The sequence below is a fragment of the uncultured Campylobacter sp. genome (genome assembly GCF_944323605.1).
Classification (GTDB): Bacteria; Campylobacterota; Campylobacteria; order Campylobacterales; family Campylobacteraceae; genus Campylobacter_D.
This window is the reverse complement of sequence record NZ_CALUTC010000012.1, coordinates 1-48,422: the sequence shown is the minus strand read 5'-3', so window position 1 is coordinate 48,422 and position 48,422 is coordinate 1. Positions and strand designations below refer to the sequence as shown.

Annotated in this window: 61 protein-coding genes and 1 pseudogene; 23 read left to right on the top strand and 39 right to left on the bottom strand. The window is 31.1% G+C overall.

All coding sequences use genetic code 11. The features are described from left to right. Nucleotides 1–195: 195 nt before the first annotated feature. From Q0J35_RS07270 to Q0J35_RS07255, 4 genes are read right to left on the bottom strand one after another with little or no spacing between them, the layout of a single operon-like run. A complete protein-coding gene (locus Q0J35_RS07270; protein ID WP_297194958.1) occupies nucleotides 196–1,152 on the bottom strand; it encodes a GTP-binding protein in 957 nt (318 codons plus the stop codon). Beyond that, complete coding sequence (locus Q0J35_RS07265; RefSeq protein ID WP_297194956.1) at nucleotides 1,145–1,480, bottom strand: hypothetical protein; 336 nt, start codon at nucleotides 1,478–1,480, stop codon at nucleotides 1,145–1,147. Before Q0J35_RS07265 ends, Q0J35_RS07270 begins: the two co-directional genes overlap by 8 nt. Next, the gene (locus Q0J35_RS07260) at nucleotides 1,481–2,362 is read right to left on the bottom strand and encodes a polysaccharide deacetylase (RefSeq protein ID WP_297194952.1); all 882 of its coding nucleotides are present in this window, start codon (nucleotides 2,360–2,362) and stop codon (nucleotides 1,481–1,483) included. A 10-nt stretch (nucleotides 2,363–2,372) separates the two neighbouring features. After that, a complete protein-coding gene (locus Q0J35_RS07255) occupies nucleotides 2,373–3,185 on the bottom strand; it encodes a carbon-nitrogen hydrolase family protein (RefSeq protein ID WP_297194950.1) in 813 nt (270 codons plus the stop codon). Between the two features lie 162 nt (nucleotides 3,186–3,347). Here Q0J35_RS07255 and radA point away from each other — a divergent pair, with 162 nt between their 5' ends. Next, nucleotides 3,348–4,682 (top strand): DNA repair protein RadA, encoded by a 1,335-nt coding sequence (gene radA, locus Q0J35_RS07250; protein ID WP_297194947.1) that lies wholly within the window; start codon nucleotides 3,348–3,350, stop codon nucleotides 4,680–4,682. On the opposite strand, the gene map is transcribed toward radA, so the two are convergent. Both map and Q0J35_RS07240 read right to left on the bottom strand, forming a co-directional pair. Then, nucleotides 4,668–5,435: a type I methionyl aminopeptidase gene (map, locus tag Q0J35_RS07245; protein ID WP_297194944.1), complete on the bottom strand. Its 768-nt coding sequence runs from the start codon at nucleotides 5,433–5,435 to the stop codon at nucleotides 4,668–4,670. The two genes, radA and map, sit on opposite strands and share 15 nt — an antisense overlap. A 20-nt stretch (nucleotides 5,436–5,455) precedes the next feature. Then, the gene (locus Q0J35_RS07240; RefSeq protein WP_297194940.1) at nucleotides 5,456–6,088 is read right to left on the bottom strand and encodes a putative metalloprotease CJM1_0395 family protein; all 633 of its coding nucleotides are present in this window, start codon (nucleotides 6,086–6,088) and stop codon (nucleotides 5,456–5,458) included. An 82-nt stretch (nucleotides 6,089–6,170) separates the two neighbouring features. On the opposite strand from Q0J35_RS07240, the gene Q0J35_RS07235 reads away from it, so the two are divergent. Continuing rightward, a complete protein-coding gene (locus tag Q0J35_RS07235) occupies nucleotides 6,171–6,542 on the top strand; it encodes an HIT family protein (protein ID WP_297194960.1) in 372 nt (123 codons plus the stop codon). Nucleotides 6,543–6,622: 80 nt separating this feature from the next. Beyond that, nucleotides 6,623–7,192 (top strand): YceI family protein, encoded by a 570-nt coding sequence (locus Q0J35_RS07230; protein WP_297194938.1) that lies wholly within the window; start codon nucleotides 6,623–6,625, stop codon nucleotides 7,190–7,192. On the opposite strand, the gene Q0J35_RS07225 is transcribed toward Q0J35_RS07230, so the two are convergent. Continuing rightward, nucleotides 7,185–8,114, bottom strand: a complete 930-nt coding sequence (locus Q0J35_RS07225) for a hypothetical protein (protein WP_297194936.1) — start codon at nucleotides 8,112–8,114, stop codon at nucleotides 7,185–7,187. The two genes, Q0J35_RS07230 and Q0J35_RS07225, sit on opposite strands and share 8 nt — an antisense overlap. A 92-nt stretch (nucleotides 8,115–8,206) precedes the next feature. Here Q0J35_RS07225 and Q0J35_RS07220 point away from each other — a divergent pair, with 92 nt between their 5' ends. The 5 genes from Q0J35_RS07220 (at nucleotide 8,207) to Q0J35_RS07200 (ending at nucleotide 11,723) form a co-directional block, all read left to right on the top strand. Next, nucleotides 8,207–8,848: a hypothetical protein gene (locus Q0J35_RS07220; protein ID WP_297194934.1), complete on the top strand. Its 642-nt coding sequence runs from the start codon at nucleotides 8,207–8,209 to the stop codon at nucleotides 8,846–8,848. A 125-nt stretch (nucleotides 8,849–8,973) separates the two neighbouring features. Continuing rightward, a complete protein-coding gene (locus Q0J35_RS07215; protein ID WP_297194932.1) occupies nucleotides 8,974–9,126 on the top strand; it encodes a hypothetical protein in 153 nt (50 codons plus the stop codon). A 155-nt stretch (nucleotides 9,127–9,281) separates the two neighbouring features. Then, nucleotides 9,282–10,865, top strand: coding sequence for an ABC-F family ATP-binding cassette domain-containing protein (locus Q0J35_RS07210; protein ID WP_297194930.1), 1,584 nt, complete (start codon nucleotides 9,282–9,284; stop codon nucleotides 10,863–10,865). Continuing rightward, on the top strand, nucleotides 10,852–11,199 hold the full coding sequence (locus Q0J35_RS07205) for a hypothetical protein (RefSeq protein ID WP_297194928.1): 348 nt from the start codon (nucleotides 10,852–10,854) through the stop codon (nucleotides 11,197–11,199). Before Q0J35_RS07210 ends, Q0J35_RS07205 begins: the two co-directional genes overlap by 14 nt. 29 nt (nucleotides 11,200–11,228) lie before the next feature. Then, the gene (locus tag Q0J35_RS07200) at nucleotides 11,229–11,723 is read left to right on the top strand and encodes an NAD(P)H-dependent oxidoreductase (protein WP_297194926.1); all 495 of its coding nucleotides are present in this window, start codon (nucleotides 11,229–11,231) and stop codon (nucleotides 11,721–11,723) included. A 31-nt stretch (nucleotides 11,724–11,754) separates the two neighbouring features. On the opposite strand, the gene Q0J35_RS07195 is transcribed toward Q0J35_RS07200, so the two are convergent. The 8 genes from Q0J35_RS07195 to Q0J35_RS07160 form a co-directional block, all read right to left on the bottom strand. Further along, nucleotides 11,755–12,735: an argininosuccinate synthase domain-containing protein gene (locus Q0J35_RS07195; protein ID WP_297194924.1), complete on the bottom strand. Its 981-nt coding sequence runs from the start codon at nucleotides 12,733–12,735 to the stop codon at nucleotides 11,755–11,757. A gap of 27 nt (nucleotides 12,736–12,762) precedes the next feature. Beyond that, entirely contained in the window at nucleotides 12,763–12,963 is a 201-nt protein-coding gene (gene rpmE / locus Q0J35_RS07190) for a 50S ribosomal protein L31 (RefSeq protein WP_297194305.1), read from the bottom strand. Nucleotides 12,964–13,033: 70 nt separating this feature from the next. Beyond that, nucleotides 13,034–13,327: a hypothetical protein gene (locus Q0J35_RS07185; protein ID WP_297194922.1), complete on the bottom strand. Its 294-nt coding sequence runs from the start codon at nucleotides 13,325–13,327 to the stop codon at nucleotides 13,034–13,036. Between the two features lie 29 nt (nucleotides 13,328–13,356). Beyond that, nucleotides 13,357–14,019, bottom strand: coding sequence for a 16S rRNA (uracil(1498)-N(3))-methyltransferase (locus tag Q0J35_RS07180; RefSeq protein ID WP_297194920.1), 663 nt, complete (start codon nucleotides 14,017–14,019; stop codon nucleotides 13,357–13,359). Then, nucleotides 14,003–14,422 (bottom strand): hypothetical protein, encoded by a 420-nt coding sequence (locus Q0J35_RS07175; protein ID WP_297194917.1) that lies wholly within the window; start codon nucleotides 14,420–14,422, stop codon nucleotides 14,003–14,005. Before Q0J35_RS07175 ends, Q0J35_RS07180 begins: the two co-directional genes overlap by 17 nt. Then, nucleotides 14,419–14,589 carry a cytochrome C gene (locus Q0J35_RS07170; protein WP_297194915.1) on the bottom strand — a complete coding sequence of 57 codons (171 nt, stop codon included), beginning with the start codon at nucleotides 14,587–14,589 and terminating at the stop codon, nucleotides 14,419–14,421. The genes Q0J35_RS07175 and Q0J35_RS07170 overlap by 4 nt, the downstream gene beginning before the upstream one ends. After that, the gene (locus tag Q0J35_RS07165) at nucleotides 14,589–15,170 is read right to left on the bottom strand and encodes a 6-carboxytetrahydropterin synthase (protein ID WP_297194913.1); all 582 of its coding nucleotides are present in this window, start codon (nucleotides 15,168–15,170) and stop codon (nucleotides 14,589–14,591) included. The genes Q0J35_RS07170 and Q0J35_RS07165 overlap by 1 nt, the downstream gene beginning before the upstream one ends. Further along, the gene (locus Q0J35_RS07160; RefSeq protein WP_297194911.1) at nucleotides 15,167–15,916 is read right to left on the bottom strand and encodes a 7-carboxy-7-deazaguanine synthase QueE; all 750 of its coding nucleotides are present in this window, start codon (nucleotides 15,914–15,916) and stop codon (nucleotides 15,167–15,169) included. The genes Q0J35_RS07165 and Q0J35_RS07160 overlap by 4 nt, the downstream gene beginning before the upstream one ends. 138 nt (nucleotides 15,917–16,054) lie before the next feature. On the opposite strand from Q0J35_RS07160, the gene exbB reads away from it, so the two are divergent. The 3 genes from exbB to Q0J35_RS07145 are packed head-to-tail and all read left to right on the top strand — an operon-like array spanning nucleotide 16,055 to nucleotide 17,498. Next, nucleotides 16,055–16,471, top strand: coding sequence for a TonB-system energizer ExbB (gene exbB, locus Q0J35_RS07155; RefSeq protein WP_297194908.1), 417 nt, complete (start codon nucleotides 16,055–16,057; stop codon nucleotides 16,469–16,471). Next, nucleotides 16,468–16,860, top strand: a complete 393-nt coding sequence (gene exbD, locus Q0J35_RS07150; protein WP_297194906.1) for a TonB system transport protein ExbD — start codon at nucleotides 16,468–16,470, stop codon at nucleotides 16,858–16,860. The genes exbB and exbD overlap by 4 nt, the downstream gene beginning before the upstream one ends. Beyond that, nucleotides 16,857–17,498 carry an energy transducer TonB gene (locus Q0J35_RS07145; RefSeq protein WP_297194904.1) on the top strand — a complete coding sequence of 214 codons (642 nt, stop codon included), beginning with the start codon at nucleotides 16,857–16,859 and terminating at the stop codon, nucleotides 17,496–17,498. The genes exbD and Q0J35_RS07145 overlap by 4 nt, the downstream gene beginning before the upstream one ends. A gap of 55 nt (nucleotides 17,499–17,553) precedes the next feature. Here the strand turns inward: Q0J35_RS07145 and rplQ are convergent, their stop codons facing one another. The 15 genes from rplQ to Q0J35_RS07070 all read right to left on the bottom strand — a co-directional run bounded on the left by rplQ (nucleotide 17,554) and on the right by Q0J35_RS07070 (nucleotide 28,119). Further along, nucleotides 17,554–17,907: a 50S ribosomal protein L17 gene (gene rplQ / locus Q0J35_RS07140; protein WP_297194902.1), complete on the bottom strand. Its 354-nt coding sequence runs from the start codon at nucleotides 17,905–17,907 to the stop codon at nucleotides 17,554–17,556. Between the two features lie 5 nt (nucleotides 17,908–17,912). Further along, a complete protein-coding gene (locus Q0J35_RS07135) occupies nucleotides 17,913–18,926 on the bottom strand; it encodes a DNA-directed RNA polymerase subunit alpha (RefSeq protein ID WP_297194898.1) in 1,014 nt (337 codons plus the stop codon). Nucleotides 18,927–18,939: 13 nt separating this feature from the next. Further along, complete coding sequence (gene rpsD / locus Q0J35_RS07130; RefSeq protein WP_297194895.1) at nucleotides 18,940–19,566, bottom strand: 30S ribosomal protein S4; 627 nt, start codon at nucleotides 19,564–19,566, stop codon at nucleotides 18,940–18,942. An 11-nt stretch (nucleotides 19,567–19,577) separates the two neighbouring features. After that, nucleotides 19,578–19,970: a 30S ribosomal protein S11 gene (gene rpsK, locus Q0J35_RS07125; RefSeq protein WP_297194893.1), complete on the bottom strand. Its 393-nt coding sequence runs from the start codon at nucleotides 19,968–19,970 to the stop codon at nucleotides 19,578–19,580. A gap of 9 nt (nucleotides 19,971–19,979) precedes the next feature. After that, the gene (gene rpsM / locus Q0J35_RS07120; RefSeq protein WP_297194890.1) at nucleotides 19,980–20,345 is read right to left on the bottom strand and encodes a 30S ribosomal protein S13; all 366 of its coding nucleotides are present in this window, start codon (nucleotides 20,343–20,345) and stop codon (nucleotides 19,980–19,982) included. A gap of 3 nt (nucleotides 20,346–20,348) precedes the next feature. Next, nucleotides 20,349–20,462 (bottom strand): 50S ribosomal protein L36, encoded by a 114-nt coding sequence (gene rpmJ / locus Q0J35_RS07115; RefSeq protein WP_002781429.1) that lies wholly within the window; start codon nucleotides 20,460–20,462, stop codon nucleotides 20,349–20,351. A gap of 146 nt (nucleotides 20,463–20,608) precedes the next feature. Beyond that, nucleotides 20,609–20,827, bottom strand: a complete 219-nt coding sequence (gene infA / locus Q0J35_RS07110; RefSeq protein WP_134237774.1) for a translation initiation factor IF-1 — start codon at nucleotides 20,825–20,827, stop codon at nucleotides 20,609–20,611. Nucleotides 20,828–20,956: 129 nt separating this feature from the next. Then, nucleotides 20,957–21,583, bottom strand: coding sequence for an outer membrane beta-barrel protein (locus Q0J35_RS07105; protein ID WP_297194564.1), 627 nt, complete (start codon nucleotides 21,581–21,583; stop codon nucleotides 20,957–20,959). 81 nt (nucleotides 21,584–21,664) lie between these two features. After that, nucleotides 21,665–22,234: a type II secretion system protein gene (locus tag Q0J35_RS07100; protein WP_297194562.1), complete on the bottom strand. Its 570-nt coding sequence runs from the start codon at nucleotides 22,232–22,234 to the stop codon at nucleotides 21,665–21,667. 9 nt (nucleotides 22,235–22,243) lie between these two features. Beyond that, complete coding sequence (gene tsaD, locus Q0J35_RS07095; RefSeq protein WP_297194560.1) at nucleotides 22,244–23,251, bottom strand: tRNA (adenosine(37)-N6)-threonylcarbamoyltransferase complex transferase subunit TsaD; 1,008 nt, start codon at nucleotides 23,249–23,251, stop codon at nucleotides 22,244–22,246. Beyond that, on the bottom strand, nucleotides 23,248–24,642 hold the full coding sequence (locus Q0J35_RS07090; RefSeq protein WP_297194558.1) for a M99 family carboxypeptidase catalytic domain-containing protein: 1,395 nt from the start codon (nucleotides 24,640–24,642) through the stop codon (nucleotides 23,248–23,250). The genes tsaD and Q0J35_RS07090 overlap by 4 nt, the downstream gene beginning before the upstream one ends. After that, the gene (gene dxr / locus Q0J35_RS07085) at nucleotides 24,632–25,708 is read right to left on the bottom strand and encodes a 1-deoxy-D-xylulose-5-phosphate reductoisomerase (RefSeq protein ID WP_297194556.1); all 1,077 of its coding nucleotides are present in this window, start codon (nucleotides 25,706–25,708) and stop codon (nucleotides 24,632–24,634) included. The genes Q0J35_RS07090 and dxr overlap by 11 nt, the downstream gene beginning before the upstream one ends. Beyond that, nucleotides 25,705–26,433, bottom strand: a complete 729-nt coding sequence (locus tag Q0J35_RS07080; RefSeq protein WP_297194554.1) for a phosphatidate cytidylyltransferase — start codon at nucleotides 26,431–26,433, stop codon at nucleotides 25,705–25,707. The genes dxr and Q0J35_RS07080 overlap by 4 nt, the downstream gene beginning before the upstream one ends. A 10-nt stretch (nucleotides 26,434–26,443) precedes the next feature. Beyond that, nucleotides 26,444–26,812, bottom strand: a complete 369-nt coding sequence (locus tag Q0J35_RS07075) for a hypothetical protein (protein WP_297194552.1) — start codon at nucleotides 26,810–26,812, stop codon at nucleotides 26,444–26,446. A gap of 2 nt (nucleotides 26,813–26,814) precedes the next feature. Next, nucleotides 26,815–28,119, bottom strand: a complete 1,305-nt coding sequence (locus tag Q0J35_RS07070; protein ID WP_297194550.1) for an NFACT RNA binding domain-containing protein — start codon at nucleotides 28,117–28,119, stop codon at nucleotides 26,815–26,817. A 68-nt stretch (nucleotides 28,120–28,187) separates the two neighbouring features. Here Q0J35_RS07070 and Q0J35_RS07065 point away from each other — a divergent pair, with 68 nt between their 5' ends. Further along, nucleotides 28,188–28,745 (top strand): molybdenum cofactor guanylyltransferase, encoded by a 558-nt coding sequence (locus Q0J35_RS07065; RefSeq protein WP_297194548.1) that lies wholly within the window; start codon nucleotides 28,188–28,190, stop codon nucleotides 28,743–28,745. Then, nucleotides 28,738–29,538 (top strand): phospholipase A, encoded by an 801-nt coding sequence (locus Q0J35_RS07060; protein ID WP_297194546.1) that lies wholly within the window; start codon nucleotides 28,738–28,740, stop codon nucleotides 29,536–29,538. Before Q0J35_RS07065 ends, Q0J35_RS07060 begins: the two co-directional genes overlap by 8 nt. Nucleotides 29,539–29,542: 4 nt before the next feature. Here Q0J35_RS07060 and Q0J35_RS07055 read toward each other — a convergent pair whose 3' ends face one another. The 5 genes from Q0J35_RS07055 to argC all read right to left on the bottom strand — a co-directional run bounded on the left by Q0J35_RS07055 (nucleotide 29,543) and on the right by argC (nucleotide 35,205). Beyond that, nucleotides 29,543–31,390, bottom strand: a complete 1,848-nt coding sequence (locus tag Q0J35_RS07055; protein WP_297194545.1) for a flagellin — start codon at nucleotides 31,388–31,390, stop codon at nucleotides 29,543–29,545. Between the two features lie 87 nt (nucleotides 31,391–31,477). After that, on the bottom strand, nucleotides 31,478–32,638 hold the full coding sequence (locus Q0J35_RS07050; RefSeq protein WP_297194542.1) for a restriction endonuclease: 1,161 nt from the start codon (nucleotides 32,636–32,638) through the stop codon (nucleotides 31,478–31,480). Continuing rightward, the gene (locus tag Q0J35_RS07045; RefSeq protein WP_297194541.1) at nucleotides 32,635–33,633 is read right to left on the bottom strand and encodes a DNA cytosine methyltransferase; all 999 of its coding nucleotides are present in this window, start codon (nucleotides 33,631–33,633) and stop codon (nucleotides 32,635–32,637) included. Before Q0J35_RS07045 ends, Q0J35_RS07050 begins: the two co-directional genes overlap by 4 nt. A 75-nt stretch (nucleotides 33,634–33,708) precedes the next feature. After that, nucleotides 33,709–34,155 carry an N-acetyltransferase gene (locus Q0J35_RS07040; protein ID WP_297194539.1) on the bottom strand — a complete coding sequence of 149 codons (447 nt, stop codon included), beginning with the start codon at nucleotides 34,153–34,155 and terminating at the stop codon, nucleotides 33,709–33,711. A gap of 9 nt (nucleotides 34,156–34,164) precedes the next feature. Next, on the bottom strand, nucleotides 34,165–35,205 hold the full coding sequence (argC, locus tag Q0J35_RS07035) for an N-acetyl-gamma-glutamyl-phosphate reductase (protein ID WP_297194535.1): 1,041 nt from the start codon (nucleotides 35,203–35,205) through the stop codon (nucleotides 34,165–34,167). Between the two features lie 125 nt (nucleotides 35,206–35,330). Here argC and obgE point away from each other — a divergent pair, with 125 nt between their 5' ends. After that, nucleotides 35,331–36,341, top strand: a complete 1,011-nt coding sequence (gene obgE / locus Q0J35_RS07030; protein ID WP_297194533.1) for a GTPase ObgE — start codon at nucleotides 35,331–35,333, stop codon at nucleotides 36,339–36,341. Continuing rightward, on the top strand, nucleotides 36,341–36,958 hold the full coding sequence (recO, locus tag Q0J35_RS07025; protein WP_297194531.1) for a recombination protein RecO: 618 nt from the start codon (nucleotides 36,341–36,343) through the stop codon (nucleotides 36,956–36,958). Before obgE ends, recO begins: the two co-directional genes overlap by 1 nt. Before the next feature lie 68 nt (nucleotides 36,959–37,026). On the opposite strand, the gene Q0J35_RS07020 is transcribed toward recO, so the two are convergent. Beyond that, a complete protein-coding gene (locus Q0J35_RS07020; protein WP_297194529.1) occupies nucleotides 37,027–38,307 on the bottom strand; it encodes an adenosylmethionine--8-amino-7-oxononanoate transaminase in 1,281 nt (426 codons plus the stop codon). A gap of 68 nt (nucleotides 38,308–38,375) precedes the next feature. Here Q0J35_RS07020 and Q0J35_RS07015 point away from each other — a divergent pair, with 68 nt between their 5' ends. From Q0J35_RS07015 to Q0J35_RS07005, 3 genes are read left to right on the top strand one after another with little or no spacing between them, the layout of a single operon-like run. After that, complete coding sequence (locus Q0J35_RS07015) at nucleotides 38,376–39,500, top strand: pyridoxal phosphate-dependent aminotransferase family protein (RefSeq protein WP_297194527.1); 1,125 nt, start codon at nucleotides 38,376–38,378, stop codon at nucleotides 39,498–39,500. After that, a complete protein-coding gene (locus tag Q0J35_RS07010) occupies nucleotides 39,497–40,126 on the top strand; it encodes a pimeloyl-ACP methyl esterase BioG family protein (protein ID WP_297194525.1) in 630 nt (209 codons plus the stop codon). Before Q0J35_RS07015 ends, Q0J35_RS07010 begins: the two co-directional genes overlap by 4 nt. Then, complete coding sequence (locus Q0J35_RS07005) at nucleotides 40,114–40,827, top strand: methyltransferase domain-containing protein (RefSeq protein ID WP_297194523.1); 714 nt, start codon at nucleotides 40,114–40,116, stop codon at nucleotides 40,825–40,827. The genes Q0J35_RS07010 and Q0J35_RS07005 overlap by 13 nt, the downstream gene beginning before the upstream one ends. 14 nt (nucleotides 40,828–40,841) lie before the next feature. Here Q0J35_RS07005 and Q0J35_RS07000 read toward each other — a convergent pair whose 3' ends face one another. From Q0J35_RS07000 to Q0J35_RS06990, 3 genes are read right to left on the bottom strand one after another with little or no spacing between them, the layout of a single operon-like run. After that, nucleotides 40,842–41,399, bottom strand: a complete 558-nt coding sequence (locus Q0J35_RS07000) for a DJ-1 family glyoxalase III (protein ID WP_297194520.1) — start codon at nucleotides 41,397–41,399, stop codon at nucleotides 40,842–40,844. A gap of 1 nt (nucleotide 41,400) precedes the next feature. Next, on the bottom strand, nucleotides 41,401–41,538 hold the full coding sequence (locus Q0J35_RS06995) for a hypothetical protein (protein ID WP_297194518.1): 138 nt from the start codon (nucleotides 41,536–41,538) through the stop codon (nucleotides 41,401–41,403). Nucleotides 41,539–41,583: 45 nt separating this feature from the next. Beyond that, entirely contained in the window at nucleotides 41,584–42,054 is a 471-nt protein-coding gene (locus Q0J35_RS06990) for a tRNA (cytidine(34)-2'-O)-methyltransferase (RefSeq protein ID WP_297194516.1), read from the bottom strand. Between the two features lie 234 nt (nucleotides 42,055–42,288). Between Q0J35_RS06990 and Q0J35_RS06985 the strand changes: the two genes are divergently transcribed. The 5 genes and pseudogenes from Q0J35_RS06985 to Q0J35_RS06965 all read left to right on the top strand — a co-directional run bounded on the left by Q0J35_RS06985 (nucleotide 42,289) and on the right by Q0J35_RS06965 (nucleotide 48,305). Then, the gene (locus Q0J35_RS06985; protein WP_297194514.1) at nucleotides 42,289–42,846 is read left to right on the top strand and encodes a cytochrome C; all 558 of its coding nucleotides are present in this window, start codon (nucleotides 42,289–42,291) and stop codon (nucleotides 42,844–42,846) included. A gap of 14 nt (nucleotides 42,847–42,860) precedes the next feature. After that, a pseudogene (locus Q0J35_RS06980) lies at nucleotides 42,861–45,382 on the top strand (molybdopterin guanine dinucleotide-containing S/N-oxide reductase). Between the two features lie 99 nt (nucleotides 45,383–45,481). Next, the gene (locus Q0J35_RS06975; RefSeq protein ID WP_297194512.1) at nucleotides 45,482–46,831 is read left to right on the top strand and encodes a hypothetical protein; all 1,350 of its coding nucleotides are present in this window, start codon (nucleotides 45,482–45,484) and stop codon (nucleotides 46,829–46,831) included. Between the two features lie 4 nt (nucleotides 46,832–46,835). Beyond that, nucleotides 46,836–48,026: a replication-associated recombination protein A gene (locus Q0J35_RS06970; RefSeq protein WP_297194510.1), complete on the top strand. Its 1,191-nt coding sequence runs from the start codon at nucleotides 46,836–46,838 to the stop codon at nucleotides 48,024–48,026. 57 nt (nucleotides 48,027–48,083) lie between these two features. Continuing rightward, on the top strand, nucleotides 48,084–48,305 hold the full coding sequence (locus Q0J35_RS06965) for a hypothetical protein (protein ID WP_297194508.1): 222 nt from the start codon (nucleotides 48,084–48,086) through the stop codon (nucleotides 48,303–48,305). Nucleotides 48,306–48,422 lie beyond the last annotated feature (117 nt).

Genomic DNA, 48,422 nt, shown 5'->3' with positions numbered 1-48,422 from the left:
AAGCTTTGATAGAAAATATGAAACGGGGGGGGGGCATTGAAATATATAAGATTTATGAAAGATGTGCGTAGGATAAAAAAAGTTTTTAAAAAAGTTTAAAGTATAAATTAGGGTAGAGAGGGAAGTTGGGAAGGGTTAATCTTTGATGAAGTTATAAATGACTTAATGATAAAAATATCGCACGTTTTGAATAAACTAAGGCTTTATTTTTATTTTTAAAAGATGAGAAAAAGCTTGTAAGGACAAAATCACCTTATTTAAATCAAAAGACTTGCTTATAAAAACTAGAGTTGAAGCAGAACTGTTTTTTGTCTTTTTTATATGCACCGGCGGATAAACTATGTGTCTAACTCCATTGACGCTGATAAAATAATCTTTGTGAGCATTTAAAAGCCCTTTTACTCTTAAAATTTTATCTCCATATTTATACAAAAGCATTGAAAGCCAGATACCAAACGCACTCCATTCAAGCTCACCTTCAAAGCTTATAGACAAACTTTGTATATTTTCATTATGTTTATAAGATTTAAGATTAGTTTCATAAAATTTTATCTCCTGTCTATGTTTAAAAAACTCATCTAAGCAAAATTCTGATTTTAGATAAATTTTTGCAGATTTATTTAAGGAAAATAATTTTTCTTTGAGCTCTGAAGTATTGCTATTTAAATCATCTTTTGTTATTATCAAAACATCACTGCTAATAATCTGATTAACACTCTCCTCGTTTTCATTAATCTGTGCCATAGCATTTATAGAATCAACGCAAGTAAAAACAGAATTTACAAAAAAATGGTTTTGCAAAAAAGTATCGCTTAAGATAGTAAAAAGTATGGGTTCTATAGTAGCAAGACCTGTAGTTTCTATAACGACTCTATCTAATTTTTTTGAATTTTTGTGATAAATATTTAAAATTTCTTTCAGTTTGTCTATTAAATCTTGCCTTTTGTTGCAACAAATGCAGCCGTGATTAAGCAAAATCGTTTCTTCCTCTATAAAAAACGAGGATAAAATGCTATTATCAAGCCCACTTTCTCCAAATTCATTTACCAAAAGGGCTGTATTTTCTTTGTTGTTTTGTAAAATTTCGCTTAAAAAGGTTGTTTTTCCACTGCCTAAAAAACCAGTTATTATATTTATGGCTATCTTAGCCATTTTTATCCTGCATAAATTTTATAAAATTCTTATCTAATATATCTACTTCTTTTTTACTTAACTCTTGCACTTTTTGCCACAAATCGCCTAAATCATTCACTATTAAACTTTTGCCAAGCATATTACTAAGAATAAATTTAGAACCCTGCCATTCTTTGATATTAAGCCTATAAAAGGATAAAATTTCATTTAAAATTTTTACTCTTTTTAGTCTGGCTCTCATTCTTTCTCTTTGTTCTTGCAAGGCACTTAAATTAGCACCTTGCTCATCAAAAGAAAGATCGCTCCAGTGAAAAGAGCTTATCATCTCTCCACACAATACACACATTTATTTTTTCCTAGGACATCTTTTTAGAAAATCATCAGCCATTTCATTTAAGGTTACCCAACGCACACCTTCGTGCTTGTTGATATGCTCTATTATCCTTTGATGCATAAGCAAAACTTGAGGACGACCACTTACATCAGGGTGTATAGTCATAGCAAAGATAGCATAGTCCATATTTTCATAAACCCAATCAAACTGATCTATCCACATTTGCCCTATATCTCTAGGAGAGACAAAGCCGAAACTATTTGGAGATTTTTTGATAAACATCATAGGTGGCAAATCATCTAAATACCAATTAGCCGGTATCTCTACCAAATCTGTTTCTTGCCCTCTTATCAAAGGCTTCATCCAATCCTTAGCCTCTAAACTATAATCAATCTTTGTCCATTTGTCCCCTACTCTCACATAATACGGAGTGAAATCGTTATGCATTAAAGAGTGGTCGTATTTTATGCCGTGCTTTAGCAAAAGCTCATTTGTTATATTTGAAAATTCCCACCAAGGTGCTACATAACCGCTTGGTTTTTTGCCCGTTAAATCCTTTATAAGCTCGATATTTTTAAGCAAAACATCTTCTTCTTGTTTAGCTGTCATAGCTATAGGATTTTCGTGTGAATATCCGTGTGCTCCTATCTCGCAACCTGCATCTACTATCATTTTCATTTGTTCAGGAAAGGTCTCTATAGAATGTCCGGGTGCAAACCAAGTAGAAGGTAGTTTATACTTTTTAAACAAATTTAAAAGTCTAGGAATTCCAACCTCTCCAGCAAAAAGCCCTCTTGAAATATCATCAGGGGAATCCTCGCCACCATAAGAACCAAGCCAACCAGCAACCGCATCTATATCTACGCCATAAGCAACTAAAATTTCTTTTGCCATAAAATCTCCTTTAATTAAATAAGCTCAAATTTAAATCTTTTAAATAAGGTATAGTCTCTCTTTGCAAATCAACTTCGTTTAAATCGATATTTGCAACACAAATTCCGTTTTTAGTTTTTATCTCTTTGAGAATTTTTCCTTTAGGATTTATGATTCTAGAATGCCCAGCAAAGCTTAAAACTTCGCCGTTTAATTTGCTAAGCTCTTTGCCACTTCTATTACAAGCCAAAACAAAAGCTCCATTTTCAAGTGCTCTGGCTTTGCTTGCTAAATCCCAAGCATAAAGTCGTTTTTTGCCAAAAGCAGAAGGGTAGATAAGAATTTTAGCACCCTTTAAAGCAAATTCTCTAGCTATCTCACCAAAGCCTATTTCATAGCAAATTCCAATGCCTAACTTTACAGAAAAATCTTTAAAATGAAGCTCAAAAACATTAAAACTATCCCCATTTTTAAATCTCTTCTTTTCGTTTCCCCAAAGATGTGTTTTTTTATAAATATATAAAATTCCATCTTTTGAAACAATATAAGCACTGTCATAAAGCTTTGCTTTTTCTTTTTGTATAGATGAGGCTACTATATAAACATTATTTTCTTTGCAAAATTCTTTTAATTTATCAACTGTGTAGCTAGTTTCATCAAAATTTATAGCAAAATCTTTATCCTTATCCTCAACGCAGTAACCGCTATCAAAAAGTTCAGGCAAAACTATAAGCTCCGCACCTTTTTTCACAGCCTTTTTAGCTAAAGAAATGGCTTTTTTTACATTATGCTTTATGTCGTAAGACTTGGGAGAAAACTGGATTAAGGCAAGACTAAGATGCATAAAATCACCTTTTTATTTTCATTATAATAAAAATATAATTCTCTATGCACTGTTTTTAAAAAAAATTAATATATTTTAAACAAAATGAGTATTTTTGAAACTAAAATTTAGTTCATAAACTTTAAAATTATATACTTAATATAATTCATAAGAAAGGAAAAAATGGCAAAAAATAAAAATATCTTTGAATGTCAAACCTGTGGAAAAACTAGCAATAAATGGCTAGGAAAATGCCCTGAATGTAATGCGTGGGATAGTTTTTTAGAAATAAAAGAACAAGATTATAAACTAGCAAATCACATAAATATAAATTCCAAATCAAATGCTGTATGTATAGAAGATGTAGAAATTGAAAGCTATCAAAGACTTGATACTTTAGACGATGAGTTGAATTTAGTTTTAGGAGGTGGGCTTGTATTAGGCTCTTTGGTGCTTATTGGTGGAAGTCCTGGTGTTGGAAAATCTACCTTATTACTAAAAATAGCTTCAAATTTAGCTAAAAATTCGCACAAAGTTTTATACGTAAGTGCAGAAGAGAGTAAAAGTCAAATAAAACTAAGAGCAAATAGACTTGAAGCGAATTCTAAAAATTTATTTTTACTATCCGAGCTATGCTTAGAAAATGTAATAGAAGAATTGCAAAAACAAAAATACGAAATTTTGATAATAGACTCTATTCAAACAATGTATTCAGAAAAGATAAATTCAGCAGCTGGTAGCGTTTCTCAAGTAAGAGAACTTACTTTTGAACTTATGAAATTAAGCAAAGCTAATAATATAAGCACTTTCATAATAGGGCACATTACAAAAGACGGTGCCATAGCAGGACCTAGAGTGCTTGAACATATGGTTGATGTAGTGCTGTATTTTGAAGGAGATATAGATAAGGAATTAAGACTACTAAGAGGCTTTAAAAACCGTTTTGGTAGCACTAGTGAAGTAGGAATTTTTGAAATGAGCTCTAAGGGGCTTGTTAGTGCAAAAAATATAGCTTCAAAATTTTTTAGCAAGGGCAAAATAACTTCGGGTTCAGCTTTAACAGTAGTTATGGAGGGTTCTAGAGCTTTGATTGTGGAAATTCAAGCTCTAGTATGCGAAAGTTCTTACCCAAAAAGATCTAGCACAGGCTATGATAGAAATAGATTAGATATGCTTTTAGCCCTGCTTGAAAAAAAACTTGGAATAGCTTTGGGGCATTTTGATGTATTCATAAATGTAAGCGGAGGAGTTAAGATAAATGAAACTGCTGCTGATTTAGCGGTGGTTGCTGCTATAATTTCTAGCTTTAAAAATAGACCACTAAGCAAAGAAACTATTTTTATAGGGGAGCTTAGTTTAAATGGAGAAATAAGGGAAGTATTCAATCTTGATACACGTTTAAAAGAAGCAAAGATGCAAAAATTTAAAAATGCTGTAGTGCCAAGCAAAACTATGGAAGCTGGAGGAATAAAATGCTTTATTAGCACAGAATTAGCTCAAATGCTAGAGTGGATGTGAGCTAGATAAAATTTCTGCTTTTGAATTCACTATAGCTAGGCAATGTTCATAATGTGCTGTGTTTAGCCCATCTACACTAGCAACATCCCAGTTTCCATTAAGATGGATTGGAGTCCCATCTTTTTGGCATATCATAGGCTCTACACAAAAAACCATACCATTTTTTATTTTTTCACCACTTTTAATATTAATTCCCGGCTCCAAGTAGTTTGGAATTTCAGGCTCACAGTGTGGCTTTTTACCTATACCGTGTCCGCAGTAACCTTTCAATGGAACAAAGCCTCTTTTTGTTATAAATTCTTCTATTGCTTTTGAAAGCTCTTTAAAACGCATACCAACCTTTATAATATCGATAGCATAATAAAGCGCATCTTTTGCACAAGATATTAAAGCTTCATCTGTGTTTGAAATTTTTCCTATAGCTATAGTTCTTGCAGCATCTCCATAAAAACCATCTTTAAAAGTTCCAACATCAAGCCCTAATATATCGCCTTCTTTTATTTTAGTATCATCTGGAGTTCCGTGTATGCAAACGGAATTTAAAGAGGTGCAAATAGCACCATTAAAGCCGTAAAGACCCTTAAAAGAAGGTTTTGCACCCTGTTTTAATATAAAATCTTCAGCCATATCACTGATTTGCTTTAAACTCATACCAGCTATAATATTATCCTCTAAAAAATCTAGAGTCAAAGATACTATTTTATTTGCTTCTCTTAATTTTTCAATATCAAAAGCACTTTTTATCTCTATCATTACAAAATATTTCCTAAATTTTAAACTGCTAAATCAAAGGACGAATCAAAAGGATTGTTGTAAGAATAAGCCCTTCCTATCCTTTGTTTATCCTCTACGCTAAGCTCATCAGAATCCTTTCTAAGAGCTTCATTTTTATCATTCACCTCTTCATTTATTTGCATATTTTCCTCGGCTTGTTGTTTTACCATATCAGCACGAGCTTTAATTTCCATTTGCATAGCACTTGCAGCTACTTTATAATCTTGAGGACTTGGATCGCTTGGAGCCATAGCAGCGGCTTGAATTTGCCTTGCTATAGATATTGTCTCTTCTGGGGTTCTACCTTCTTTCATAGATATAGACACTTCGCCTGATGTAGCATACATTTTATTATCAGGTCCTTTGGTGTAACTATAAGTAGCAGCTCCTGTTAAACCTCCACCAGCAGAAACGTGTGCCATTTCATGTGCTCTTACCTCAGCATCTATGCTTTTTAATCTAGCTACCTGCGTTTTTTCAGCGGGACTTAACTGTGTTTCATCTTTAACTTCACTAGAATTTTTGACATCTTCTTTTTGGGTTTTATCTTCAGCATTTTTTTCTTTATATGAAAGCTCATTATTTAAAGAACCATAGCCATAAGAATAAGCACTAAAAGATTGAATTTGCATAAAAACTCTTTGAATATTTTTTTAAATTATCTCTTTTTTTAGCTAAAATATTTATAAATTTTAAATTTTAGGAGTAAAAATGATCTTTTATGAAAATGAACATTTATACTTAGAAAAAGAAGAAGCACAAATTCCTTGGATAAAAATTTTTACAAAAGAAGCTTACAAAGAATTTAGCCATTGCCCTACCTTTTTGCAAAAAGAGTTATTTGATATGATTCTTTTATGCGAAAAATTACTGCTTGAATTTTATAAACCTGATAAAATAAATATTGCTTCTTTTGCAAACTATCTTCCTAGAGTGCATTTTCACATAATGGCTCGCTTTAAACAAGATGCCTTTTTTCCAGAATGCATGTGGGGAAAACAACAAAGAGAGTTTGTAGATTTAAATCTCAAATCTTTTGATGAATTTGTATCTTTTTTCAACTTAAAAATAAAAAAAGATTCTTAAAAATATTAATATTAAATTTGTATTTACTGTAATTAAGTTAAATCAATTCTAAAAATAAATTTTATCAAAAGGAATAAATTATGAAAAAAATACTTTTTTCTTTAACTCTAGTTGCATCAGTTTTATTAGTCGCTGCTAATGCCAAAGTATATGAGATAGATAAAACTCATACAAATGTAGGATTTAAAATCAAACATCTTATGATAAGCACTGTTAATGGAAATTTTAAAGAATATAACGGTGCTATAGATTTTGACCCTAAAGCTTTTACTTTCAACAGTTTTGAAGGTTCTGTAAAAGTTGCTTCAATAAACACTGAAAATAAATCAAGAGATGCTCACTTGCAAGAAAATGATTTTTTTAAAGCTAAAAAGCACCCTGAACTTACTTTTAAAATGAAAAAATACCAAAAGAAAAATGATAAAAGTGGGACTATGATAGGCGATTTAAGCATAGCAGGTGTAACAAAAGAAGTAAAATTTGATACAGAAATAGGCGGAGTAGCACAAGTTAGAGGCAAAGAAAAAGTGGGCTTTTCATTAAGAGGCACTATAAAAAGAAGTGATTTTGACTTTGCACCTAGCAGCAAAGAAGCTACATTAGGCAATGAAGTTCAAATCATTATAGATGTAGAAGCAGACGCTAAATAAGTATATTTTTTAGCTCTTTCTCATCAAGAATTTTTGTATTTATGGGAAGAGCTAATCTTTCTTTTCCTATCTTTATTTGTGTATTTCTAAGCCTTTGTGCTATATCATCTAAGCTTTTAAGATTTTCTTCTTTCTCAAAAACAAAAACAAAGCCTATCTTGGTGCTAAAAATTTTATAATCCTTGCTTAAATATCTTAAAATTTTAGCAATCTTTCTAATATATAAATTCGAATATCTATCCTGAATCTCGTCTAAAAATTCAAAACTCAAAAGAGCAAAACTTAAATTTTCCCTAGCCCTTATAAATCTTTTTAAGGAATTTTCATTTGGTAAAGAGCTTATGCTATCAAAAAATAAGCTTTTATAATTATTATAAAATATGTAAAAAACAAAAAACAAAGAAGCAAATTCAAAATAAAAAAGCTCTTTTGAATATTGAGTAAAAAAAACTATGTAAGCTAATACAAAACTTAAAACCTGATACGAATTTTCTCTTTTAAACAAAGAAAGCAATACTAAAAAAATAAAAATAGCAAAAAATGGCACAAAAGAAAATTCTGCAAAAGTAAAATTTTGCTCCAAAATAAACATTTTAAAAGTATGAGCCAAATAGTCATTTTTTAAACAAAGCAACATTAAAACAAACATAACAACAAACAATGTCAAGGCACTTAAATTTAGTTTTGAAAAAAGCAAATCCTTACTTGGCAAGATACAAAGCAAAAACCAAATAAAAGGCAAAAACATAGACATAAGCAAATTTACCTCTGTTAAAGGAGCAAAAAGATAAAGAGATCTAAATAATAGCAAAAAAAGAGCTAAAAAAAGTATTCTACTTTGCTTGAAATAAAAAGCAAGAAAAATAGCTAAAAATTCAAAAACTACACTAACAGTGGGTAAAGAATTTATAAAAATTTGCATATAAAACCTTGATTATTAAGCTTTTTCTAAATTTACACTAAAATTTTAAACACAAAAGCCGATTTTAAATAAGTTAGGTTTTAGGAGTATTTATGAAAATTTATTTACCAGCAGACTGGGCTATTTCTAACGCACTTAATGTAGAATTTGCTAATCTCATCAATCACAAGCTGAACAAAGAACCCATTTTAAGCAAAGAGGAGATTAAAGAGAAACAACTAGAATTACTCGATAATTTTTTTATAGGGGTTGAAAATACAAAGGGCAGTATAAGAGACTATGTGTATGAAAATGTCCTTTCAGATGAACATAGCAAGGAATTTGAAAACTTTATAAATTTTTTGTTTGAATTTCGTCCTAGGGCTTATTTCGCACCAGAAGCAGGGATTATAAATGACAAAACAGCAAAAAGACAGGCTATACTTTTTAGCACTATTACAAATATGGAGGATTTTAAGGCAAGTTATATAGCCTTAAGCGTCTTTGAATCTAATCTTTTTGAAGGAAATGCTGCAAAAAATAGAGAAGAGCTTTATAAAGAAATGCAAGAATCTAAGAGAAAACGTTTTGAAGCCATAGAGGCTGAGAGCAAAAGCAAAACTTACGAAGATGATATAGCTAAGAAATTCTTTTTAAAATTTTTAGAAAATGAAAGACAAAAGGGAAATGATATACTAAGTCTTTTGGAAAAAGTGCTAAAGCTTAGCGGTAAAAGAATTGATTTTACTATTTAGATAAATTTTGAAAGGAAAAAGATGAATTTGCTTAAAAAATCTCTTTTAGCTTGTGTCTTTATAAATTTAGCTAGTGCTTATCAATCAGGACTTGGTTTTTTATAGATACTCAACTTCCAGCCTGCGTGGATTCAGCTAAGGATTCTTACAAGAGTGAGATAAGTGATGAGACTTTGCAAAGATACTGTTTTTGTATGTTTTCTTTTGTAATAGATGGCTTAAGCGATGATGAATTAAGGCTTTTAGATTTAGCATCTAAAGGAAAGGACGGGGGTTAGAAAGTGAATACAATAGTTTTATAGGAAAGGCTATAAGAATTGGCACAGATATGAAAAACATTACACACTGTTTTACAAAGGCTTTAAACAAATAAAATTTAGCCTTGTAGTTAAAAGATTTTTGCTAAAATGGCTTAAAAAATTTAAGGTTTAGTATGCTAGAAGTTAAAAATCTTTCTATGCGTTTTGCAAATCAGTTATTATTTGAAAATGTAAATTTAACCCTAAAAAGAGGTGAGAGATACGGTCTCATAGGTGCAAATGGTGCTGGAAAATCTACGTTTTTAAAAATTCTAGCAGGAGAAATAGAAGAAAGTAGCGGTGAAATAGAACTTGACGCTGGTTTAAAACTAGCGGTTTTAGAGCAAAATCAATTCGCCTTTGAAGATTATAGCATTAAAGACGCTTTATTAAGTGCTAACAAAAGACTGTATCAAGCCTTAAAAGAAAAAGAAAAGCTTTATATGAGCGAGGAATTTACAGACGAGATAAACGATAGATTAAGCAAGTTAGAACTTATATGTGCTGAGGAAGATCCAAATTATGATTGCGAGTTAAGATGTGAAAAACTTTTAAGTGATCTTGGCATAAAAAATATAGAGGAATCTATGTCCTCTTTACAAAGTGCAGATAAGGTTAAAGTGCTTTTGGCAAGGCTTTTGTTTGTAAATGCTGATGTGCTTTTGCTTGACGAGCCGACAAATAACCTAGATTTAAAAAGCATATCTTGGCTTGAAAATGAACTTTTAAGACACGAAGGAACTATGCTTTTAATAAGCCACGATAGACATTTTTTAAACAGAGTTTGCACTAGAATTTTAGATGTTGATTTTAAACAAATAAGAGAATTTGCTGGCAATTACGATGACTGGTATATGGCTTCTACCTTACTTGCAAAACAAGCTGAATTAAAACGAAATAAAGCCTTAAAGGAAAAAGAAGAGCTTGAAAATTTTATAAGGAGATTTAGTGCAAATGCTTCCAAGTCAAAACAAGCCACAAGTAGAGCAAAGGCACTATCTAAGCTTGAAATAGAAGAGATTAAAATATCAAGCAGGAGAGATCCTAGCATAATTTTTAGGATAAACAAAGAGATAGGAAATGAAGTTTTAGAGCTAAAAAACATAAGCAAAAGCTATGATACAACCCTGTTTGAAAATCTAAATTTAAAACTAAATAAAAATGATAAGATAGCTTTAATAGGTGCAAATGGAGTAGGAAAAAGCACTATAGCCAAAATAATTACTAATTCACTACTCCCAGACACTGGCTCTGTGCATATAGGGGCAACTATAGAACTTGGATATTTTCCACAAGATACAAGCTCTATAATATGTGAAAATTTGAAACTTTATGAATGGCTTATGAGCGATAAATTTAAGGATTTAGATGAGATTAGGAAATGTTTAGGTAGAATGCTTTTTGGTGGTAATGAACAAGAAAAATTAGCTTCAAGTTTAAGTGGCGGAGAAAAACATAGACTTATGCTCTCTAAGATTATGCTTGAAAAGCCAAATTTCCTGCTTTTAGATGAGCCTGATAATCATCTTGATCTAGAAGCCATTATCGCTTTGGGTGAAGCCTTGTATAATTTCAAGGGTGTTGTGCTTTGCATAAGCCACGATAGAGAATTAATCTCCGCTTTTGCAAACAGAATTTGGCATTTAAAAGATGGCAAATTGATAGACTTTCAAGGAAGTTTTGAAGAATTTTTAGGAGAAAACAATGAATACTTATAAAATCCGTTATGCAGCTGGTTTTGGGCACTACACACAAAATCATAGAGGTTTTGGACCTACTATATACATAGAAGAAACTGTAGAATATAAAAGTGAAAAGGATTATTTTGACTATATAGACTTTTATGAATCTCATTCAAAAAGCGATGATACTTATTTTCACATTTCATTTTTAGAGGATAGACCCTTAACTCAAAAGGAAATAGAAAGCAGAAATGCTTACAGAAAATTAAGAGATGAAAGATGCGAAAAAGCAAAACTAGAATTTATAAAACAAAATGAACCAAATTCAGAAACTGATGCTGATGTTGATCACGCTAAAAGAGGCGAATAAATTTTAATTAATTTTTAAAGGATTTTTTTATGAAAACTTTACTTATACTATCACATACTTATTGGCAAGATTCTAAAGCAAATAAAGCCTTGGCAAATGCCGCTACCGAGCTTGACTTTGTAAAATTACACAATATAAACGAAATATATAAAGACGGAAAAATAGACGCTGAAAAAGAAATAGCTTTGATTAAGGAAGCTGATTTCATTGTATTTCAATTTCCACTTTTTTGGTTTAGTACGCAAAGCCTTATGAAAGAATGGCAAGATGTGGTTTTAACTAAGATTATGCATTCAGATTATTCAAAAATTTTACAAGGTAAAAAATTTGGCATAGTTACCACCTTAGGTGGAGCAAAAAACACATATGATGGACATCACGGCTATACCTTAAATGAGCTTTTAAGACCTATATACTATTCTTTTAAATACTCGGGTGCTACTTGCATAGATGAATTTGCTATATATAGTGCTGATGCTTCAAATCTTCCATTGCAAGAGTATAAAAATTATCTAAAAGGATAAATAAAGATCTAAGATCTTTATTTATCCTTTATTAAACAAAATAAACGCCGACACTTTCTTTATTTTCAAAGGCTTTGCTTATAAATCTTTTGTTTAAAAATTCAAGCTCATAGTATTTTTCTTTGTCAGCCTTTGTGTATGTAAGTGCTATCTGTAAAGCAAGATCTAAGTCATCTTTGCCAACATCTTTGCTAAGCAAAGAATAAGCACCAATCAAATTTAAAAGCTTGATTTCCTCAAACTTATCATTTTTAAAGGATTGTAAAAGCTGATTTTCAAGCTCATTTCTACCCACTATCATTTTTGCACCATTTGGCAGCCTCAAATGCCTACCATATTTTAGAAGCTGGGTATCGCTTGCAAGCATTTCATTATCATATTCTTTAAAATCTCTAATTTTTTTAGAAAAACTTTCAAGAGTTAAAAGACAGCCCCCGCCCGGGCTTTCAAAATCATCAAAACCGAATTTTTTTGCCAATTCTAGCTGTCTTTTTCTACTTCTTCCGCTTATGCCCTCTAGTTTATTTCTATCTACCCAAGCAAGTCTCTCGGGTTTTGTTTCTTTTAAATTTTTAGCACACATAGGACGCAATATCAAATCCTCTTCATCTAAAGCTAGAGATTTAACCTTTGCTAAAGCATCGCTTCTTTGACTCATAGGTCTTTGTCCTAAAACCTCACCTGTTATAATGAAAGAAGCTTTCTCATCTTCAAGCATAGAAAGGGCTGTTTTAAACATAAAAGCGTGGCAGTCTATACAAGGATTATAATGCTTTCCGTATCCAAATTTTGGATTAAAAAGAACTTTTTTTAAATATTCATTTTGCATATCTATCATTTCAAAAGAGGCACCCGCCATAGCCGCTCTTTTTTTCATCAATTCACTTTTATCAGATCTTGAGCCAAAGCCTATGTTTATATTCAAAGCCTTTACTTCTATGCCTTGATCGCTTATAAGCTTGATAGCTAACATACTGTCAAGACCTCCGCTAAATAGTGCCAAAGCTTTCATAAATCAACTTCCTATAATATTTAAAAATTACTGCATCGCATACTTTTTCTTAAATTTCTCAACCCTACCAGCAGAATCTACTATCTTTTCACTACCTGTGAAAAAAGGATGACAAGAAGAACATATATCAACTCTTAATTCACTTTTATTTGATCTTGTTACAAAAGTATTTCCACAAGCACAACTTACTTTGCATTCTACAAATTCTGGGTGTATATCTTTTTTCATTTTTAATCCTTACTTAAAAAATAGAAGCAAGATTTTACAGTTTTAAAGGTTAAATTAGAATTAATTAATCTTATAAAGGCTCTGTTCTATTTAAGGGCATTTGAGGACGCTCTCTAAAATTATGATGCCTTTCTAGCCTTAAAGCTCTTCTTGCTTCTCTACATTCTTGCAAAAAATCTTCCCCGCCTTCTTTCAATAAAGCTTCGTGTCTAGGAAGCAAATGATGTTTTAACTCTGCTTCATAACATTTAAGAAGTAAAGCTTTTGTTTCATCTAAATTTTCTTTGTAATAAAGCTCATCTTTTTTATCATTAGAACAAGCCAATAAAAATAAAGCACTTAAGCATATAAATACTCTAAACATTATCTCTCCTTTAATAAACTACAATGTCATTATAACAAAATTTTAGCACACACTGCTATAGCAGCACTTTGGGCTCTTAATATATTTTTTGTTTTAAAACTAACCTTTTGAGTAAAAAGCTCTCTCTCTTCTTTAGAAAAACCACCTTCACAACCCACAAAAATTATTTTATTCTTTAAATTTTCATTTTCTATATAATTCTTAGTATCAAAATCTAATAAAACTATATTATTATATTTTTCACATAATAAATCAACATTTTCAAAAAGCTCGATTTGCATTAAATACGTTCTACCGCACTGCTCACAAGAAGATATTAAAATTCTTTCGCAACGTTTTAAATCAAGCTTGAAATTTCTTTGTGAAAATTTAGTATAAACTAATATAAGCTTATCAAGACCCATTTCATTTAAAAAAGGAAGTGTTTTTTCCAAAATCTTAGGCTCTATCATAGCCAAAGCTAGACTAAAGCCGCTTTTTTTAGTGAGTGTTTTGCTTTTGTCTAACAAAAAAGCTTTTATGCTTTTCTTTTGAACTTCTTTTATCTCGTATTTGTATATGAAGTCATCTTGCAAATTTCTTAAACAAACTGTGGAATTTAGCTTAACTCTCCTAGATTTTAAGTGCAAAAAGCCCTCATTTTGTATTTCTAGTTCATCTTTACCAGCATCAGCACTATATAAAAATTGCATTGCCATACTTATGTAAAAAAGGTATAACAAACAAAAGCAGAACAAAAAGCAATATAAAAAAACTATAAGCTCTGTAAGATTTATACCTTCTCATACTTCTAGCCTTTTTAAATAATTTAAACTGAAAAATATTTAACCCAAGTATCAAAATCCAAGATGCTATCATAATAATTCGGTAGGTATTTAACTCAAAATTAAGCAAAGCAAGCATTAAAATTCCGGTAAAAAATACTATTGCTAAAAACATATAGTAAATAGGTAAAAAAAGTCTTATGCGTTTTATGAAATTAAATTCTGTAGTAAAGCTATCTTGAGTTAAAAATATATAAAAAAACACTAAAAAAATGCTTGTATAGGTAGAATATAAATGCAAAGCTAAAACAAGGTCAAAAGTATTCATCATTTTTCCTCGACTGGTAGAGGAAGATTTGTATCGCTAAGCTCTGATTTCTCATCTGTTTTTTCTAGCTCGACCGTTTCATTGTTTTCTTGTATTTTTTTTATTTTTACCTCTTCACTAGAACAAGCTAGAAAAAAATATAAAAAGAAAAATATAAAAATATACCTCATCAAAGCTCCTTTTTGTTTATAAAACTAAAATCACCCTTTAATTTATCAAAAAAAGCAAAGTCATTCCATTCGCTCTTAATCTCATTTGAAAATTCTATATCATTTAAGCTTATACTTGGTAAAAATTGACTATAAGCGTCATCTTTAAATCCTTGTGCGTAAGAAGAGCTTGTTTCGTGGATTATCACACTATAAAGCTCAACCCCTTTTTCTCCATTTTGCATAATGGTTTTTTTAAGCAAAGTATCAATAAGCACAAAAAAAATTCTACAAAAATTTTCAGCACTAGCATTCAGTGGCAAAGAAACCCATCGTTTTGAATGTTTTTTCATATCATTTAAATATTTCTCATCATCATTTTTATAAAGACTTATGCTGTGATCAAAACTATCTATTATCTGCCTTATTTCTTGCTTTAAAAGACCAAAATCATAAACCATACCGGCATTATCAAGATATTTACTATGAAGCAGAATTTCCGCCTTATAAGAATGCCCGTGTATGCTGGTTTTACATCTTTTTGAAGTGCAAGATCTAACTATATGTGCATGTTCAAATTCAAACATTTTTCTTATTATCATACACCCTCTTTATTTCCCCAAAGTCTTATATGAAGTCTGTCGCTGTAATTATATCCATTTTCTATACAAAATTTGGCTACTTCTCTTGCATTTTTTTCAAGCTCTTTTTCATCTTTTCCCATAGGCATACAAAAAATTTCATTATCTGCTATAGCCAAAACCTCGTCTATTTCTTTTTTTGCTAAACCACTTTTTATGAATTTTTCATCAAGCACAAATTTATAAAAACTTTCTTTAGAGTTTTTGACTATATTTTTTATGGTATTTTCTTGCAATCTTTCTTGTCTTAAAACCCCACTATTACTTAATTTTACACTAAGAGCAAAAATACAATCTTTATAAAAACTGTATTTATCAAAATCTATAAAAATACTAGCATTACTTTCAAAATGAAGTTCTAAACCCAAATTTTGTAGCTCTTTAACAAGCCCTATAAATTCATCATTTTTATGCCATAATGTAGGCTCTCCACCTGTTATAACCACTATAGGTGAAAAATTTTTTTTTAGTATTTTAAGCTCTTGTAAAAGCTCTTCCTTATTTAATTTCTTGTATTCATTTTTAAATTCACTTGTAAAAACAGCCCTTATCGTATCACAACCTACTAAAATTTTACCATTTTTTTCTCTTTCTACCTTAAAGCCAGAACAATTAAAATTACACCCTGCTAAACGAATAAAAATAGCCAATCTACCAGCAAATTTGCCCTCGCCTTGTAAGGATAAAAAATACTCAACTATCTGCATAAAAAATCCTTTTTATGATTATAATAAAAAATATATATTTTGTGAATAAAAATCATTTTTTAAAATTAAATTTATATTTTTACTTGTATAATTTTAAAAATGTTTATCAATATACTTTTAATTTTATAGGAAGGAATGATGGAATTTTTAAAAGCCTATATAGACTATATTATCATAGGTATATTAGCTTTGATGGCTTTTATGGCTATTTGGTGTGTGATAGAAAGATTGTTATTTTTTAGAAAAATTAATATTAACGATTATCAAAACCGTGAAGATTATGATAACGCACTTAGTGAAAATTTAACTACAATATACATAATATACTCTAACGCACCTTACATAGGACTTTTAGGGACTGTGGTAGGGATTATGGTTGTATTTTATGATATGGGTTTAAGCGGAAACATAGACGTAAAATCCATAGTTATAGGACTATCCTTAGCTTTAAAAGCTACGGCTTTAGGTCTTTTGGTTGCTATACCTGCTTTGATGGCTTACAATGCTTTGCTTAGGAAGGTAGCCGTGCTTAGCTCAAAATGGAAAGAAAAATGATAAAGCTTCCTAAAGAAAGTGGCTTAAATGTAGTGCCTTTCATAGATATAATGCTAGTTCTTTTAGCTATAGTTTTAAGCATATCTACATTTATAGCACACGGACAAATAAAAGTTGATTTACCAAAATCAGATAACGCACCATCTATTTCAAACGACAATAAAGATAAACTTATCATAGCAATAGATGCCAAAAATACTTTTTATGCAAATGATAAAGAAATAGATATAAAAGACTTAGAATATGAAATAAATAAACTTTCTAAAGATACTTTGGTAGAGTTAAAAACAGATAAAAATTCTAAATTTGATAGCTTTGTGCAAGTTATAAACTTGCTTAAAAACAAAGAACATCAGAATTTTCAAATAATTACGGAGCAAAGCAGATGAAATTTTCACACAAAAAACAAGCATTTTTATTAACTTGCCTTATATTTACGCCTTTATTGCTTTTTCCTTTCTTTGAAAACTCATTTTCAAAAGATGTAAAAGCTGATAATAATTTAAATTTAGTTATAGGACAGTTTGTGGTTAAAGAACATCAAAGCTTATTACCACCGTCTCCTAAACCTAAGCAAGAAAACAAACAAGAAAGAAAAGCCGAGAAAGAAAAGCCTAAAAAGGTAGAAAATATAGATAAAAAACAAGCAAAAAAAGATATAAAAAAACCTGAAAAATTAGAAGAAACTAAAGCTGCAGCAGCTACAAATTCTGCTCCACAGATAGAAACCTTAATGATAGGCAAAGATAATAATGAATTTTTAAAGGCTGTAAAACAAGCTATAGATAAAGCTACTATAGATACTTATCCTAGACAAGCTAGACAAATGAGACTCACAGGGGTTGTGTCTGTTGAATTTGCTTGGCTGGACGGCTCTAGACTAGGTTTTGTCAGAATTGTGCAAAGCTCCGGACATAGAATCTTAGATGATAATGCAATAAAAGCTATAAAAAGAGCTTCTAGAAACTTTCCAAGCTATGAAAAAAATGTAAAAGTTACACATAATTTAAGATACAATTTAAGTTAAAAAAAAGAATATCAAAATTATCAATAATATAAATGCCCTAAACAAGGGCATTTTATCAATCTACAAATTCTATAAAAGCCATTTCAGCAGCATCGCCACGTCTTAGCCTAGTTTTTATTATCCTAGTATATCCACCTTTTCTATCTTTAAATTTAGGGGCTACTTCGCTAACCAATTTGTTTGTGCTAGACTTATCTTGTAAGGCGGCAAAAACAATTCTATGTGCGTTAAAATCACCTATTCTGGCTCTAGTAACTAACTTTTCTATATAAGAACGCAATTCTTTAGCTTTTTGCAAGGTAGTTTCTATTTTACCATTTTGTATTAAAGCTATGCTCAAATTTTTAAGTAAGGCAGCACGGTGAGAAGATGTTCTGCCTAATTTTCTATATCCGTGTCTATGTCTCATATCTCTTACCCTTCATTTTGTGCTTTAAGTTCAGCTATTTTTTTTCTTAAAGCTTCTTTATTATCACTTAATTTTGAAGTGCCAACTGGAAGTCCTATACTCTCCATTATATTTTTTATCTCGTCTAAAGATTTTTTGCCTAAATTCTTAAGAGCAGCAAGTTCATTTAAGCTCATCAAAGCAAGCTCACCTATATAAGTAATACCAGCTTTTTCAAGACAATTAAAAGACCTGGCACTTAAATTTAAATCTGTGATATTTTGAAGCAACTTCATATTTTCTATCTCATTAGAAGTGTTTTGATTTTTTACAATAGTGCCTATATTTGTAATTTTATCAAAAACAGAAAGTTGCTTATACATAGCTTCTAAAGCGTTTTCAAAAGCCTTAGAAGGAGAAATTTGCCCATCTGTTGTTATGGTAAAAACAACTTTCTCATAATCTGGATTATCACCAAAAAGCACCTTTTCTATATCATACACTGCTTCTCTAACAGGTGTAAAAAAAGCGTCTAAAGCTATATATTTAGTATCTGGTATCATCTCTCTTATATCCTCACTAGGGACATAACCTATACCTTTTTCGACTATAATGGAAAATTTTAAATCCACATCTTCATTGATTGTAGCTAAATAGCTATCCTCATTCACAACTTCTAACAAGTCATTATTTAAATCTTTACCGTGAATTTCTTTTGGTCCTTTAAAATGAAAATCTATCACTTCTTTGTTAGAATCATTTTTAAGTTTTAAGCGCAGTTTTTTCAAATTTATTATAAAAAGTGCAACGTCTTCGAGCATACCACGCATACTGTCAAATTCATGGCTAACCCCATCTATGTGAAGTGCAGTAGGTGCAAAACCGACTGTGCTAGTATAAAGCAATCTTCTAAGAGGATGAGCTAATGTTATACCGTAACCTATCTCGAAGGGCCAAGCACTTATCTTTGCAGTGGTTTGGCTTACTTCCTCTATATTAAATTTATTTGGCGTATAAGCTGATGTAGTTATAGTTTTCATGATTAGCTCCCAATTATTTAGAGTATAGCTCTACTATAAATCTCTCCTCAACAGGAATTATCACTTCATCTCTTTGCGGGTATCTAGTAAAAATTCCAAATCTCTTGTCTTTTTCCACATCTACCCAAGCAACTATACCTGTTTGTGAGCTTAATTCTATCGCTCTTGAAATTTGAGGATTATTCTTGCTTTTTTCTACTATCTCTATCTTTTGCCCTGCTTCAACTCTATAGCTAGGTATATTAACTCTTTTACCATCTACTAATATATGACCGTGAGTTACAAGCTGTCTTGCAAAACGGCGAGTAGTAGCAAAACTCATTCTATATACTACATTATCAAGCCTTTGTTCTAAAAGCTGTATAAGTAAAACCCCAGTATTTCCATCTCTTCTGGCTGCTTCAGCAAAAAGCCTTCTAAACTGCTTTTCACTAACACCATACATAAATTTAGCTTTTTGTTTTTCTCTTAATTGAAGTCCATATTCGCTTATCTTGCCTCTTTTGGCACCGTGCTGTCCTGGTGCATAAGGTCTCTTATCTAAAGCACTTTTACCGGCTAATCTTCTTTCCCCTTTAAGAGCTAGACTTACGCCGAATCGTCTTTCAAGTTTTTCTACAGCTCCTCTATATCTTGACATTCTATCTCCTTTTAAACACGACGACGTTTAGGTGGTCTGCAACCATTGTGAGCTAATGGTGTTATATCTTTTAAAAAACTAACTTTTATACCCTCTACTGCACCAACACTCTTAACGGCGGTTTCTCTACCGCCTCCTGGACCTTGAACCTTTATGCCAAGCTCTTTTATACCGTGCTCTTTAGCCTTAGCTAAAGCATCTTCTACAGCTTGTTGTGCGGCATAAGGAGTTGATTTCTTAGAACCCTTAAAACCTAAACCACCAGCTGAAGACCAAGCTATAACATTTCCCATTTCATCTGTAACTGTAACCATAGTATTATTAAAAGTAGCGTTTATATAAACTATGCCTTTTGCTATATTTTTCTTTGCTACTTTTTTCTTTACAACTTTTCTTTTTGCCATTTATTATCCTTATGATTTAGCACCAACTGTTTTTCTTTTGCCCTTGCGTGTTCTAGCATTTGTCTTAGTCTTTTGTCCTCGCACAGGCAAACCTTTTCTATGTCTTAAACCCCTATAAGAACCAAGATCCATAAGGGCTTTTATATCCATAGCAACTTGCTTTCTAAGGTCCCCTTCAACCATATAGCTCTCTTGTATTTCTTTTCTTATAGCAGCAGCCTCATCTTCACTCAAATCAGCCACTCTTTTATCATAAGAAATTCCGGTTTTATCAAGAATCTTCCTTGAGCTATACAAACCTATACCATATATATAGGTAAGACCATACTCTATCCTTTTCTTTTTTGGTAAATCAACTCCAGCTATACGAGCCATATATTATCCTTGTCTTTGCTTGTGTTTTGGATTTTCACATATTATACGAACCACGCCTTTACGACGCACCACTTTGCACTTGTCGCACATCTTTTTTACAGATGGTCTAACTTTCATACCCTCTCCTTGAAAATTTAAAATTCCACTTTTAAATTTTGCAACATAGCTCTTTAATAGCAAACATTTTTAAAACAAGTGTTAAATTTTAAAAATGTTTCTTTTAACAGTTTTATTGCAAAAGTTTGATTATATCTAAATAAAGCTTATTTATACCTAAAAGTAATCCTGCCCTTATCTAAGCTATAAGGCGTAAGCTCTACTTTTACCTTATCTCCGGGCATTATCCTAATGTAATGCATACGCATCTTGCCAGCTATATGGCACAATATAACGTGCTTGTTATCAAGCTCAACCTTAAAAGTAGCATTTGGTAAAGCTTCTACAACCGTGCCGTCTATCTCTATAACATCATCTTTTGCCAAGCATACTCTCCTTTCTGTAAAATTAAAGAGTGGATTTTAGCAAATTTTTGCTTTTATTTTGATTAAATTAAGTTTTTTGTAAGTATAGATTCTAAGACTTTTTAAAGAAGCTAGAATCTGTATTAAGATTTAAAAATTATACTGATAAGCAAGTCCTGTGATGCCAGTCATTTTGTATGAGGAATATATACCATTTGATAAAAATTCATATTCTGTTTTTGGCAAAGACTTGTAAAATAACTCTAGTCTATGATTGCTAGAAAAGGTTAAAGCCAAGCCTGCATTATATCCAAAGCCCTTTATATCAACTTTTTGTGTGGATAATGCTTGTTTTGAATCTACACTGTAAATTCCATAATTTATTCCTGCAAATACACCGATAAAACTTTGAGTATTTGGTATATTAAAATCAGCTAAAATGTCTAAATTAAAAGATAACAAGCTTTGCGTGTTTTTATAAATTTTACTTTCATCTTCAGAAGTAGCATACGAATAATCAGCATATATCCTAGAGCCAAATATAGAATCGCCACTTGCAAGTTGATAACCAAGTCTTAAACCAACAGGAATAAAATTTGATTTTACATAATCAGGCAAAACAACACCAGGCAAAACATCAGCCAAACTAGCAGATTCTAAGCTGTTTGTTCCAGCAAACACACCTATTAAAAAACCGCTCCTATCAATTTCTTCAGCATTTAGCAAAGAAGAAGAAAACAAGCTTAGTAAAAATGAAAGAAAAATCTTTTTAAGCATAAAAATCCTTTTTTTAAAAATATGCTTAAAATAATAGCCCCCCCCCCTTAAATTTTGCTTAATATTACCTTAAAAAATAGGCTAGTTTCCAAGTAGTATGTAAATTTTACTTGCTAGGTTTTTAAAATTTTCTTCCTTGCTCAAAGCTACACAGGCTTTATTATTAGAAGTGCTTGTAAAATCAGCATTTATTAAGGAATTTTGGGCTGAAAGTAGCTGATTTCTTAAGGCGCTATCGCTTTTATTTGATGAAAGCTGGTTTTGCAGGGAAATGATGTTTTGAATGTGTTGCTTAACTGTGTCATTGCTAGCTATGCCAAAAGCTAAAATAGAGCTTTCATTTACAAAGATTATTTTTAAACATTGCTCATCATTTGATACCTTGAAATTTATCTCTTTTACCCCATTTAAGTAGCTTAAATCCTCGTTATCTATAGCATTTACAGAACTCATCAAAGACGTGCTGCTTAAGCTATCGTTTTTAAGGGCATAAGTGCTAAAATCAGATATCATAGTTTTAAGATTGCTAAGTGCCTTACTAATCTCGGCTTCATCTTTACTTGAACTAAATTTTGGCAAAGCTATGGCAGCTAAAATACCCAAAATAACAATAACAAATATAAGCTCTAAGACAGTAAAAGCCTTTCTCATAGTATTTCCTTAAACAAAGTTAAAATTTGTGTTTTTACTGTGCATTATATCTTCGCTTATATCCACAAAATCTTTATTTGTATAAGCTACACAAGCTGCTCTTGCTATCATTAAGGCATTATCAGAGCAGTATTTTAACGGTGCTAGCTTAAGCTCACATTTATAAGAATCGCAAAGCTCTTGCACCTTAGATCTTAGCTTTAAATTTGCACTTGCACCGCCAACTATGCCAAATTTTTTAAAATTGTATTTTTTAAAAGCCAGACTTAATTTTTGCATTATGTGCGAAATAGCAGCCTCCTCGAAAGCAAAAGCAACTTCAGACTTTGTGCTTTCATCTAAAATTTTATGCTTTAAAAGCTCTAAACGAACCTGGTTTTTAAGACCTGAAAAACTATATTTAAGCTCTTTTGTAGAGCTTAGAGGGACTGTGAATTTTAAATTTTTATGTTTGGCTTTAAGTGCTAAATTTTCTATAACAACACCGCCTGGATAGCCTAAATTCATCATCTTTGCAACCTTGTCAAAACTCTCACCAAAGCTATCATCGCTACTTTGTGCTATTAGATTTATCCTAGCTTTTTCATCTATATAAAACAACATAGTATGCCCACCACTTACAAGCAAAACACCCATATCAAATTTAGCTTCTTCGTTCAAAAATAAAGAATATATATGACCTCGTAAATGATTTATGGCTATTAATGGCAAGCAAAGGCTTAAGGCTAAGGTTTTTGCCATAATTATGCCACCTATTAAAGATACAGTTAATCCCGGTTCATTCGTAACCGCTACAGCACAAAGTCTGTCAAAGTGCTGCTTACAATGCTCTAAAATTTTTGCTAAAGCACTTGTATGAAGTCTTGAAGCCAACTCAGGCACCACTCCACCGTATTTGCTATGCTCTTTTTCTTGTGATATTTTTGATTCAAAAACTAGCGAAAGATCATCTTTGTTGATGATAGCTAAAGAACTATCATCACAAGAGCTTTCTATGGCTAGAATACAGTTTCTCATTTAAATTCCACTAAGATAGAGCCTAAAAATTTATCTTTTTTGAGTGCTTCTTGATACTGTCTTTCGCTTAGATAAGGGGCATTGTCTATATTTTTACTATCTGTTTTTGGAAAAAATTGTTGATTTAAATTTGCATTCCTTAACTCATAAAATTCTACTCTAAAATACCTACCAGCAGCGTCTAATGAAAACTGCCTTTGCATATCTTTTTTTCTTATTTCTATGCCGCTTTCATCTTTTGCATAATCAAAACCTATGACATTTACTCTAACTCCATTCATCTTAGGTATCATCAAGGTATCATTTACTACTATTTTAGAGGCAAATGGAGAAATCATACTAACTCCATCTACTATCAACTCAAATTCATCAAAGGCATAGGAGAATTCAAAGTATTCAGGAAAAAGCCTTGTTTGAAAATTGTTGCCATATTGCACAAAAAATGAAGACTGCTCTGCTATGATCGCTGTTAGTTCATTGCTAGTTTCATATCCTAAATTTCCATAAATAGGCGTTGGGACATAGTTAATGCTTGGTTTTGGCTTATCTAATATATATAGAATTTTGTTTCCAAAAAGTTTTATATGAAGCTCTTGGTTTATAACTTTTTTAATCTCTTCAGGATTTAGCTCAAAAGATCTTGTAAATTCTATCCCAGCTATATTCAAATAATGCTCTATCGCAAGTAAATGGTAATAAACCCTTAAATGCACGGGCAAATCCTTACTAGCCTCATTAGCAAATGCGGCTTTATTGTTTGATATAGCAAAATAAGTAAGAGCCTTTAACATCTCGGTATCATCAAGCTCTTTTGTTTGTGTATTTTTAACAAAAAATCTATGTTTTGGATCTATTAAAAAAGAATTCACAGCCTCGACTGCACTTTGAGCGATTATATCTAAGCGGCTATACTTACTAGCATTTATCTCGTGCGTATCTATCACGCCAGAATTACCCCATCTTTTTGGATTTTTCTTAGCATTCATAAAGGTAGGTCTATAAAAACCCCAACCGTCGTGTAGGTTGATAATCATACCAACCTCATCTCTTAAAATAAGCTTTTTAATCCTTTGAACAGTTTTGTAATCTGGGTCATTTGGACTAAGGCTGGCAAATTTTCTATTTAAATCGCCATTTGCTCCCCTACTTCTTTTTATAATACTATCAAATGCCAAATTCGGTGCAACTATTATTTTTCCTTTTGTGATATTATAATCACTTATAAGCAAAGAGGCTGCGTGAAAGCCTCCTGGCTCATCTCCTTGCATACCGCCAAAGATTAGAATAGTATTATTATCATCTAAACTTTTACCTTTTTCAGTAACCGTAAAATCCAAAGAAAATAAATAAGAAAAACTCAAAAAAATAAAACAAATAAATCTAACTAGCACAAAATTCCTTTACCTTTTTATCTAAATAAAAAATTTCTTCTATCTCATTTATCTTAATATCAGCAAATTTGTCAAGCGCTTTAAATATACCGTTTGCTATATCTAAAAAAGCACAATTTCCACTTAAAAATTTATACACCCAATACTCATTTGCCGCATTTACGATAACACCTAAATCAGGCTTATTTAATAAAATATCCTTTAAACTGTAAATTGGATATTTTTTAAGACTTATTTTATAAAATTTTAAACTAGGAATTTTCAAAAAGTCAAGTGAATTTAAAATATTTTTGTCATTTTTTTCAAAAAGTGCCTGTGAAATCGAAAGCTTCATATCAGCACTAGAAGCGTAAAGACTTGTGCCTCCATCTTTAAATTCACAAAGTGCGTGTATTAAGGATCTTGGCTCTATGATAGCGTCTATATTTTTAAATCCATACAGATAATAAGCTTCTAAAATTTCAAAAAGTTTATTTGCCATAGTGGCACTATCTATTGTTATCTTTGCACCCATACTCCAATTTGGGTGTTTTAAAGCGTCTTTTGAGCTTACATATTTTAAATCTTTTACTTTATGTTTAAAAAAAGCTCCTCCACTTGCTGTTATGAGTATTTTTTTTATATTTTTTTGCTCTTTTAAAAGCATATTTAAAGCAGCGTGTTCGCTGTCTATAGCTCTTATATTTGCACCTTTTAAAAATTTACCACCAACAACCAAGCTTTCTTTATTTGCAAGTGCTAAAATTTTGTTAAGTTTTTTTGCTGTTAAGCTTACATTAAAACCAGCAAAGCCCACGATAGCATTTAAGACTAAATCATCATCGCACTCTTTTAAAAGTTTTTCAAGCCCATTTTGTCCAACAAAAATTTTAGAACTAGGAAATTTTACTAATTTTTTATCATTTTCATTTTTTATACAAACAAATTTTGGTTTAAATTCTTGTATTTGCTCGTTTAGCAAAGATATATTTTCTCCGCAAGAAAGTGCGGATATGTTTATATTATACTTTCTTGCAAGAATTAGGGCGTTAAGTCCTATACTGCCTGTGCTTCCGCATAATATCATACAAGAACAACCATAGCTATAGATGCTATGATAACAGCATCTATGCGGTCTAAAATACCTCCGTGTCCTGGTATTAAAGAACCACTATCTTTTACATTTGCCCTTCTTTTAAAATAGCTTTCTATCAAATCTCCAAGAACTCCAAACACAGCTACCACAAAGGATACAAATAAAGAAAAAAAGAAACCATAAGAAAAAAAGCCCACAAAAGCTCCAAGAACACTCGCAAAGACAAGCCCTCCAACTACTCCTTCTACTGTTTTTGAAGTGCTTGACTGAGAAAACTGTTTTGTGCCTATAAATTTGCCTGTAAAATACGCAAAACTATCGCAAATAACCACTATAAATATAAGCCAAAAAAGCTCGAACATACCTTCATTTACATACAAATGCCATAAAGCAAATATAGGCACAGTAGGATATATGTAAGGTAAAATTTGTTTAATATCCTCGCTCTTTCTGTAAGCCATATAACCTAGCACCAAAATAACTAGCAATATACCTAAAGATATAGCTTCCTTTGAAAAAAAAGCTATTATGAAAAACAAAAGGGCTAAAACAACGCTTGCTTCGTCAGCTTTAAAAAGATTTTTAGCCTCATTAAATGCTAAAAATAAAATACCAGCAAACAAAACAAAGGTTAAAATTTTATCATTTATCAAAGCGACAAGCACAACAACAGCTGCCATTACAATGCCGCTTATTATCCTTTTTATATCAAACATACATTTCTCCTTAAATACTTAAATCAAGACGTTTTATTTTATGAGAATTTTTAAATTCAAGTTCTTGCTCATCTAAGCCACTTTCCTCCTCATCTTGAACAAGCTCTACTTTATCATCATCATCTTTATTGCTGTCTTGCCTATTTTCTTGCTTTTTCTTTTGATTTTCTTCCTCTTTCTTTTCCTTAACCTCTTCTTTTATCTCGTGGCTTTCATTCACCTTTTCAAGCTTATCCACAATTTTTTCTTTTTCTTGAAATTCACTTAAATTTGCAATGGTAGCAAAATTCGTTTTTGCTTGTTCATTACTTAAATGAGTTGAGGCAACTGGTGCATTTTGATGCACAAACTGTGCATTTCCAACAGGTGAGATCGCCATACCTACTCCTTTATGACAGTTAAGCTTTTGAAATTCGTATAATTTACAAAAGCCTTTTGTCTTATTTTAACAAATTTTCTTTGAGTGTAATCCACCAAATAAGACCCACGAGCTAGATTTGATAAATTTACACAAAGTTTTGAAGCAAATTGTATCACATCATCACTAATCTTAGTCTTGTTTGAATGTATAAAAATGTGAGCACTTGATAAATTCTTTATATGAAACCACAAATCATCTTTTTTGCTGTTTTTTAAAAGATACTCATTAGCTTTTTCATTCTTACCAGCACTTATTTTAAAACCATTAAAATAAAAATTTAAGACTGATTTATTTTTTTCCTCTTTATTGTCAAATTTTTCTTTATTAGGTAGCAAAATTTCAAGCTCGGTTTTTGAAGACGCCGTTTTAATTAAATCTAACAAAAGTTCTAAATTTTCAATCTTTTGTCTTAAATTTTCTCTTTGTAAATGCAAATTTTTAGCCTTTTGCTTTAGCTTTTTTGCCTGTTTATAAAAATCATTTGCACTGATTTTAGCTGCTTTGTCTAAGTTAAAAACAAATTCTTTGCCATTAAAATCTTTTAAAGTGAAATTTCGTTCGTAATCTTTTATATTATGCAAATTTGAAAATATAACATCAGCTCTTAGGGATAAATCTTGTGCTTGTTGTAAAAGGGATTCTTCATTTTCTAGCTTATCAAATATTTTTTTTACTGAGGCAATTTTTGATTTTATTTTTGATTCTTTTTGTGCCTTTAAATTTAAAAGTTCGCTTTGTTTTAAAGCATTAAAACTATGCTTAAAATATTCATCAAAATTATCTATTATGACTTTTTTTTCTTTAATTTCAATGCCATCTAATTTTTGCAAAATAGCTCCAACTTTTATGCTTCTAAGCGAATTTTCTGAATACCTTAATGCAGAAAGTATCATATCTTTTTCATCTGTTATTATCGCATTTGTGTTTTTTCCAGTAAATTCAAAATAAATAACAATATCAAAGCTTTTGTAAGCTTTATTTAAATTAACCTGTATGCGTAGAATTCTATTGTTTTCTAATACGCATATATCTTTTATAGTAGAATTTGTGAAATATTTTTTAAGCAATAAATCAAAAGGGGCTTTATATGTTTTTTCTAAAATTTGTGCCTTATAAATTCCTGAACAAGAACGATTCAAATCAAAAAAAAGCTCTTCTTTATCAAAAGAAATTTTAAATAAATTATCATCTACTCTTTTTATAAAGTCGATTTTTTTGAAAGCACAAAGATATGTTTTTATTTGCACTAAGGCGGTATATTTCATAGCCAAAGCCTCATTTTTAACTTATTTTAATGCTTTTTGCCTTAAAATTTCATTACAAAAGAGGGATTATGAACTTAGAAAAAATACCAGCAGTGATTTTATGCGGAGGCAAATCAAGCAGAATGAAGCAAGATAAATGCTTTTTAAAAATAAAAAACAAAAGCTTGATTCAATACCAATACGAAAAGCTAAACAAAATTTTCAACAAAGTGTATATAAGCACGAAAATAGATAAATTTGATAAAAAATTTCCAAATTTAATACTAGATGATGAAGCTTTGTATTCACCAATGTTAGCACTTTACACAAGCTTAAAAACCTTTAATGACAGTTTTGTTTTTATATGTGCTGTGGATATGCCAAATATATCTAAGATAGAAATTCAAGCTCTTTTTGAAAAAATAAATCTATCAAAAGCAGTGATACCTAAAACAAAAGACGGTATTCACTGTCTTTGTGGCTTTTATCATAGCTCTCTTTCATCGCTTTGTGAAAATTTTTTAAAAAAAGACATACATAAAATAAAGCTTTTTGCAAAAGAAGCCAAAGCTTACGAACTCGAATTTAAAAACGATAAAGCTTTTTTAAATTTAAATTTTTATGAGGATTATTTGAAAAATGTTTAAAATATTATTTTTATTCTTGTTTTTAGTAAGCTTCTCATATAGCGAAGTAAAGAGCGAATCAAATGATACATTTAACAATATTCTTAATATAAGCACACACAATACAAATTATTTTCTGCCACTTTCATACACTTTTAAAGGTAAATATCCAAAAGATAAAAGAGCGGAAATCAAATTTCAAATCAGTATAAAAAAGCCACTTTTTGAAAATTTGCTTTCTTTAGATGAGGTGTATTATTTTGCATACACTCAAAAGGCTTGGTGGCAAGCTTATAAAAATTCTGCTCCTTTTAAAGAATTAAATTTTCAACCCGAATTTTTCATACTTTTTCCTTTGAAATTTGAAAATTTTTCCAGTCTTAAAAACCTAAGCATATCCTTACTTCACGAATCAAATGGAAAAGACAATTCAAATTTAGAATCTCGCTCTTGGAATAGAATTTACGCCTCTTTTGTTTTTTCAAAAAACAATCTTACTATAGTGCCTAGAATTTGGTATAGAATTCCAGAAAAATCAAGCAAAGACGACAACAAAGACATTCTAAACTATATGGGAAATTTTGACCTTTTGATTAAATACAATCTAAGCAAGGATTTTTTTACGGAGCTGATATTAAAAAACAATCTAAATTTCAAAAACAATAAACTAGGTTTAGAGCTAAACACAGGATTTGATTTGTTTGATAATGGAGTGTTTTATTACCTGAAGTATTATTACGGCTATGGTGAAAATTTAACGAATTATAATAGAATGGTAAATAAGCTATCAATAGGTTTTTTGATAGCTTATTAAGAATTTACTGCAAGAGTTGTAGGACGTGTTGTTGTGAAGCGTTAGCTTGAGCTAAAGCGTAAGAACCACTTTGTGCTAGTATGTTGTGTTTTGAGAAATTCGCACTTTCAGCGGCGAAATCCACATCTCTTATTGTTGATTCTGCTGATTTTAAATTTACTTGAGTAACGCTTATATTATTTATAGTTACTTGAAGTTGATTTTGTACAGAACCTATATCAGCTCTTACTTGGTCTAGATTTATTATAGCAGTTTCAGCTACATCCATAACAGACATAGCCCCTTGAAGAGTTGTAACACCAGCTGTTTGCTCAAGTCCTATTTGCATTTTTCTTTCTTCTAATCTTTCAACTCCAAGCAAAGATATAGTAGAAAGTCCATTTGCAGCGGCTGTCGCAATTAAAAGTTCGCCATTGTATGTAGAAACAGCATTTAACGCTACATCATACACGGCTGAAAATTTAACAACGGAAATTATATCAGCTAGAGATGAAAAACCTGTACCAGCAGCGGCTAAACTCATATTAGAAAGCACACCCAAACCAGGTCCTATGTCTATATTATATCCTGCATTAGAAGCAGCAGTAGTTACAAAAGTAGAAAGTCCAGAACCAGCACCATAAACAAGTTGTGTATAAGTGCTAAGCCCAGTGCCTTGCAATATACTTATTGAAGAAACACCTACTGTTATAGTAGCTATCTTTTCAAAGGAGTTAAAACCCATAGCATCAGCTAGTTTTTGAGATAATTTACCTTTAGTTTCTCTTAAAGAAACAGAGGCTTGAGATACAAGCTTGTCATCATCAAAACCAAAACCTAGCCCTTCTACAGATATATCACCACCATTATTTTTTACTAAAGATAAACGACCGTAATTTTCAAGCATATTTATAGGTATGCCAGCTCCTGCACCAACAGAACCTGTGATTTTTATACCGCGACCGTCGATAGAGGTTAAAAGCAAATGACCGTTTGCATCTCTAGCAGCTTCAACACCTGTGGTATCTTTTTTTGAATTTATTGCTGCAACTAGTGCGTTATTGCTATCATTATCTCTATATTCTATTTTACCGATTATAACACCGTTTATTGAGAAATCTTCGCTTGTAACACCTTGTCTAATAGGAGTTGAACCCATAGTTTGAACATTAAAAGAAGCCCTTACTCCTGTTAAGTCAGCAACCCTGTTTATTTCCTCAGCTAAGGCTCCAAGACCTGTTCCAACTGAAGTAGAGATAGTAACTCTTGGGAAATTAAAATCATTAACTCCATCATAATTTCTTAAAACCATATTAACTTCGCCACTTTGCAAAACATTTTGACCTGTTTCAAAGCGAGTAAGACCTATCTTAGATGTTTGAGTTGAACCTATACTTGCCTTTATGGTTTGATTTGAGCTAACACCGATTTGGAATTCTTGGTTTATGAAACCTCCACTTAGAAGTTGCTTTCCGTTAAAAGATGTAGTGTTGGCTATATTATCAAGCTCTTCCATAAGACGGTTAATATCAGCTTGAAGCATGTTTCTTGTCTTTGTGCTTTGACCATCTTGAGCTGCTTGAGTGGCTTTTGTCTTGATAGTATCAAGAATTTTTAGCTGCTCATCCATAGCCTTATCAGCAACTTGAAGTATAGACATAGCATCGTTACCATTGTTTATGGCTTGACCTAATGTAGAAGCTTGAGATCTAAGCTGGTCTGCTATAGCCATACCAGACGCATCATCCTTGGCGGAATTTATCCTAAGACCTGACGAGAGTTTTTCAAGTGAGCTATCAAGCCCTCTTGAGTTTATTAACATATTGTTATGTGCATTTAATGCACCTATGTTAGTATTTATCCTTAAACCCATAGTAAATCCTTTCAAAATATTGCTGTGAAAGGATAAGCAAATTATGTTCCAAGAGTTATAAAACTTATTTTGCAGTATTTGTAGGTATTATATGATATATTGTTTCAAAATTGATTTATCAGAATTTTTCCTAAAATTTTCAAAGGAATCAAGTGGCATTATGTCAACACTAAAGGTATATGAATCTAGCTTTGAGATAATTACAGAGTCAAAGCCTAAATCCTGCATTCGCTGATAAGTAGCTATTTCATTTTCTTGTAAGCTTAATGCGGTTTTTAAGAGCCAATTTGCTAGGGCAGTGTTTGGGTTACTCATTATTGCCTTTGCATTATCTTGACAGAGCTTAACTGATAGCTTTTCATTATTTGGCGTAATAAGGGTAAAGCTCGTATCTTTGGGAGGGAAAAAGCTAGGATAAAGCTTATGTATAATCATAGGCACAGGTATATACACCTCGCCATAGCTTCTTTTTCTACCTCCTGCCCTCCATTGATTTAACCCACTTTTTTCTGGCACATTTTTAAAACCTCCTCTTGTGCTGTAAAGTGGTAAAATAACAAAATCCACCCCCGCAATCTTAGAATCTGCTCTCTTAGATTCTAAGATTTGTTTTTGTAAATGTAAAAGCAAGTCAAAAGGCTTATCAACAATAGTAATATCAAGGCTATTATAATTTTTTGGAATATAAAATTTTCTCTGCAAAACAGATTTAGAACGATTGAAAAAATACTCGTTGCTTCTATCGCTAAAAGATAATGACTTATCGTTACCCTTAATATTTTTTATAGTGTCAATTTCTATTTTTTGGTAATCTGTTTCAAAGAATAGGAGTTTGTTTTTCTGTCTCGCAATGATATGGTAGATAGAATCTTCAATGCCATAGATGTTATTTGCACTTTGTATTCTTTCATTTCTTAAGTGTGAAAGTGTGTAAGCTAAATCTTTGTCATTGAGTTTTTTTAAATCTGGAGCGTGCTTATTAAATTCAGCAATTTTTTCAATACTAGAGTCTTTGTTGCAAATAAAAGTTTTTAAACCTATACCTAAACTCCCTATTTGTGCATCATAAGCAGTATCTGAACGACTAAGATTTTTTGCATTAAAACAATCACAAAAAATATTCTCCATTACACGATAATGTAAAAATGGAATCTCATTTTCACTAAAAAGCCTTGATAAACTAGAGATTATTTGTATAGATTCTATATATTTAAGATTTCTATCCTCATTTATGTTATAAAAATTCATTCTAAAACCTCAACAATCTCTTTGGCAATTCTTGCTACAAGTGGTAAGGTTATGGAATTTCCAGCTTGTATATAGAGTTTAGAATTTGGTAAATTTGGCAACTTAAAGCTTTTAGGATAGCCTTGAAAATTAAAGCATTCTCTAGGGGTAAGTTTTCGAATTCCAAAATCATCTTTTATAATAGGAACATTATGTCCGCCTGTCCCCATATTAGCGGTAAGCGTTGGGCAAAGATTAGATTTATTTTCCCGCACATAGATTCTACGAAGCTGGTATATCGTATCCTTTTTTACCACCTCTTTTTTGAGCCACTCATAATACTGACTTTTTGGTGTGTAATAAAAACAATCCTCTTGTTTGCTAGAATCTAAGCAATGATGAATGGTTTTTGTGAGTTTAACAGGCTTTGGAAAAGTAAAATTTCTATGATTTTTGACCTTAGATTCTAAAAATGCCACGATAAAAATTCGCTCTCTATTTTGCGGGATATTAGCGTGTGTAGCAGAATTTAAAATCTCATCATACACGACATAGCCCAAAGATTCTAAAGTGCTTTTTATAATCGCATAAGTTCTGCCTTTATCGTGATTTTTTAGATTTTTAACATTTTCCAAAAATAAGACTTTGGGCTTATGTTTTTTAGCAATTTTTGCAATCTCAAAAAAGAGTGTGCCTCGCGTATCATCAAAGCCTTTTTGGTATCCTGCTATACTAAAAGCTTGACAAGGAAACCCTGCACACAATACATCAAAATTTTTAGGGATATGTTTTTGGATAAAATCTTGCGTAATATCGCCAAAAAGTGGAGTGTTTGGAAAATTTAGAGCATAAGTGTAAGAGGCGTTTGAATCTATTTCGCTCGCAAAGAGGCATTGGGTATCTTGTGATTTAAGGCATTTAGCCCCCCCCCCGTTACTTAGGGCTTGTTTAAAGGCTAAGTGAAAGCCTCCAATACCAGCAAAAAGATCGATAAAACTTAAGTTCAATTTTTTCAAATTATTATTCCTTTTACCTTTGAAAATATATAGTATTTATTAAATTTCACAACAAAATAAATAAAGATAAAAAATTTACTCGTTAAAATTTGTTAAATTTAGCTCGTTTAAGGAAAGGTCGTAGTAGTTTGCATCTTCTCTTAAGCAAAAGCCATAATGGCTCCAAAATGTGTTTCCTAAGTCATTGTTTTTAAAAGCTATAAGGGCTATTTTGTTTATCTTTTCCTTTTTTAATGCGTCTAGGCAAAATTTACTCATTTCGTGTGCTATGCCTCTTTTTCTATAAGCTTCATCGACGCATACGTGGTAAAAACCCCCTGTTCTGCCGTCGTGTCCGCACAAAATGCTACCAACTATTTTGGAATCTATCTCTGCAACAGCACTTAAATTTGGATTTCTATCCAAAAATCTGTGTATGCTCTCCTTGCTATCATCTATGCTTCTTATCCCAAAACCTTTAATCTTACACCAAAGCTTATAAACTCCGCCATAATCCTCTTTTTTCATCGCTCTAATTATCATAAATTTTCCTTATATCATAGATAAATTTTCTAAGCCAAGCTTTTCATCAAAGCCAAAAAGCAAATTCATATTTTGAATAGCCTGACCTGCTGCACCTTTTATTAGATTATCAAGACTTGCAAGTATGATTAAATTTCCGGTGCGTTCGTCTAATTTTAAATTTATATCCACAAAATTTGTGCCTCTTGTAAATTTTGTTTGAGGCAAAATATCGCTTGGTAAAAGTCTTATAAAATACTCTTTATCATAATATTTAGCATAAATTTCTCTAAGCTCATTTTCGTTTAGATTATCTTTAAGTTTTGTATATGATGTGCTTAAAATTCCCTTTTGTATAGGCACAAGATGAGGAGTAAATTGAACTTTTATATCAGATTTAAAGGCTAGAGATAATTCTTGCTCTATTTCTGGTGTATGCCTATGAGAACTTAAGGCATAGGCTTTAAAATTTTCATTTACTTCGCAAAATAAATTATCGCTTTTAGCCTCTCTTCCAGCCCCACTTACTCCACTTTTTGCGTCTATTATAATAAAATTTTCGTCTATCAACTTCTCTTTTAAAAGAGGGTATAAGCTTAATATAGAACAAGTAGTATAACAACCGGGATTTGCTATAAATTTAGCTACCTTAATATCTTCTCTATGAATTTCACAAAGCCCATAAACAGCATCTTTTAAAAGCTCTTTTGCATTATGTTCTTTTTTATAATACTGTTTATACACATCGGCATTTTTTAGCCTAAAATCAGCACTTAAGTCTATTATTTTTACCTTGTCTAACAAATCTTTCGTTATAAAATCTGCACTAAATCCGTGCGGAGTAGCACAAAAAAGCAAGTCTAAATCCAAGCATTTATTAATATCAACATCTTCAAATTCTAAATCAAGCCTTGAATACACAGAGGGGTAAATTTCATAGTATTTTTTACCCTTATTTGCTCTTGAACTTAGGTATTGTAACTCGACTTCTTTATGATTTAACAAAAGCCTTACAAGCTCATATCCTACATAACCGTTAGAGCCTAAAATACCTACATTTATTTTTGCCATTTTATACCTTGCTTAAATGATGTTATAAAATTTAGATTATAATATATTTTCTAAGTTTTAAAAAGAATTTTAAATGAGATTTTTAAAAAAAAACTTAAAATACACAGTCAAACAGGATAAGAAAATTGTTTATAGATAGCGTAAAACTTGATATATCATCTGGTAACGGTGGAAAAGGTGCGGTTAGCTTTCGTAGAGAAAAACATGTTCTTTTAGGAGGACCAGATGGAGGTGATGGAGGTAACGGGGGTGATGTATATTTTATATGCGATAACAATATGCATACATTATTAAACTATAAAGGCAAAAAAGAATTAAGAGCAAAAAACGGTAGCGACGGTGAAAAAAGAAATAAAAATGGAAAAAAAGGCGAAAATTTAGAGCTAAAAGTGCCTCAAGGGACTCAAATTATAGACTGTGAAAGTGGTAAAATTTTACTAGACCTTAAAACAGAAGGACAAAGAGAGCTTTTTTTAAAAGGGGGGCTTGGTGGCAAGGGAAATACTCATTTTAAAAGTTCGACAAATCAAGTGCCAGAATACGCACAAAAAGGCTTAAAAGGGATAAAAAAAACAGTGCGTTTGGAATTAAAGCTAATAGCAGATATTGGGCTTGTAGCCTTTCCAAATGCTGGAAAATCGACTTTAATATCCACTATATCAAATGCAAAACCTGAAATAGCAAATTATGAATTTACCACCTTAACTCCAAAGCTAGGTTTAGTAAAGGTTGGGGAATACGATAGCTTTGTTATGGCTGATATACCCGGCATAATAAAAGGGGCTAGTGATGGAAAAGGGCTTGGGATTAGATTTTTAAAGCATATAGAAAGAACGAATTTTTTGCTTTTTTTGCTAGACATTAGCAGGGATTTAAGTCTAAAAGAGCAGTTTGAAATTTTAAAAAAAGAATTAAAAAATTTCTCTTTAGAATTATCCAAAAAAGAGTTTGCGGTGCTTATTTCAAAGGCTGATTTGCTTGATGATGAATATTTTAAAAGCAAATTTGAAGCAGAAAAAGAAGGCTTAGATGAGCTTTTAAACGAGGCTAAGTTTATACTTTTGCACTCATCTTTGAAAAAAGAAGGCTTAGATGAGCTTAAATTTAAATTATTTGAAAATTTGAATAAAAACTAATGCAAGGCTTTATTTTACACACTCAAAGAGTTAAAGATGAAGACTTGATAGTTTATATACTAAGTGAAAAAGAACTTTTAAAAACATATAGATTCTACGGGCTTAGGCATTCTAATATTTTAAGTGGTTATAAGATAGATTTTGCTTTAGAAGAAAGTATGAGTTTTTTGCCAAGGCTTAAAGATACTATGCATCTTGGTTTTGAATGGATTTTAAATAGGGATAAAATGCTTATTTGGCAGGATTTTATAAGACTTTTTTATAAGCATTTAAAAGATGTTTCTGAACTTGATAGCTTTTATTTTGAGCTTTTAAATGACTGTGCAAAAAGATTTGCAAAGCAAAATTCAAAAAGAGTTATACTAGATGCTTATGTTAAATTGTTAAATTTTGAAGGCAGACTTCATAAAAATTTTACTTGTTTTGCCTGTGATGAGGATATAAAAGATGATGATATAGGGCTTGTAAGGGCTTTTTTACCAGCTCATAAAGACTGTGCTTTTTGTCTTTCTTTTTCTAAAAAAAAGCTTAAAGAATTTTATGAAAGTAGCAACTGTGCTGTTTTTAGCGATGATGAAGTAGGCACTCTTTTTAATATCATCAAAGATGGTTTTTGAGTTTTATAAAAACTTAAATTTAAGTAAAATCTATTTATTTAAGCTTATTTAGTTATAAAAATATTGATTTACAAACTCTCGCTTTTAAAAATTTCTTTTAAACTTTGAACCACATAGTCGATCTCATCTTTTTTTATAACATAAGGTGGCATAAAATAAATAGTATTCGCAAGTGGTCTTAAAATCAAGCCCTTTTTTAACGCTTTTTCATAAACGAAAAGCCCTGCTCTATCTCTTTTACTTTTTAGTATATCAAAAGCATATATCATACCGCACTGTCTAAAATTTCCTAAAAAATCAAAACTCTTAAGTTCCTCAAATTTAGAAGCTATATAGGTGCTTAAAATTTTATTTTTTACTATAATATCTTCTTTTTCAAAAATATCAAGCACGGCATTTGCACAAGCACAAGCAAGAGCCGAGCCTGTGTAACTGTGAGAATGCAAAAAAGCTTTTTTACTAGCATAATCATCATAAAAAACATTATAAATTTCATCGCTGCTTAACACAACGCATAAAGGTAAATATCCACCTGTTATAGCCTTTGAAAGGCAAAGCAAATCTGGCTTATTCTTGCATTGTTCTAAGGCAAACATTGTCCCTGTTCGCCCAAAACCCGTAGCTACCTCATCAAAAATGACTAAAATTTCGTATTTTTTACAGAGCTTTATAGCCTCGTCTATAAAATTTGCACTGTAAAAATGCATATTTCCCGCACATTGCACAAGAGGCTCTAAAATAAAAGCTGCTATGTTTTGCCCTTCTTTTTTAAGCAAATTTTCAAATTCTTTTAATTCTTTTTCAAAATTTTCACTCTTTGGCACAGGGCTTAACAAAACTTCAAAAAGCAAGTCTTTATAAGTATCCTTATAAAGCTCTACCGCTCCCACGCTTAAAGCTCCTATAGTTTCTCCGTGATAAGAATTTGTAAGGGCTAGAAATTTAGTTCTTTTTTTACCCTTGTTTAAATGATATTGAAAAGCCATTTTTAAAGCTACTTCTATGCCGCTTGAACCATTATCTGCATAAAAACACTTAGTAAAATTGCTAGGTAAAATCTCGCATAATCTCTTTGAAAGCCTTATAATGCCTTCGTGAGAAAAACCTGCAAGTAAAATATGCTCTAAGCTGTTTAGCTGCTCTTTTAACTTAGAATTTATATATTCATTACAGTGACCAAAAATATTTACCCACCAAGAACTTATACAGTCTATATAAGCCTTATCATCAAAATCATATACATATACTCCCTGTGCTTTTTTTATAGGTATTAGGGGGATTTTCTCATAATCTTTCATTTGAGAACAAGGATGCCATATATATTTTAAATCAAGCTCTTTTAAAGTCATTTTTTCTCTTTTTTTTAAGTAAAATTTGGCAAAATTACAAGGCAATAATACTAAAATTTGGATTAAAAATGATAAAAGAATTAGAGAAATTACAAAATGAAAATAATTATAGAAGTCTTAAAAGCCTAGATTATGAAGGAAATTTCATAATATATAAAGGAAAAAAACTCCTAAATCTATGTTCTAATGATTATCTATCTTTAAATATAAATCAAGAATTAAAACATAAGTTCTTAAAAAATATAAAAGATAAAGATTTTTATTTTTCAAGTGCAAGCTCAAGAAGCTTAAGCGGTGGTTTTAGCATATTTGAAGAACTTGAATCTCTTTTAGAAAATTTTTTTAAGGGAAAAAACGCCTTATTGTTTAATAGCGGCTTTTCGCTGAATTACTCTTGCATACAAGCCTTAGCAACACTTAAAAATACCTTATTTCTAGCCGATAAATTTATCCACGCTAGTATGATTGACGGTTTAAAGGGGGCTAATTTTTTTAGATTTAGGCATAATGATATGCAAAATTTAAGCTTACTGCTTGAAAAACACCATAAAAACTATGAAAGGATAATAATACTAAGTGAAGCACTTTTTTCAATGGATGGGGACTTCGCACATATAAAACAATTAGTAGAATTTAAAAAAACATATAAAAATATATTATTATACATAGATGAAGCACATTCTGTTGGTTGTTTTGATGAAAGCGGACTTGGTATTGTTAAAAGCTTAGGGCTTGAAAAAGATATAGACTTTTTAGTATTAACATTTGGAAAAGCTCTTGCAAGTTACGGTGCTTGTATGCTTTGCTCTAGAAAAGCAAAAGATTTTTTTATAAACAAGGCAAGGGCTTTAATTTACTCTACCGCACTAGCCCCTATAAATGTGGCTTTTACTAAATTTATTTTTGAAAGATTAAAAACATTTGACAAGGAAAGAAAGGCATTAAAAAATATATCTTCTTTCTTTAAAAATTTGCTAAAAGATTATAATATTATGGGAGATGCTTACATAGTATCTTTATTGATTGGTTCTAATGAAAAAGCATCTTTTTTAGCAAATAAATTGCTTGAAAATGGTTTTTTTGCACCAGCCATAAAAGAGCCAACAGTGCCTAAAAATACTGCTAGAATTCGTTTTTCTTTAAATGCGAATTTAAAGAAAGATGAACTTTTGCCTTTAAAAGAGCTTTTATGAAAACATATTTTTTACACAAAAATTCTCAAAGCAAAAATCTTATAATTTTTACTTCTGGTTTTGCCTCGCATTATTCTCATTTTTGTCATTTAAAATCAAAAGAAAATGTGTTGATGCTCTATGATTACAGTGAATTGGATTTAAATTTAGAGTTTAAAGACTTTGATGAAATTACTTTGATAGCTTTTTCTATGGGAGTATGCGTAAGTGCTAGATTTTTAAAACACATAAATTTCACACAAAAGATAGCTATAAATGGCACAAATTATGGCATAGATGATGATCTTGGTATAAAAAAAGAATTGTTTTTAAAACAATGCAAAGATTTCAGTCTAGTAGGTTTTAAAAAAGCACTTTTTGCAAAAAACTTAGATAAGGCTAAAAATTTTTATTTTAACGATGAAGATTACCTAAAAAATGAACTTACAAGCTTATATAATTTGTGCAATAAGCAAGCTATAGGACTTAAATTTGACAAAGCTTTGCTTAGCAAAAAAGACTTGGTTTTTAGCACAAAAGCTAGTGAGAATTTTTTTAATAAAGAAAACACAAAAATAATTTACACAAAAGAGCCTCATTTTGTATTTTTCGCATTTGAAACTTGGGAGGATATTTGCAACATTTAAAATTTATAAAAGCAAGTAAAAGCTATGATGAAAACGCTATCATACAAGAATATATGGCAAAAAAATTACTATCAATCCTCACAAATGAAAATTTTAATGAGATATTCGAATTTGGTTGTGGGACTGGAAAATTTAGCAAAAAGATAATATCAAAACTTAAATTTAAAACTTTGATTTTAAATGATATAAATGCTTATAACTTGGCTTTTGACGACAAAAGAGTGGAATTTAAACAATTTGATATGAACTTTATAGAAAATGAAGATGTTTTTTTAAAAAAATTTGATTTAATCACTTCAAATGCCTGTATGCAGTGGCTTGACATAAAAAAACTTATTTACAATCTAAAAGAAATGCTAAAAGATGAAGCCTTTCTTTTGCTTTCTAGTTTTACAAAAGATAATTTGTGGCAAATAAAAGAATCTACTGGATTTTCACTGCAATACCTAAGCTTAAATGAAATTAAAAAGCTATTTGAAACAGACTTTGAAATACTGCATTTAAGCGATGAAGAGCTTACAATAGAATTTGATTGTGTTTTAGATATTTTTAGACATTTGAAGTTAAGTGGCGTTAATTCATTAGGAAAGTTCTTTATATCAAAGACTTTTTTAAAAGAATACGAAAAAAAATTTGGCACAAATTTAAGCTACAAGCCTTTATTTTTACTTTGTAAGAATAAAAATCTACCTAGAGTTTAACTAGGTAGAAAATTTTACTGCTTTGTAAGGGGCATTAAAAGCTCTTGATACAACTTACTATAAGCTTCTTGCCCGTAAAGATATTTGACAAGTTCAAGTGCAAAATGTATAGCCAATGCAGGACCCGCACCTGTTATGATATTTGCATTCACAACTGTAGGGCTTGATATAAAATTTGCATTTAAGCCAGTTTCACAACCCGGATAGCAAGTAAAGTCGCCTTTTAAAACTCCTGCTTCATTTAAAACTATAGGAGAAGCACACATAGCAGCGACTAGCTTTTTATCAGAATTAAGAGTTTTTATAAGGTCCAAAATTTGATTACTGTTTTTCAAATTTATCATTCCTTGATACCCACCGGCTAAGGCTATACCGTCAAGTTCTTTTACAGAAACAGAATGCAAGGTGCAATCAGCCTTTATTTCTATGCCGTGTGCGCCTTTAACTAACAACTTATCGTCTAAAGAAGCTATTATAACAGTTGCACCTGCTCTTCTTAACACATCAACTATGCTTATAAACTCGATTTCTTCGGCACCTTCAGCAAGAGGCACTAGAATTTTCTTGCTCATTTTATTCCCTTTCTTTTTCTTTTATTTTAGATCTTTTTCTAGCTTCAGACCTATCAGCCATTTGTTTCGTAAAGCCTATAACCAAAAAACACAAAAAAAGCACAAACAATACAGTAATAACAATATCAATAATTTTCATAAGCACTGAATTTCCTTAAATTTAAAAGATTTTAACAAAATTTTGTCAATCAAAACTAAAATGCGTATAGTTTTGTCTTAAGGCTTCATAAGATACTATGCCAACGCTCGTAGCTAAATTTAAGCTTCTGCCATAGCTTTTCATAGGTATTTTTATAATATTATCTTTTTTTAAATTCATAAGCTTAATTGGCAAACCAAAGCTTTCACTACCAAAAAATAAAAAATCTCCTTTATTAAATTTAGCCTCAAAATACATTTTTTCACCCTTAGTGCTAGCAAAGAAAAATCTATCCTTATATTTTAAATTCTCTTGTAAAAATAAATCCAAATTCTCCCATACAATAGGTTCTAATTTATTCCAATAATCAAGCCCTGCTCGTTTAACGCTTTTTTCATCAAGACTAAAAATAGTAGGTTTTATAATATGTAAAATAAAACCACTATTATAACACATACGACCTATGCTACCTGTATTTTGGGCTATACGGGGACAAACTAATACTATATTAAACATTTTTACCCACCAAAAATATTTTTTAAAGTATAGATATTTTTTTTAAATATTTAGATTTTTAAAAATTTTTAGCTAAACAAGGTATTATTTCAAAATAGAATAAAATACTTATATGTTATATATATACTTAATAATTTTATTTTAATATTTAAGAATAATATAATTTAAAAAATACTACATTAGTGCAAGTATTTAAGATCTCAAATTTAAAGCAAGGAGTTTGTTTATGAAAAAATGCTTATACTTAGCATTTTTATGCTATCTGCGGCTTTTGCCAATACAAACAAATACACAGACAAAGTTGTATCGCTTTATCTAAACAAAAATGATACTAAAGTTCAAGGTAGATTGCTTCCTACAAATCCTTTTACGATTGTCAAAACAGAGGGAGATAAGGTTTTGCTTAGAATAAGTGGCTACGTAAATCCAGCTGCACCTTCGGTTTTGTATTTTAACAACAAGCAAAGGATAATAGTAGCAGCGTTTTCCAAAAATGCCCCTTTGAAATTTAAAAGCAGAGCAAAAGGAAGTGCTAATAATTGGGGAAAAGCTACCATAGAAGTTTGGGCTGATAAACAAGAATTTGCAAATAATAACAAAGAAATGTTAGCAAGAGCAAAAACTTTGTATATGGAAAATTGTGGAATGTGCCATGCCGTGCATAAAGAAAATGAATTTACAGCAAATCAATGGCCAGCACAATTTAGAGCCATGGCTGACAGAACAGGTATAAGCAAAGATGATAGATGGCTTGTTATAGAATATTTACAAAAAAAACGCAAGAGATTTTAAGAAAGGAAAATAAAATGAGCTTAGATAGAAGAAAATTTTTAAAAGCTGGTGCAGCTTTAAGTATTTTACCGCTTGTTCCTAGTTTAGCCTTAGGAAAAACAGTTCAAGCATCAAGCGTAAATTCTGGTCTTGTAAAGAACGGAACAGTTATTACAGCGGCTCACTGGGGAATTTTAAAGCTTACTATAAAAGACGGAAAAATAACAAAATCAGAACCTTGGGAAAAAGTAACTAGAAATGAAAATCCCTTGCAATACTACACTGCAGATATGGTATATAAATCACGTGTTAAGTATCCATATGTAAGAAAGAGCTATCTAGCAAATCCAAACAATCCAAAGCCTGAATTAAGAGGTAAAGAAGAATTTGTAAGAGTAAGTTATGATGAGGCTATAAAATTAGTAGCTAGGGAGCTTAAAAAAACTAGAGATACTAAAGGAACTCAAGCAGTTTTTGGAGGTAGCTACGGTTGGCTTTCAAGCGGTAGGGTGCATAATGCTAGAGTTTTGCTACATAGATTCTTAAATGTTACCGGAGGATTTGTTGGAGTTAGTGGAGACTACTCAACAGGTGCTGCTCAAGTAATAATGCCTTATGTTATGGGTTCTTTGGAAGTGTATGAACAACAAACTTCTTGGGAAAGCATATTAGAAAATTCAAAAACCGTGGTTATTTGGGGTTCTGATCCTTTATCTACCTTAAGAATAGCTTGGAGCGTTAGCGAACAAAGAGGGCTAATGTATTTTGATAAATTAAAAAACAGTGGCATAAAGGTGATATGCATAGATCCTATTAGAACTGAAACCTGCAAATATTTAGATGCACAATGGGTAAGCCCTAGACCAAATACTGACGTTGCTTTAATGATGGGTATGGCATCGCATTTAATATCTGTAAATAAAGTAAAATATGACTTTTTAGATAATTATACAGTGGGATTTGATAAGTTTAAAGCCTATCTTGAAGGCAAAAAAGATAATGTAAAAAAAGACGTAGCTTGGGCTAGTAAAATTTGTGGTGTAGATGAAAACACGATAAAAACACTAGCAGAGCTTTTCTATGATAATCCTACTATGATAATGAGCGGTTGGGGTATGCAAAGAGCACAACACGGAGAGCAGCCTCACTGGATGTTAGTTACACTGTGCTGTATGCTTGGACAAATAGGCACTGCTGGTGGTGGTTTCGGGCTTAGTTATCATTACTCAAATGGAGGAGTTCCTACCTGCAAAGGAGGAGTTTTAGGCGGTATTAGTGCTGGTCCTGTAGGAATTTGGAGAAATGGCAAATTTGTAGGTATGCCAAAAGCTAATGCTAGTGGTGGTGGAGCAGAATGGTTGCAACAATCAGCCTCTTACTCATTCCCGGTAGCTAGAATCGCAGATGCATTATTAAATCCAGGTAAGACAATTCAGCATAATGGAAAAACTATAAAATATCCAAAAATAGATTTCATATACTGGTCTGGTGGAAATCCTTTAGTTCATCATCAAAACACAAATAATTTTGCAAAAGCTTGGAGAAAGCCTAGAACTGTCGTTGTAAATGAAATTTACTGGACTCCAACAGCTAAAATGGCTGATATAATACTACCTGCGACAAGTTCGTATGAAAGAGATGATATATCAATGAGTGGGGATTACTCAAATATGCATATTGTCCCTATGAAACAAGCTGTTTTGCCTGAAGGTGAAAGCAGAGATGACTACACTATATTTTCTGACTTATGTAAAGTTTATGGAAAAGATGTATTTAACGCCTACACAGACGGCGGCAAAACTCCTTTAGAGCTGATAAAACAGTATTACAATCAAGCTTACAAACAAACTCAAGCCTACGGTGCAGAATTCGCCACTCCTATGCCTACTTTTGAAGAATTCTGGGAAAAAATGAACCTATAAAATTCGATGAAACCATTGAAAGCGTATCTTGGGTAAGACATTCTGAATTCATAGAAGACCCTATACTTAATGCTTTAGGAACAGAATCAGGATTAATTGAAATTTACTCCAAAACCATAGAAAAATACAAATACAACGACTGTAAGGCTCACCCGACTTGGTTTGAACCTATAGAATGGCTTGGAAATGCAAAATCTGATGCACCTTTTCATCTGCTTACAAACCACCCTGCTAATAGACTACACTCTCAACTATGCCATACATCTTTAAGGGAAAAATATGCTGTAAATGGCAGAGAACCCGTGCTTATAAATGAAGATGATGCAAAAAAACTTGGCATATCAGATGGAGATATAGTAAGAGTGTTTAACAAAAGAGGACAGGTATTAGCCGGTGCAGTGCTAAGCAAAGATATAATGCCCGGAGTGCTTAGACTTTGTGAGGGTGCTTGGTATGACCCAGATGAAAAAGGGCTTTGTAAATACGGAAGTGCAAATTGCTTAACTCTTGATTTGCCAACTTCAAAGCTTGCAAACGGAAATATCTCTCACACAGGACTTGTAAATATAGAAAAATTTACGGGAACTGTGCCTCAAGTAACTGCTTTTAGTGCGCCTAAAGGTGCTGTAGATTAAGATAAAGCCTCATTTTAGAGGCTTTAATTAGTATTTTATAATTTCATTTTAAGTATATTTTTATATAATTACACGAAAATTTTATCAAGGATATAGCTTATGAAAAAAGGTATTTTTATTGCACTGATTGTGCTTTTGCTTGGATATTTTGCCCAAGTTTATTTTATGTCAAACGCTAGTGCTAACATTTATGATAATTTTGTAAAGCATAAAAACCCATATTATGATATAGCAGCTTCAAATTTTTCAAAAGGTTTTTTTAATTCAGAAGCTACAATACTTTTAAAGCTAAATGAAAAAAATATAGAAAACGCTCTTAGAAAATATGATTACTATGACTATAAAATAAATAGAATTCTTGGCTTTTTGTCCTCAAGGGATTATAATATAAGCATAAATTTCAAAAACAATATCTTTGCAAGTGAAAATATAATAGCCATATTAAAAAATCCTTTTAAAAATGAAAAATTCAATTATGATGACCTGCTAAAAGCTTCTATTAGCTTTTCTTTATCCTCACAAATAAAAGGGGATTTAAAATTAAAAACTTATGATTTTAATATAAGTGAAGGCGGGGATAATTTTATATCTAAGAATATATATCTTATACTTAAAGATATAGATGAAAACTTAAACTATGCAGGAAGTGAATTTAATGTGGATTTGTTTGAATTTAATTCTAAGGATTCATCATTTAGCATATCAAAGCTAAATTTAAAAGATGACTTAAAAGAAAGAATACCATTAACAAAGCACTATGACTTAAACTCTAGCATATTTTATAATACTGTGCAAAATTTCAGTATGGAAAAATTCAAATTTAAAGAAAGATTTTCGAGCTTAGAGCTTGTAAATATAAATTCAGTGTTTGATATAAAAGCTGATGAAAAATTATCTAATACTAAATTTAAAATGGATATAAAAAGTATTGTAAGCGTTGGACAAAGTATAGAAAATTTCAATATAGATGCTGATTTTAAAGATATTTCGCAGGATTGGTTAATCAAGCTATCAAATTACGATGGAAATGATTTATTGCTTGATGATTTTGCAAAAACAAAACCAAACATCTTGCTTAACAACTTAAGCTTTAGCATTAATAATTCAAATGTTTCAACAAAGGCACAAGCTTCTTTTAATGAAGAAACAAATGAGGCAAAAGCAAATATTATCTTGGATAAAAAACCAAGCGAGATAAATCCATTATTTACTATATTAAATTTTGATAGATATTTTATAGAAAAAGATGGCAAATTTGTAATGGATCTTGTCCTTTTAGCAGATAAAGAAAAAACTACGACTACAATAAACGGTGAAGTAATAGAAGAACAATACAGCCCCGCATTACCATATTATGAAAATGAAGAAAGTCCTATGATGGACGAAAATATAAGCGATGAAGAAGGTGTTTTTAACGGTGAGATAAAAAACCCAAATATCATAAACTAAGATAATGAATTTAGCCCTAAAATTTAGACCTAAAAAACTTGATGAAATTTTAGGGCAAAAAGAGCTTGTAAGCAATTTTAAAAAATTTGTAGAGCTTAACAAGCTTCCTCATAGTATCTTTTTTGGGGCAGCAGGTTGTGGAAAAACCACTTTCGCAAGAGTAATCGCTAAGGAGCTTTCTTTAAATTTTTTTGAATTTGACGCGGCTTCTTTTAAAATGGAAGAGCTTAGAAAAATCCTTGAAAAATATAAGGAAAGTCTTTATAAGCCCTTGATTTTTATAGATGAAATTCACAGACTTTCAAGAACTCAACAAGATATGCTCTTAGTGCCTATGGAGAATTCTCGCTGTATTTTAATAGGTGCAAGCACGGAAAATCCATATTTTGTCCTTGGCTCTGGCATAAGAAGCAGGAGTATGCTTTTTGAATTTAAACCTTTAGAGGATGAAGATTTAACAATACTTTTAAAAAGAGTGCAAAAAGAGCTAAATTTTAGCATAGATAAAGAGGCTGAAAATCTTTGCATAAGGCTTAGTGCGGGAGACGCAAGGTCTTTGTTGAATTTAATAGAATTTGCCCTAGTGCTTGATGAAAAACACATAAGCGTAGATAGCTTACAAAAACTTAAAAACAAGGCTTTTGCTGAAGGAACAAAGGAAAAAGATACGCATTATGATTTAATATCAGCTTTCATAAAAAGTATGAGAGGAAGCGATGTTGATGCGGCTATTTATTATCTTGCAAGAATGATAGAAGCCGGAGAAAGTGCTGATTTTATAGCTAGAAGAATGATAATTTTCTCAAGTGAAGATATAGGAAATGCCGATACAAACGCCATAAATGTCGCTACAAATACTCTTATAGCCGTAAAAAGCATAGGCTATCCTGAGGCTAGAATTTTACTAGCACAGTGCTGTGTGTATCTAGCCAGTGCAAAAAAGTCAAATTCAAGCTACTTAGCTATAAATAAAGCTCTTGATTATGTGCGTAAAAATAAAGCTCTTGCTATACCAAACTATCTTAAAAACAAGCACGAGGAGATAAAAAACTACCTTTACCCGCACGATTTTGGTGGCTATGTAAGACAAAAATACCTTAGTAAGGATTTAAAATTTTATGAAAGCAAGGGCATAGGAGAGGAGGAAAGACTGCTACAAAATTTAATTTTTTACAAAAATTCTAAAAAAAACTAAAGTTTTAATCTCTTCTACCGATATAAAAGTAGGGTTAATTTTTAATTAGGAGATAAAATGAAAAAAATCTTACTTTCTTTTTCAATGTTAGCTTTTTTAAGCTCAAATCTTTTTGCTTGGGGATTTCCTACAACAAATCCTAATCAAGATTATATAATGGCACAAAAGATAATCTTAAATTGTAGAAACACTCAAGCAAATGGAACTACACAGCAAAAACTCTATGCAAGATCTTTGTGTTTGCAGTATGGCATAGATACTATGTCTGACGGTGGATAAGAAATTTAGGCAAACAATATGAAGCTAGATTTCTCATCTGTAGCTTGGAATTTTTCCCTTGTAGAAAATAACCCTATCTACAAGGCTTTTGATTCTAAACTAAGCTATCAAAGCAAA

Coding starts and splice junctions, on each gene's coding strand:
- Q0J35_RS07270 (WP_297194958.1), bottom strand. CDS start 1,152: ATGGCTAAGATAGCCATAAATATAATAACTGGTTTTTTAGGCAGTGGA.
- Q0J35_RS07265 (WP_297194956.1), bottom strand. CDS start 1,480: ATGTGTGTATTGTGTGGAGAGATGATAAGCTCTTTTCACTGGAGCGAT.
- Q0J35_RS07260 (WP_297194952.1), bottom strand. CDS start 2,362: ATGGCAAAAGAAATTTTAGTTGCTTATGGCGTAGATATAGATGCGGTT.
- Q0J35_RS07255 (WP_297194950.1), bottom strand. CDS start 3,185: ATGCATCTTAGTCTTGCCTTAATCCAGTTTTCTCCCAAGTCTTACGAC.
- radA (WP_297194947.1), top strand. CDS start 3,348: ATGGCAAAAAATAAAAATATCTTTGAATGTCAAACCTGTGGAAAAACT.
- map (WP_297194944.1), bottom strand. CDS start 5,435: ATGATAGAGATAAAAAGTGCTTTTGATATTGAAAAATTAAGAGAAGCA.
- Q0J35_RS07240 (WP_297194940.1), bottom strand. CDS start 6,088: ATGCAAATTCAATCTTTTAGTGCTTATTCTTATGGCTATGGTTCTTTA.
- Q0J35_RS07230 (WP_297194938.1), top strand. CDS start 6,623: ATGAAAAAAATACTTTTTTCTTTAACTCTAGTTGCATCAGTTTTATTA.
- Q0J35_RS07225 (WP_297194936.1), bottom strand. CDS start 8,114: ATGCAAATTTTTATAAATTCTTTACCCACTGTTAGTGTAGTTTTTGAA.
- Q0J35_RS07220 (WP_297194934.1), top strand. CDS start 8,207: ATGAAAATTTATTTACCAGCAGACTGGGCTATTTCTAACGCACTTAAT.
- Q0J35_RS07210 (WP_297194930.1), top strand. CDS start 9,282: ATGCTAGAAGTTAAAAATCTTTCTATGCGTTTTGCAAATCAGTTATTA.
- Q0J35_RS07205 (WP_297194928.1), top strand. CDS start 10,852: ATGAATACTTATAAAATCCGTTATGCAGCTGGTTTTGGGCACTACACA.
- Q0J35_RS07200 (WP_297194926.1), top strand. CDS start 11,229: ATGAAAACTTTACTTATACTATCACATACTTATTGGCAAGATTCTAAA.
- Q0J35_RS07195 (WP_297194924.1), bottom strand. CDS start 12,735: ATGAAAGCTTTGGCACTATTTAGCGGAGGTCTTGACAGTATGTTAGCT.
- rpmE (WP_297194305.1), bottom strand. CDS start 12,963: ATGAAAAAAGATATACACCCAGAATTTGTAGAATGCAAAGTAAGTTGT.
- Q0J35_RS07185 (WP_297194922.1), bottom strand. CDS start 13,327: ATGTTTAGAGTATTTATATGCTTAAGTGCTTTATTTTTATTGGCTTGT.
- Q0J35_RS07180 (WP_297194920.1), bottom strand. CDS start 14,019: ATGCAATTTTTATATAGTGCTGATGCTGGTAAAGATGAACTAGAAATA.
- Q0J35_RS07175 (WP_297194917.1), bottom strand. CDS start 14,422: ATGATGAATACTTTTGACCTTGTTTTAGCTTTGCATTTATATTCTACC.
- Q0J35_RS07170 (WP_297194915.1), bottom strand. CDS start 14,589: ATGAGGTATATTTTTATATTTTTCTTTTTATATTTTTTTCTAGCTTGT.
- Q0J35_RS07165 (WP_297194913.1), bottom strand. CDS start 15,170: ATGATAATAAGAAAAATGTTTGAATTTGAACATGCACATATAGTTAGA.
- Q0J35_RS07160 (WP_297194911.1), bottom strand. CDS start 15,916: ATGCAGATAGTTGAGTATTTTTTATCCTTACAAGGCGAGGGCAAATTT.
- exbB (WP_297194908.1), top strand. CDS start 16,055: ATGGAATTTTTAAAAGCCTATATAGACTATATTATCATAGGTATATTA.
- exbD (WP_297194906.1), top strand. CDS start 16,468: ATGATAAAGCTTCCTAAAGAAAGTGGCTTAAATGTAGTGCCTTTCATA.
- Q0J35_RS07145 (WP_297194904.1), top strand. CDS start 16,857: ATGAAATTTTCACACAAAAAACAAGCATTTTTATTAACTTGCCTTATA.
- rplQ (WP_297194902.1), bottom strand. CDS start 17,907: ATGAGACATAGACACGGATATAGAAAATTAGGCAGAACATCTTCTCAC.
- Q0J35_RS07135 (WP_297194898.1), bottom strand. CDS start 18,926: ATGAAAACTATAACTACATCAGCTTATACGCCAAATAAATTTAATATA.
- rpsD (WP_297194895.1), bottom strand. CDS start 19,566: ATGTCAAGATATAGAGGAGCTGTAGAAAAACTTGAAAGACGATTCGGC.
- rpsK (WP_297194893.1), bottom strand. CDS start 19,970: ATGGCAAAAAGAAAAGTTGTAAAGAAAAAAGTAGCAAAGAAAAATATA.
- rpsM (WP_297194890.1), bottom strand. CDS start 20,345: ATGGCTCGTATAGCTGGAGTTGATTTACCAAAAAAGAAAAGGATAGAG.
- rpmJ (WP_002781429.1), bottom strand. CDS start 20,462: ATGAAAGTTAGACCATCTGTAAAAAAGATGTGCGACAAGTGCAAAGTG.
- Q0J35_RS07105 (WP_297194564.1), bottom strand. CDS start 21,583: ATGCTTAAAAAGATTTTTCTTTCATTTTTACTAAGCTTGTTTTCTTCT.
- Q0J35_RS07100 (WP_297194562.1), bottom strand. CDS start 22,234: ATGAGAAAGGCTTTTACTGTCTTAGAGCTTATATTTGTTATTGTTATT.
- tsaD (WP_297194560.1), bottom strand. CDS start 23,251: ATGAGAAACTGTATTCTAGCCATAGAAAGCTCTTGTGATGATAGTTCT.
- dxr (WP_297194556.1), bottom strand. CDS start 25,708: ATGATATTATGCGGAAGCACAGGCAGTATAGGACTTAACGCCCTAATT.
- Q0J35_RS07080 (WP_297194554.1), bottom strand. CDS start 26,433: ATGTTTGATATAAAAAGGATAATAAGCGGCATTGTAATGGCAGCTGTT.
- Q0J35_RS07075 (WP_297194552.1), bottom strand. CDS start 26,812: ATGGCGATCTCACCTGTTGGAAATGCACAGTTTGTGCATCAAAATGCA.
- Q0J35_RS07070 (WP_297194550.1), bottom strand. CDS start 28,119: ATGAAATATACCGCCTTAGTGCAAATAAAAACATATCTTTGTGCTTTC.
- Q0J35_RS07065 (WP_297194548.1), top strand. CDS start 28,188: ATGAACTTAGAAAAAATACCAGCAGTGATTTTATGCGGAGGCAAATCA.
- Q0J35_RS07060 (WP_297194546.1), top strand. CDS start 28,738: ATGTTTAAAATATTATTTTTATTCTTGTTTTTAGTAAGCTTCTCATAT.
- Q0J35_RS07055 (WP_297194545.1), bottom strand. CDS start 31,390: ATGGGTTTAAGGATAAATACTAACATAGGTGCATTAAATGCACATAAC.
- Q0J35_RS07050 (WP_297194542.1), bottom strand. CDS start 32,638: ATGAATTTTTATAACATAAATGAGGATAGAAATCTTAAATATATAGAA.
- Q0J35_RS07040 (WP_297194539.1), bottom strand. CDS start 34,155: ATGATAATTAGAGCGATGAAAAAAGAGGATTATGGCGGAGTTTATAAG.
- argC (WP_297194535.1), bottom strand. CDS start 35,205: ATGGCAAAAATAAATGTAGGTATTTTAGGCTCTAACGGTTATGTAGGA.
- recO (WP_297194531.1), top strand. CDS start 36,341: ATGCAAGGCTTTATTTTACACACTCAAAGAGTTAAAGATGAAGACTTG.
- Q0J35_RS07020 (WP_297194529.1), bottom strand. CDS start 38,307: ATGACTTTAAAAGAGCTTGATTTAAAATATATATGGCATCCTTGTTCT.
- Q0J35_RS07015 (WP_297194527.1), top strand. CDS start 38,376: ATGATAAAAGAATTAGAGAAATTACAAAATGAAAATAATTATAGAAGT.
- Q0J35_RS07010 (WP_297194525.1), top strand. CDS start 39,497: ATGAAAACATATTTTTTACACAAAAATTCTCAAAGCAAAAATCTTATA.
- Q0J35_RS07000 (WP_297194520.1), bottom strand. CDS start 41,399: ATGAGCAAGAAAATTCTAGTGCCTCTTGCTGAAGGTGCCGAAGAAATC.
- Q0J35_RS06995 (WP_297194518.1), bottom strand. CDS start 41,538: ATGAAAATTATTGATATTGTTATTACTGTATTGTTTGTGCTTTTTTTG.
- Q0J35_RS06990 (WP_297194516.1), bottom strand. CDS start 42,054: ATGTTTAATATAGTATTAGTTTGTCCCCGTATAGCCCAAAATACAGGT.
- Q0J35_RS06985 (WP_297194514.1), top strand. CDS start 42,289: ATGCTTATACTTAGCATTTTTATGCTATCTGCGGCTTTTGCCAATACA.
- Q0J35_RS06975 (WP_297194512.1), top strand. CDS start 45,482: ATGAAAAAAGGTATTTTTATTGCACTGATTGTGCTTTTGCTTGGATAT.
- Q0J35_RS06970 (WP_297194510.1), top strand. CDS start 46,836: ATGAATTTAGCCCTAAAATTTAGACCTAAAAAACTTGATGAAATTTTA.
- Q0J35_RS06965 (WP_297194508.1), top strand. CDS start 48,084: ATGAAAAAAATCTTACTTTCTTTTTCAATGTTAGCTTTTTTAAGCTCA.